Genomic DNA, 57,671 nt, shown 5'->3' on the forward strand with positions numbered 1-57,671 from the left:
GTTTGCGCTGAGGCGGTTAACTCGGTAATTGCAGAGGCGACTATCTGCGTTTCCTCATTTAAGCTGCGAGTAAGTCTATCAAGTTCAATTGAACGTGATTCATTGTCAACACTTTGATTTTGTAAGCTGTCGGTCACGTCTTTAATACCGCCAACAACGCCTCGCAAACCTTGTTGCATATAATGCATAGCGGCAATAATGCTTTCACTAGGAGCATCTTGGCGAATAGGCGAATGCAAATTACCACGCGATACGTTTTTAACAATGCCAATTACTTCATCAATTTCACCGCCTAAAGCATTGGTGAGTGATGAGCCAAACCGAGCGATAGCAAACGTGAGAGCTATCGCAATGAGCATTGATAAAGCGAGCAACCATTTTGCGGTGCTCCAGTAGCGCTCATCAACTTCTTTTGCGCTGATACCAGTACCAACATACCAACCGAACAGAGGTGTTTTTTGCACGACAGAGGTTAAGTCGACGGTTTCACCGTCACGGACAGAGTCCCAATGATAAGTAATAATTTTATTGGTAGTATTACCCACCAGTTTTTCAACCATGCGACCAATACTGTTACCACTGGCATCTTTAAAGTCATTAAAGCTCGTACCATGCAACTCGGGATCATGCGGTGTGGCAACAAAATCAAGGTTGTTGTCGACCACATACACGTATTCAGAGTCGTGATATTTATTTTCTCTAAGTACTTGGATTGCGAGTTTTTTGGCTTGTGCTTCTTCAAGTTGACCGTTTTTAACCATCAACTCAAACTGTTCTACAATGTTGGTAGTACTTTTCATTAGTTGGTTTATGCGAGCGATATTGTCGCTTTCACTGGCATGACGTAATGATTGCAAACCTAGTAAAGCTATCGCTGATAACGCGATAAAAATAGCGATAGCAAAAAAGGTGATTTTTGTTTTTAAAGCTAGTCCTGATAACACAGTCAGCCTCCTTTATTATTTCCCCTTTAATCTTCTACCATGTTTATCAGCATTAATTAAGAAAAAATGACAGCGTTATCATGATTTTTACTCAAGTCCCTATTTAGAGTATCAATTCAGCGTCTGTTAGCGGACGATATTCACCACTCTTTAAGTTTTCATCAAGGTGAATGTCGCCTATTTTTTCACGATGCAATTCAACGACTTTATTGCCAACAGCGGCAAGCATTCGCTTAACTTGATGGTACTTACCTTCGCAGATTGATAAACGTAAACTGTAACTCGCAAGTTGCTCAACAATGGCTGGGCGAGTTAACTCTTTTTCGTTATGTAATTGCACACCTTGCTGCAGAGCTAAAATAGCATCTTCATCGATAGGCTCTTGTGTTTCAACTAAGTACGTTTTGAATTTATTGTGTTTAGGAGCCGTAATTTTGTGTGACCAATCGCCATCGTTAGTGATGATAACAAGACCTGTCGTATCGATATCTAAGCGTCCGGCAACATGAAAATCACTCATGTTTGGTTCGTCTAATAAATCAAACACAGTTGGGTGTAAGTCATCTTTATTTGCGCATACATAGCCTGAGGGCTTATTGAGCATAAAGTAGCGTTTACCTAAAAATACTAACGGTTCGCCTTGCCAACGTACATCGTCTTCTTGAGTTATTGAATAATCAAACGAGGTGATCACCTCACCATTAACGCTAGCGTACTTACGCTTTATACCCGCTCTGGTTTTACTGCGAGGTAACTCTGCAATATGGCTGATAAATTTATCTAAACGGCATGGAAATTTCATTGGGATCACATTTTTAGTCGGCTACAATGGCGGCGAGTATAGCGGATACTAGTGACCTATGACAGTACAGCAAGGACAAATTTTACAGTACTACAATGCGCAAATAGAGCAGGGAGTCTTAAGTGATGATGTTGCTCAGCGTAATGCCATTACTGCGCTTGATAGTTTAGCCTTTGAGCTAACAGCGCCAACACCTTTCTGGAAAAGACGAAAGCCAATTAAAGGCCTTTATCTGCACGGCCCAGTTGGACGCGGTAAGTCGATGCTGATGGATGTGTTTTTTCATCATGTCGATATCAAAGAAAAAGTGCGGTTGCACTTTCACCATTTTATGAAGCAAGTGCATGCACGTTTGGGAGAATTACAAGGACAAAAAAATCCGCTGTCTGTTATAGCCAAAGAGTGGGCCGCGCGAATTAAACTACTTTGTTTTGATGAATTTTTTGTCTCTGATATTGGCGATGCAATGATTTTAGCAGGGCTTTTTGAAGCGCTATTCGAGCATCAAGTTGTACTGGTTGCCACCTCAAATTGTCAGCCTGAGAGGCTATATTGGAATGGCCTACAACGTGCACGTTTTTTACCGACTATTGATTTATTACAACAACATTGCTGTGTGATGAGTGTTGCGGGCGAGACTGATCATCGGCTTCGCTTTGGAAAACAAAATAAACACTTTGTTATCAATAATGATGAAGCAATAAAAGAGCGCTTTTATGCGCAAGAGCAAGCAATTACTGAGAATCAGGCTATAACGGTTCACAATCGAAGTATTTGCTTCGTGCTAAAGGCAAAAGAAGCCATTATGTTTGATTTTATGGCGCTGTGCTCAGGAGCACGCAGTACGGCTGATTATATCTATTTAGCTGAGCAGTTTAAACGAGTGTATTTGCTTAACGTCCCCGTTATGGGACGAGGTGCGACAGGTAAGCAGATAGTACACGGTATTGAAGATAGTTATCAGCGTGAGAAACAAGATTTGCAAGAACATTTTTTAGATGATGAAGCGCGGCGTTTTATTGCTTTAGTGGATGAATTTTATGATAGAAATAGGCTGTTGATTATATCAGCCGAGGGGAGCATAAGTGAGTTGTATCAAGGGCACAAGTTAGCATTTGAATACGCCCGAGCAGAATCACGCCTTATTGAGGTACAAACATGGTGAAAAAAGACGAAGCCATCACGCTTCGCCTTTACCAGGGATTGCTTGGGAGCATTAAAATATTTTTTTAGAAGCTATATTGCGCTCCAATAAACATATAGCGGCCTTTACCACCACCCCAATCAGAGTTGAAGTTACCTGTTCCATGTGGGAAAAACGCCCCATTGTTATCAAAGATGTTGTTAATACCACCTGATAAACGTAATTCGCTGTTATTATCTAGTTCCATAGTGTATGAAGCTGCTAAGTTGTGTTTTATAAATGAGCCAAACTTTTGAAATGCAAGTGGCTCAGGGTTACTAATACAATCAGCTGATTCATTTGCACACTTTTCAGTATTTTTAGCAATCGCTTTTTCGTAATCTCGATCTAGCTGTTCATCTTCTCGGAAGCTTCCTTGGAACTGAGAGCTCCAACGAATACGTAAGTTTTCATTGCTCCACGAAAGCGAGAATGCAGCTTTATCTTTACCTCGTCCATAGCCAACATAGTTGGTTGTTACGAAATCACCATCTTCACCTAAAAATGTTTGAGAGTGTTCAATGATATGGTTGTAATCAAGTTTGACTGCGATATTACCCATGTCATCTAGGTCAAAGTTATAGGTAGCTACAACGTCATAACCGCGAGTTCTAATTTCATCAAGGTTATATTCACGCTGCTGTATCTTATTGATTTGTCCATCACTACCGCGGGTAATATCATTACAAAATGGGTTAGTCGTACCATAGCCAGTATTTGATGCGTAACATTGATATAGAATATTCTCATTACTTATTTCATCAATTGCATCCTCAATTGCGATATCGTAATAATCAACCGCTAAATTGAAGTCTTTTAGACTCTCTGGTGAATAAGTGAAGCCAGCAGTATAAGTATCTGCGGTTTCTTCTTTTATATTACTGTTACCAGATGATGGAGAATAACCACTGTTGTCATCATCAAGTTCAAAACTAGCATCCTCTGTAATTAGAGCTGCGATAGCTGGATCTAGACGACAGTTATTGTGACCTATATCGTCAGAAGTTGCTGTCACCCCATCACAGATGTCTTTGTATGAATCGTAATCACCACGTTCAGGTGACATGAATTCGGTAATTGTAGGAGCGCGTTGAGCTCGTGCATAATTTGCACGTAAAGCGAGTGTATCAACAGGTTTCCAAAATAACCCTAACTTATAACTAGCAACAGTGCCTACTTCGTCAATGTCGTAGTTAGAGATACGTATTGATGTTTCAGCGTCTAAACTTTTTGCTAAAGGAGCATCACGTAAAAGGGGAATACCAAACTCTGCGAAGGCCTCAACTACATCAATTTCACCGTAAAATTCTGGCATGTAGTTATAAGTAATACCGCCCGTTTGCATGTCTGTAGATGTTTTAATGTCTTGCGAATCTCTACGGTATTCACCACCAAAAACAGACGACACATAACCCGCTGGTAATTCGAATAAATCACCACTAATGTAACCCATTAAGGTAAGTTGTTCATTGGTTGTTTCAAGTACTGGTGTCGAGCGGATCCAGTCAGCCATTTCAGGTGTGATAGAGCCTTCACCAAATAAATTAACAGCCACACAACCTTCATCACGTGCATCACTGTCAGCACATTGAATAGTGCCATCATTTAGCTTTTCAGCATCAAGGGCTTGTGCTAAACGTACTAAGCTAAGTTCATTGGCGCGTACTTGTTTTTGCTTGTATCGACCATAACCTACAGAAACATCCCAATCCCACATTTCATCAAACATAGTGCCTTGTAAGCCCGCCCATGTTCGAATTGTCTCGCGGTTATTGTCAGTGCTAATATTGCCCACTTCATTGAATCTTCGGTCCCAATATATACGGTCTTTATACGGGTCGCTATCGATAATTCTTTGCGGTACGTAAGGGTTATCAATAGGAATATAACCAGCTGAGAATGGTTCTGCTTCACCAGTCGTTGGGTTAATATAAACGACCTCACTGCCTTCTGATGTGTCTTCTGGTGATTTGTTATTAAATGAACCACTTTTACTAAATTGCACTTGCGCATATGCAGTAGTGCTATCATTGATATCAAAATCAGCTTTTAGAGCAAGTGATAAGTTATCACTCGGTACGTTTAACATTACATACTGAGCTGAGTTGATGCCGTATAATTCTTCGTTTCCAGCCCAATCATCACGTAAATTTGTACCGTCATACCAAAACTGCGTATCATTCTTTGAGCTTTCTAAGAAAACACCGCCAGGAAGACCGTCACTTCTATCTCGCCAGTCAGCACGTGTGGTATCGCGCATACATTGGTCGCCCGTAGTTGTGCCAACACCATTACATAGTTCATCTTCGTTATAGAATACGTCGGCTTCCATCTGGGCACGCTTTCTATCGTAGTAACTAATACCAAAATCGCGGTCCCAGTTTGCACTGACATACATATAACCACGATCTTCTGCAAATGAACTGCCGTAGTTTGCATCTATGGTAAAGGTTTTACCTCCACCTTCATCAGTGCGGCCAGTTTTAGCCGAAAAATCAAAGCCTTCTTTTTTCGACTGGGTAATAATATTAACTACACCGGCTACGGCATCAGCGCCATAAGTAGCAGAGGCACCACCACTAATGATTTCAACACGTTCAACCATACCACTCGGGATAGTGTTAAGGCTTACATAGTTACCACTGTAACTATTTGCTACAACACGACGACCATCTATTAGGGTAAGAGTTCTATTAGCACCTAGATTACGAAGTTCAACAGTTGATAAACCTGTATTAGAGTTATTTGATTGGCTAGTTGTGTTACCAATATCTATACCTAAACCGGGCATATTATCCACAAGTATATCTGATAAATTAGATAAACCAGTGTCTTCAATCGCCGCTTTGTCCATCGTTACTAAGGGGGTTGTTACAGAAAAACTATCACGCTTTAAGCGCGAACCAGTAACAATGATTTGCTCAACGTCTTCTTTGGCTTCGGGTTTAACATTAACAGAGTTCGTTGTTTGTTGACGGTCAATTTTAACTTCTTCAGCTTCATTTGCATAAGCTTGCTGGCATAAAGCGCTCGTTACAGCAAGCGCGATAGCACACGGTTTGATTAGTTGATTTCTCACGGGTGTTCCTACTTATGTTGTGTTTATTTTTAGTTCTAAAAAACCAGAGTGAAGCTCAATTAAGGGCAGTTAAGTATAAATGTACAGCGAGCAACACTCTGGTTGTCAGGTATTGACGTTAAAACTTTTATATAAATGTGAATGCAACTACAACTAACCATGACTCGTTTATGTCTCTATTTAACATCTATTGAATGTCTATTTATTTAAAATCAGTAGGTTAACTGTGAAGATGCTATTAACTAGTTCTTAACTTTAAAGCTGGTTAAAAGGGAGGATTTAAGATAACTTGAATAAGCTATATACTGCTACATACCAACAATGAGGGTTATTTTGAGTTAATGGAAACAACTAATCGTGCTTATCAATTGGGTCGTTGTGTTATTAACCCGCTAGAAAACAAACTGATCCATGATAATAGCGAGCAAATCTTACAACCAAAGTTTATTGAATTACTCGCTTGTCTTGTTGCGCGTTATCCTGAAGCTATTACCCGAGAAGAGTTAATCAATATTGTATGGGAGGGGAATTTTTATGTTGGTGAAAAAGCATTAACCAATGCAATATGGCATTTACGTAAAGCATTTAAAGAGCTTGACCCTGAACAGACTTATATAGAAACGTTGCGTAAAACAGGGTATCGACTGGTTCAACCTCCCTCTGAATGTGCGTTAAGTGGAAACGAAAAAAACAAAAGTAGGCGCTTATCATTGATTAGGCCGATTCTTGCGGGTGCTTTTGTAGCCGTTTTTGTTATTAGTGTTGTTGCTTTGTATTGGCAGTTTTCTACCCAACCCGATAATCAAGATAATACTGCATTTTCACTCCCCCTTAACAGTATCGAAAGCGTAACGGCAAGTCCCGGGCGAGAAATATACCCTGCGATATCAAACGACCAGCATTATTTAGTGTATTTATGGCGACAGTTAGGCAAACCGACCAACTTATACTTACGTGATTTGCACTTTCCTGAGCACCCAGCAAAACAACTCACTGACTCACCTTACACTAAAGGCCACTCTGTATTCAGTCCTGATGCAAAGACTCTCTATTATTATCGGTATCAAACAAATAAGTTTTGTGAGATTGTTAAACTCTCTTTAGTGAACGCAACCAGTGTGGTACTGACTGAGTGTAGTCGTCAGTTTCGAACTGATTTAGACATTAGTGCTGATGGTCGTACATTAGTTTATATTGATGAACAAATTTCTGAATCTGGTAAGTCTGTTAGTCGCTTAAAACTACTTGATTTACATGCTAATCAATTAAGTGAAACATTTATACCCTGTACAGATCACTGTGACGTAATCGATGAATCAGTGTCATTTTCTCCGGATGCTCAGCAAGTAGTGGTGACTCGAAATGTTGAAAATGATCAAAAAGCATTGTTTTTAATCGATGTGTCTTCTGGGGAAAGCCGCCGCATTACCGATAATTTTGTTGATATTCATGGTGTTGATTGGCATCCACATAAAGATAAACTGGCTTTTACAGCTGTGGAAGCAGGAAAGCGTTATGGGTACTTTTACGACATAAGTGACAACTCTTTAATAAATACACAAATTGCAGGTATGAGTTCACCTAACTTTAGTAGTGATGGCAGTGTGTATTATCATCAGTGGGATCTCGATAGAGTGATCACGCGCTTGAAAATAGACGAGCAAGTTGCAAGTTCACCTTTTTCAATGCTTTCAACTAATTTTAGCTCTCGTTTTCCTGAATATAACGAGCAACAGAATAAACTTTTATATGTATCTGATGAATCTGGTAGTTCACAATTATGGATTGTGAACCCTGATAGTAGTTCTCGCAAACAGCTTACTGATTTTAGTCATGTTACAGGGCAAATACTCGATCCCACGTGGTCACCTGATGGCCGCTATATTTTGTTCTTTTTGGAAAACAAAGGACGCACGTCTTTATATTTTTATGATTTCAAAGTCGAGCAAAGCCAAGCGCTAACGCTGCCATTTAAGCCTGATATTAAGCCGAGATTTTCAGCAGACAGTCAATCGTTTTTGGTGTCGGATGGTGATTATTTATACCGTTATGATTTAAATGGGCAAATTAAAGGCAAGGCTGTAAATACTAAAGCTCGTTATGGTATTGAGACATCGCAAGGCGATATATTATTTAGTAACTCAAATGATGCTATTTGGGTTAAGCATCACGACACAGGTGCAGAAGAATTACTGGTACAGGATATTAATTTAGCGCATCACTATACATGGTTATATGTTGCTGAAAATGCTTTTCATGAAGGGCGTATTTATTACTATAAAGTGCGCTTAGGCGACTACCGTATTAGCTATTATGATTTAGAAACACAACGTCATTTTGATTTAATTGCGTTACCTGAACGAGCATACAGCCGCTCATCAGGTTTAACCTACATACCTAATGAGCGTTGGTTAGTCTATACCGCTTATTTATTGCCTGAGATAGAGATCAAGCGTTTACCTGCCGAGTTTATACCCTAGTTTCTTTAACTCTAGTTTTGCTGCCTCTGTTTTACAGCTTTGCCGGTAAGTATTAAAAGAAAAGGCATGTATATGTAATTACGGTGCCTTTATCTGATAGCCAAGGCAGCGAAATAGGGGACAAATTCTGTGTAAAACAAGAGGGCTTAAGGCTAAGCGCGTACAAGACTAAGTGGGTTTTAACACTGTGGGTTTAAAACTAAATGCCTTAAGTGCAAGTACGTCTTAATCTGTTCAGTTACCTGTTATTCATTACCCATTCTCATTAACGGTGTAGTTAACTGCAACATTAAGCACTCCTTTAAGCATTGGGTGGTTAATGTTGCAGCTTTAAATTGCATTTATTACAGTGGCTTTTTTTCACCGGTAAGCGTTGCTCTAAAAAACTGGTTGTTTTCCCATAGCAGCAATTCACCTTCTTTTCCTCGTTTGATTGAGCTGTCGATCGCGATAACCTTACCATCGAAACGCATTTCGATTGATGGCATTGAAGTATGGCCTACGATTACTTTACTCGCTTGTAACTTTCTTAGCACGCCAGCAACCGCTTCATCTTTAAGTTGCTCATCTCTAAAGTAGCCTCGATACCAGATAGGGCCTGTTTTTCCATGTAAAGTAGCCCATAAAGGATTGGCTTTTAATTCCTTCTTACTTTTAGATATGCTGTCTCTAAACGCTTGGTTTGCACTTTCAAGTGTCATGTTTAGATTCAGAAAGTCCTCATGAATGCCCCCATGTAAAAAAATAAAGTCATTTAATTTTATAATGGTTGATTTACTTCTTAACCAGCGGCCTAACACACTTTGCACGCTGTATTGCTCTGTTAGATTATCGTTAAAAAACGAGACGGTATGTTTATATTTGGGGTGCAGGTAGCGTTGGTCATTTCGCAAAACTAGATATTCATGATTACCGAGAAGGTAATGAACGTGACCTCCGGCAATTGCTGCTTGTTGCTCAAGCTTGAATACTAGCCAAAGTGCTTCTGTAACAGTGTCGCCACGGTCAAAAATATCGCCAGTTATGATTAGGTGCCCAGTACCATACTGCCAATTTAATGCGTCGTTTATTACACCATTGTTGATGAGCAATTTTTTAAATATTGCAAATTGCCCATGGATATCACTGATTGCAGCAAACTTTTTTACATCACTATATTGATCCTTGTCTGTCGCTTTAAACTCCTCAGGAATAGCAAGTGGGCCAGCATAGTTTGTAATTTCTAGCTTGCTGTTAATCACATCAAATTGTTGGATGTGATTGTTATTATAAAATAAATAAGGGCCATCATCATACTTGGTGCTTTTTTCATCGTTATTGTGTGCCAATGCTGTGGTGATAAACAATGAGTTTGTAAGAAGTAATGTGTAAATTAAAAACTTAGAAAAGAGCATGTTAATACCTCGGGTTCTCTTTAATTGCGTATTACAAAGCTTTAAGAGATATAAAGCAAAGTGAGTAAATATATAAAGAGCAGATTAATGTAACGAAAATAATAAACGTAAAATCAAGCATTAAAGCCAGTACACCTTTTTGCTCTTCACGATACTTATGCTTTCGCTTTGCTATGGAGTGATTATTCATTTTTACCTCCTAATTTTCTATGTGCGTTACGTTATTTGTCTCTATCATCAGGTGCTAGGGATGTACTCGAAGGTGTTAATTCATTGCAACATCCATCACTAAGGTAAGGCGAAAAGAGCACCTGTAATGAGTTATCGCAATTACAGAATGAGGTAACAAATCATTTAAACTCTATTTTTGATGGCTTATATGTCTTTTTTACATCTATTTTTAAATATTGTTTAATAAAAACAATTTGTTATGTTTTTGATGATTTTAAAGAGAAGCGAATAAGATTGTAGCTATGTAACTCATTAGTCTAAAGTGAGTACGTTAAAGCCAGTACCTAAAAGCCAGTAACTATGTAATATTCGCTCTCTTTTGATGGTTTATTAGCTTGTTTTATTACTGGGTAACACTTTGAAAAAGCGACTACTAACAGCATTCGGCGCTGAAATAGTGTTAGAGGGAGAGTAAAGCATTGAGTGAAAACCACGGCACTAATCTAAGTGTACTGAGGATGTTCGCTTAATGACTAAGCAAGCAAGTTATTATCATTTTTAAACAGCACATTCTTTTGATTTAAAGGGAGAGCTGAATATGCACAGAGTTGCTCATTGGGTTTTGCATTGTTGCCCAATAAGCGTGGTGAGTGCTTACTACTTATTTGTTGCCTTAAATAGAAATGAAATGCTTATGAGCAGAGTTTCTAACTCAGCAAATTGTTTAACACTTGCAGTAAATGTCTGGGTTCATGTCGGAAATGTTGACACTTAAGCTGTACGAACGACGACAGTATGTTCTTAAACAATTCAGCAATTGCTCACTCAAGAGTTGCTTTTGTTCAACAGTACGACCTTGCATTATCGATGCGCTAATGTGAATAAAACCGTCTTTTCCTTCACCTAGCTGGTAGTGTTGATAAGCGATGGCACGCGTTTTTATGGTTGATAATTCGAATAAACCAGAATCAAAGACTGCCAAGTGTACTTTTTCAACCAGCACTTGCGGAAGAATTGGTAAGTCTTCAGAGTGTTCAATAACAATATGCGGCATGGGGTGTTCCTTAAAAGCGGTAGCTAAAACCGATGTTTGTCTGAAATTGGTTCAACACATCACCGTCGAAATGCCAAAGGCATTGTTCGTTTTCTGATGTGGGCAAGGTACATGACACATTACTTGCATTATTTACAATAGTCGCCAACCAGCGACTTTCAACATAAACACGTACATTGTCGGTAAATAAGTACTCAGCACCGGCATATAAGCCTGTGGTAAAAAAGGTATCAGACTCTGTAAAGTTGGTACTAACATGGTTTGCACCAATTTGTGCACCGACAAAGCCACTGATGTTTTTACCTAGAGGCACTTCAACAGCACTTTGAAATAGTAGGTATTGCATCTCGATTTTCTTATCAGTCTGTGCTTCCATATTCAATGTTGTTGCTGAGTAAAATAGCCCATACCGTGCTGATTCAATAGTTCGGTCAATGCTGAATGTAAATTGACTATCATCGTCGAGATCAATTTTTAGGTTTTCTTCGGTTTCTAATGATTGACTGAAATTCTTGCCAAAACCTGCACTGACAGAATACCCAGCAGAGGCGGTGAAACTCGTTAGCATTAAGCACAATACAGTTAGCGACTTTTTCATTGTTTAGGTGCTCGTTGTTGAGGATGTTTTGAGATAGTATTGAAACATAGCAGGCAAATTGTTGTAAATGCATAACGCGCGTTTTTATAAGGATAACTAACATGAAGTTACTGAAATATGTAGCCTGTGCAGCGACTTTGGCGTTGCTCAACGGCTGTTCGGATGAGGCTGCGTCAGTCAGTTTAGGGCTATTTACGACTAAAGATATTAAAGTTGTATCACAACAAGACCCACTTATTAGCGGTGTAACCTGTCATATTAGTCATATTGAGGCGAACCTCGATTTTGCCGATCCATCGGATATGTCGATATCGTGTCGTCAAACGGGACCAATTACGGCTCAGCAGTTACAAAGTATCGATCGTAGTAAATCTGGTGAAGTGGTGTTTAAGTCATCGAAAAGTATTTTATTTAAATCGTTAAAAGTCCGTCGCATTTATGATGCGCCAACGCGTACTTTATTATATCTATCTTATTCAACCAAAGAGTCAACAGGCAGCCATCATCACGCCTTATCTACGGTGCCTTTGTATAATACCGAAGCATGGCAGTGGGCACTTTCACAAGAGTAAATTATGTTAGCACTATTTAAATCAGCCCCATTAGTTGATGAACAAGAACAACAATGGTTAATAGACACGTTTATGTGGGCTGTTGAGCACTTTGACAGCGATTACTTTTTAAATCAGACACAAATAATTTTGCCGAATAGTCAGTTCTTTCCTGACAGTGTGTCTAGCATTGAAGACATGGCAAAAAAGGTATTTGCCCGCGTTGTTGATTATGCCGGCATGCAAGCGTGGCCAGTTAATTTGGTCTCGCCCTCGCAATTAACACCACAGGTATTTCCTCATTTTGCGTTTCAAGACTCATTAAGAGGGGAAAGTGCAACGCTTATGGTACCTGCCAATCATTTGATTAATGTGTCGTTTAACCAAAGTCAAATTAACCAACCACAAGATTTAGTGGCGAGCTTTGCTGGTACGTTGGCAACCATATTGATTCATCATGTTGGCGTGTTACCGCCAGGTGGAAAAGAGTTTTTACCACAGGCCAGTGATGCACTTGCGTGTTATTTAGGGTTTGGGGTTATGATGAGTAACACGGTCTATCAGTTTAAAGGTGGATGTGGGTGTGGTTATAATCCGTATGCAAATCGTCAGGCTGCATTAACAGAGTCTCAAACGTTATTTATGCATGCACTGGTCACGCACTTTAAAACAGACAATCAAACTAAAAAATATTTGAAACCACATTTACGTAGCCAATATAAAAAAGCACAAAAGCAGATAAAAGCCTTTATTAATGATAGCGCTAATCCTTTGCTACTTGCTTTAGATGAACAAAAAGTAGGTTAGTTAGCACGTGCAATATGTTGATGAATTTTTATTAATTGCTGTGGCGCATTTTTTTGCTGTGGCAAGCCCCGGCCCTGATTTTGCTGTTGTGCTTAAACAAAGTATTCAACAAGGGCGTAAAAATGCGCTTTGGACTAGTGCGGGAGTGGGCGCGGCAATACTGCTGCATATTGGCTATTGTGTTTTAGGCGTGGCGCTTATTTTGTCACAATCACCCAGCTTATTTATGGTGCTTAAATACGTGGCAGGTGCATATTTAGCTTATTTAGGCGTACACGCAATTCGCAGTGCTAAGCCCGCTCACACTGATGAACAAACACTCACGGAAACTGCACCTGAATCCTACTTCAAAGCGTTTCGACGTGGCTTTTTTACTAATGCGCTTAATCCTAAAGCGACATTATTTTTTATGTCGTTATTCACACTTGTAATTAGCCCAGATACGCCAGTTGGAGTGCAAGCTAGCTATGGGGTGTATATGGCTGTGGCTACTTGGCTGTGGTTTTCATTTTTATCACTGGTGCTTTCCAAGGCATCGGTTCGCGCATTTTTTTTAAAGCGTGGTTATTGGTTTGATAGAGGCATTGGTGTGGTGCTAATTGCCTTAGCCATTCGTGTAGTCTTGTGAGGTGATTATGACAGTATATAACTTTTCATTTGGGTCAAACATGTCGTCAAGTCGTCTATTAGCTAGGCTGCCTGAAGCAAAGCGTGTCGGGACAGCGGTATTGAAAGGCTACGAACTGACGTTTGATATGGTGAGCACAGATGGCTCAGCTAAATGCAGTATTCGTCAAACCCACGAGCCTGAAGCGTTAGTTTATGGTGTGGTGTATCAGTTAAGTTTAGCTGAAAAAGCGATATTAGATGAAATTGAAGGTCCACGATACGATTGTGTTGATGTGTGTGTAGAATTAGTTGAAGGTGAGCAATTGACAGCGCATTGCTACATTGCCAATACATTAGACAGCGCGTTACTGCCATTCGACTGGTATCTTCAGCATGTTCATCGCGGCGCACTTGAAGCTGGCGTGCCAAATCATTACAGTGAAGCTATCCTATCGCGAGACAGTCGCGATGATCCAGATAAAACCCGAGCAGCGAAAGAGTTCGCTATTCATAACAATAAAAATCACCAAGGTACATTATGACATTCCGTAAATTAGCCGTAGCAGCTGCGCTGTTAACTAGCTGTGCATTTAACAGCTATGCCGATATCGACACGAAAAAAATAGAAAAAGTTATTGAAACCTCAATGGCACGTTTTGATGTACCGGGGATGGCTGTTGCGATTGTTGAAAATGACAAGGTAGTGCTAGCTAAAGGTTTTGGTATTGCGAACCTTGATACCGGTAAAAAAGTGAACAAAGACACGTTATTTGGTATCGCCTCTAATACAAAAGCGTTCACGGCAGCCGCGTTAGCAAAATTGATTGATGAAGGTAAGTTAAATTGGGATGACAAGGTGATTGATCACCTACCTGAGTTTCGTTTATACGATTCGTACGTGACCCGAGAAATGACCATACGCGATTTATTAAGCCATCGCAGTGGCCTTGGTTTAGGCCAGGGCGATTTGATGATTTGGCCTGACACGGATAAATCGATTGATGAGATTATCGCAGGTCTAAAATATTTAAAACCGGCAAGTAGTTTTCGCAGTAAGTATGCGTATAACAATTTAATGTTTGTTACGGCAGGCGAAGTCGTTGCACGCGTATCAGGCATGAGCTGGAATGATTATATCGAAAAAAACATACTACAACCCCTTGCGATGGAAAATTCACGAGCAGGTTTTTCACGCATTCCTAAAAGCAATAAAAACTGGGCAATAGGTCACATTCCGATGGATGGTCAGTTACACCCATTTTTCGTTAATTACTTAGAAGATTTTCGTGGTGCAGGTGCAATAGCATCCAGTGTAAACGATATGAGCCAGTGGCTACGTACACAACTTGCTCACGGAAAAATGCCTAACGGTGAGCAACTATTCACAGAAAAACAACAGCAGCAAATGTGGCATCCACACATTACTTCACTGGCATCAAAAAGTGCCTATGACATGTATCATCAGCAATTTAGAGGTTATGGCTTAGGGTGGAGTATTGAAGACTTTCATGGAATTAAAAAGCTAGGCCATGGTGGTGGGATTCTTGGCATGGTTTCGCAAGTAACGTTACTCCCAGAGAAAAACCTTGGGATTGTCATTTTAAGTAACCAGCAAGCATTCAGTGCATTATCAGCTGTGACTTACGAAGTATTGGAAGATGCCCTTGAACTTGACGATAAAGATTGGGTGGAAGAGTTAGCGAAAAAGCATTTTGAGAACAAAGAAAAGGCCTACGCGAACGCTACGCCAGAAACCCCCGCTGATTATCAACCTAAACTGCCTAATATTAATTACACAGGCACATTGCATGATAACTGGTATGGCGATGTAATAATTGAAGAATTAAATGGTCAACTACGTATTGATTTCACTCATACCAAACGTTTAAAAGGTCAGCTTGAGCATTACACCGGTAATACGTTTATTGTTAAATGGGATGAGAAGCTGCTTGAAGCAGATGCGTATATCGAGTTCCAAATGAACCCTGATAACCGTGTCAGTAGCGCGACAATGCGTGCCGTTTCGACCGAGGTCACTGACTTTAGCTTTGACTTTAGAAACCTCGATTTACAGGCTAAAAAGTAAACCAAAGTCGCAAAGCCGCCACATGGCGGCTTTGTTATAATCGGAGAAAATTGTTCAAGGAGCATGTTATGAGAACGGCTGTTATCTCACACCCAATGTGCCGTAAACACAAAATGATAGAAGATCATCCAGAGTGTCCAGCACGATTAGATATGATCACTGATCGCTTACTGGCAAGCGGTGTTGATATTGCGGTAACTCATTTACAAGCGCCCAAAGCCACCCGGAATGACTTCTTACGCGCTCACGATGAATCCCTTGTTCGGCATGTTGAGCAAACGATTCCAAGCTCAGGCCTTGCTGAACTAGATGGTGATACATGGTTATGTCCCGACTCGATGAAAGCCATTGAGCGAGCTGTAGGGGCGGGCATACTTGCGGTTGATGAAATTCTTGCTGATAACATTGATGCGGCATTTTGTTCTATAAGACCCCCTGGCCATCATGCTAACCGCACCACTTCTGCAGGGTTTTGTGTCTTTAATAATTTAGCAATTGCGGTTAAGTATGCCCAAAGTAAAGGGGTTCAACGCATTGCAATTGTTGATTTTGATGTCCACCATGGTAATGGTACGCAAGACATCTTTTTAGACGATGAAAATGTATTATTTTGCTCTTTGTTCCAACATCCTTTTTATCCGAATACGGCTGTTGAAAATAATCAAACTCTGGTTAATTCTCCCTTGCCAATTGCCAGTGATGGAAATGATTTAAAAGCTGTTTATCTTGAGCAATGGCTTCCTAAACTGACTGAATTTCAGCCTGAGTTATTATTCATAAGTGCGGGATTTGATGCTCATTTAGAAGATGATATGGCAAGCTTAAAGTTTGTAGAAGATGACTATGCATGGCTAACATCTCAGCTCGCTGAGCTGTGTGAGCAACAACACTGCCGGGGTATTGTGTCTTTTTTAGAAGGGGGATACGCTCTTTCTGCATTAGGTCGCAGCGCCGTTGCTCATGTAAAAGCGCTGGTGGATGCGCCCTAAGACTCCAGCAGTGAAAATGCTTGTTGCGTGGTCAGTCTCGTTACCTTACTGAGACAACAAATACCTTCTTGAGTTAAATGTTGCGTTACGCGCTTTGCCAGATCTGTATCACTCAATGGGGCGAGTTGGTTATTATTTAAGTCAAAGTGCTGGCCGTTTTTGGCTATTAAAATGACCTGATTTTTTTGATTTTCATCTAAATTAAATAAGAAACTCTCCAGATCACTCTCATCTTTTAAGTAATCCAACTCCTGCTGTGCGCAGATGATCAAGGGAAATGATTGGTGCATTTATTGTCCTGCATCAAAGCTACATAGGTTGAAATGATTATAATTGCTAACTCCTTTCAAAACTAGGTAAGTTTGCTTATGAATCAACCAAGACGCCATCAAAAGGTCGGTGATGTTTTCTCGCAAAAGCTGGTATCGTGCCCTGCGCATACTCCGCTGGTTGATGCTGTGCGGTTGATGCATGTTCATAATGTAACGGCTATTTTTGTTAAACACGAACAATCAATTGTCGGTATTTGGACCGAAGCTGACTGCTTGCAGGTAGACATTACCAGCCCTGTTTTTAAAGATGTGGCGATTCACGAGGTGATGTCGGCGCCAGTTGTTTCTGTGCCAAGTCAGTGCTTGCTGAGTGATGCGACATTACGTTTTCAGCAGCATGGGATTCGTCACTTGTTGGTATTGGATAACGATAAGCAGCCTGCGGGAATGCTCAGCCTTTCTGATATAGTTCATAATCAAGGGCTTGATCATTATTTACAGTTTAGACCCATTCATGAGCAATACCGCACCGATTTAGAAATTGTGGACTCAGCGATGTCTATCGAAGGCGTGGTTGAGATTATGCGCGCGAAGCGCCTTGAAAGCGTTCTTGTTTATAATCAAGCGTTAGATATTCATGGCATTATTACGCAGCGTGATATTGTTGGGTTGATCATTCAAACAGAATGGCTCAATCCTTGTTGGCAGTATGCAAGTTATCCATTGATTGAAATTGATAGTGAAAGCAGCCTATTTGATGCGTACCGATTGATGTCTGATCGAAATGTACGTCATCTTGTTGTGAGAGATACCGATATTTGTGGCGTTATTTCATTTGCCGATTTGATTACTGAAATTGAATCGGCTTATTGCTGTGAATTAGAGCGTGCAATTGAACAACGCGACATTGCACTACAAAAGTCTCAGCGTAACTTATTCCTTGCTAATAAGATTATTGATGCTTCACTCGATGGCATTATGCTGACTCAAAGAGACGGCACGATTATTCAAGTAAACCCCGCGTTCACAAAGCTAACAGGTTTTGCTGAGCATGAAGTCATCGGCAAACGGCCGAGTATTTTAAGTTCTACAAAACACAGTCGTTCTTTTTATCAGAAAATGTGGCATGCCATTGAGTACGACGGAGTTTGGCAGGGAGAAATTTGTAACTGCAAAAAAGGGGGGGAAGAGTTTGTTGAGTGGTTGACCATCATTAAAATTAAAGACCCTAATGTTGATGAAATTCTTTACGCTGCTATTTTCAGTGATATCACGGAGCGTAAGCGCGCAGAAGAAAAGATTTCACAGCTTGCCTATTACGATGAATTGACCGGTCTGCCTAATCGACGCTTATTTAATGACCGGCTTTCAATCGCATTAAGTGCGGCTAAGCGAAACGATGATCTACTCGCTGTGATGTTTATTGATTTAGACCGCTTTAAAGAAGTCAATGACAGCTTAGGGCATGATGCTGGCGATAACTTATTAGCGCAAGTTGCAGATCGTATTTTATCTATTCTCCCCCAAGGAGACACTCTGGCGCGTTTAGGTGGCGATGAGTTTGTATTGCTGTGCGAAGTGAGCCGTGTTGAAACTTTATTGGGCTTCGCAGAGCAAGTATTACAACAAGTCAGTATGCCACTATTAATTAATGAACATGAGGTTGCGATTACTGCTTCAATCGGCGCGGCTGTTTACCCCGATGATGGCATTGATAGTGCAACGTTGCTTAAACATGCCGACATAGCGATGTACCGTGCTAAAGAAGTCGGACGAAACTCATTTCAGCTCTTTAAGCCCGCGATGAATGCACGTTCTTTAGAGCGTTTAGCGATGATGAGTCGTTTACAAAATGCTATCGAAAGCGATGAATTCGAATTGTACTTTCAGCCTAAGCAGCATTTAAATAGCGGTAAAATATTAGGCGTTGAGGCATTATTACGCTGGCAAGAGCCGAGTTTAGGTGTGATATCGCCTGCCAAATTTATCCCCCTTGCAGAAGAGCTTGGTTTAATTGTTAAGCTTGATTTATGGGTGATCGAGCAAGCCTGTAAGGAATTAACCAAATGGCGGCAATATGATATTGAGGCAGGCCGTTTAGCGATTAATATTTCGGCCAATCATTTACGTCAGGGGTTGCTGGCATCTAATGTTGCGCGTTTACTTGAACAATATGATGTAGACCCCCGCAAGTTAGAAATTGAGCTAACAGAAAGCTGCTTTATTAGTCATTTTAGTGAAGCGAAGCAAGAGTTACTTGCACTAAAAAAACTCGGTGTGCATATTACGCTTGATGATTTTGGCACGGGGTATTCTGCGCTAAGTTATTTAACCAAGTTACCCATTGATACATTGAAAATTGATGCCAGTTTTATCGCCAAAGTGCCGGATGAATATGGCAATAGTGAGATTGTAACTGCAATAATTACGCTTGCAAAAAGTCTAAGTATTCATGTGGTTGCTGAAGGCGTGGAGAAAATAGAGCAGCTAAACTATTTGCAAATGCTTAACTGCGATACCATCCAAGGGTATTACTTTTGCCGCCCCATAGCGAAGCAGCAATGGTATGACTTTTATCTTGCTAAAGCCCAGAGTGCTTAACCCAGAGTGACTTCATAAGACGTAAATTTACGAATATTAATGACGCCAGTATCAAAAATGAGGTACTGACCTTTAATACCTTGAAGTACGCCAGATACCTCAGGGTTTTTATCAAAGTTAAAAGAGCTAACCTTTGTCGGATACTCGCTAACAGGGTAGTCTAGTTCAACAACGTCTTCGTTAAGTTTTTCAATGGCTGTTGCACCAAAAAGCGCTGCAAGTTCAGAGAGCTTAGGCTCTATTTGCGGAATAAGTTCTGCAGCAGCAGCTTTTAAATCGATGACTTCTGATTGGCCTTTTAACATGTTCCGCCAGTTCGTTTTATCGGCGATAAACTGTGCTAAAGCAACTTCAACAAGACCCGATTGAAGTCGAGTTTGCACTTTAAAGATAGGAAGTGCTTGGGTCGCGCCTTGGTCAATCCAACGAGTGGGGATTTGCGTGTGACGGGTAATACCGACTTTTAACCCGGAAGTGTTTGCTAAATAGACATAATGAGGGATCATGCAGTTTTCTTCCCCCCATTGTGGCTCGCGGCAAGTCCCTTTATCAAAGTGGCATGTTTCTGGTTTCATAATACACATATCACAGCTAGCGAGCTTACGCATGCATACAAAGCAGTGACCTTGCGAGTAACTTTTTTTGGTTTTCTTGCCGCAGTTGCTACAAAAAATATTGCCTGTAAAAGTCAGTGTCAGTGTTTTGCCAATGTAATCATTTAAAGAAACGAGTTCATCACCAATTGGCAGGTGGTATTGAACGGGTGCAGCGTGCGACGATTTTAATTTGCGAAGTGTGCCTTGCATCTTTACATAGCCCCTAAAGATGTAAAAAAGGCTAGTGTAACATGCTCTATTTAGAATGTGTGGCAATTAACGACAGGTACTCATCGAATGGAATCGCTTTGCTGTAATAAAAACCTTGTCCTTGGTCGGCGCCCATTTTAATTAATAACTGTTCTGTTGTTTGATCCTCAATGCCTTCAACGGTGATATTCATATCCAGGTTATGAGCCATATCAATGGCTGTTTTAACGATAACTTGGTGTGTCTCGTTGTTGGTAAGGTCGAGAATAAATGACTTATCAACTTTAATGGTACTAAATGAATAATTAACTAAATAATTCAATGAAGAGTAGCCTGTGCCAAAGTCATCAAGAATCACTTGGCTTCCTAATTTATTTAATTCATTTACGAAACGCACCATATCAGTGTGATTTTTTATAAGTGCAAATTCAGTTAACTCAAATTTTAACTGCGCAGCAGAAACCCCGTGCTTTAAGATACTGTTTTCGATTTTTTCGATTAATCTAGGAATGGCTAAATTTTTAGCACTTAAATTCACACTAATCGTGTGATCGTAATAGCCTTGTTGATTCAGTTTTGCCACTGTCTGACATGCTTTTTCGATAACCCATAAGCTTAGCTCGTTGATAAGGCCTGTGCGTTCAGCAAGTAAAATTAGTTGCTCAATATCAAGGTGCTTATCGGCTGATGGCCAGCGCAATAGCGCCTCAGCACCCACGATAGTTCCGGTGCGTAAATTGACAATGGGTTGCAAGTAAATGGCGAGAGAATTGCTGCGAATCGCGTGCTGTAATGACACCGCTAAACTTAAATCCATATCGATATGTGGGGCGGTTGTATCTGTATTTTGGTGCTTTTGTGACAGCCCTAAATAGCCGCGTTGTAACCAAGAGTCAAAACCATCATTTTCCACAGGTTCTGTAATACTGAAGCGGTAGTAAAGCTGTAAATCTAGCCCTGATATTTGATACTGCTTTGGCAGTTGTTTGCAAAGCGTATTGAGTTCTTCGTTGAGCTCGTCTTGCGGTTGAATTTTGGTTGAAACAAAAGCCAGTATGCCGTTACCTAAATCGGCTACCTTTGGGGCGGTATCCAGTGAGGATTCTAAGCTTATAAACTGTCTTTGTTTGCTAAGTTGGTGCTCTAAAGATTTAGCAACCGTGGTAATGATATGACTGCTTTGGGTCGGATTTAAAATGCTCATTAAGGCATTAAACTGCTCGATTTTTAACAAGCATAAGTTGGCGTTTCTATGCTCATTTATCATTCTCATGTAGGCTTGCTTTAACATGGCCTGATTAAGTAATTTTGTTTGCTGCGAATGAGTCGCATGATACAGCGCTTTCTCTCGTTGGTACCTTACACGGTCGGCCAAAGCCATTGCCATTAATACGATCTCGCATAAAATCGCAATTAAAAATAGGTGGCGAGTTGCAAAACTGTAGGGGATAAAACCCGTTAATTCGAGTGGTTGTACTGCAGCACCTATTATTAACGGGACCCATGACATCACATAAAACTTTGCCCAACGAAAGCCACTCACAAGCTTTTTGTAAATCATGCAAATACATAAAATATACAGCGGCACCATTAAGGCAAAGAAAATCTTTGACGAATGGTACTCCAACATAAAGAAGCTAATTAAGCTAAAACTGAACAGTAAGGCTAAAAAGCTAATGCTGAGTTTGTAGAGCCGACAGTTGTCTTTGTGGTAACGCAAAAACATGGTGCAAAATGCGACCGTGAAAAAGGCAATGGCATAGTTACTAAAAACGACGTGTTCGTTAAAAAATAGTTGCCATGAAAGAGGCCATAAATAAAAACCAAAACCCAGTACTGAGCCCATAAGTAATAAGGCTGAAATGATATAACCAATGTAAATTAGGTAAACACGGTCACGAATACCAAAAAATAACACTAAGTTATAAAGGGCCGCCATGATAAGCACGCCAATAAATATCCCCCAAATCCCCACTTGTGAGCGAATGAGGTGTTGAAATTCGTTTTTACCATAAATTTTGATGGGTGTTTTGCTGATACCAACCGTATCAATTTTTACAACCAGAGTTGTTTGTTCGTTAGCCTGTAATGTGAGTAACGCATGAGGCGTACTGTACTGAAATAAGTTAAGCCCCGTAACTTTATCGCCTAATCTCGTTTTTTTGATCAGCTTTTGATCAGCATCCAATTCAAACAGGGTTAAATAGTCAACCATGGGATTGTCGAAGTGGATAAATAAATCAATTGCTTTCGATTGTCTATTTTCCAGGTCTAGCTTGAGCCAGTAATCTTTTGCCGCTAAATCCCATTCTATGTACTCAAAGGGTTGCTCAATTAATTTCTTTGGCTCAGAAAGGAACTCTTTAAGGGTTAATGATTCAGTGTCGTCAATACGGTAAGCTGTGTGGGTGTATACAGGCGCTGTTTTATCAATAGTATAACGAGTAGGGCTTGCAAGGTGAGTCGACAAAGTCGTGATGATAAAAAACAAAGTTGCAAGAATAAAAAATGAAACAAAATGATATTTCAGCGCTTTATTATTCAAAATGGGTTCTTTAACAAATTAATACTTTACTACAGTGTAGCATTAAAAAAGCGCAGTTAAACTGCGCTTTTTTCACAAGGGTACAGGTTCGACCTTAATGCTGTTCACGTGCAATAGCACGGTAAGCGATGTCGGTGCGATACTCCATACCGTCCCAGCTGATTTGCTCAACTAGTTTATACGCGCGTTGCTGTGCTTCGGTTACCGTATTACCTAGTGCGGTTGCACATAATACGCGACCACCCGCGGTTACAACCGCATCACCATCTTGCTTAGTGCCAGCATGGAATACCTTTTCGCCTTCAGGGTAATTAACAAGTAAACCGTTAATTGCATCACCTTTCGGGTAATCACCAGGATAACCTTTCGCTGCAAGAACAACACCCACTGCTGCACGCGGATCAAATTCAATGCTTGTTTTATCTAATTCTTCACGGTTAGCCGCTTCAATTAATTCAACAAGATCTGATTTCAAACGCAGCATCATTGGTTGTGTTTCAGGATCACCAAAACGACAGTTATACTCGATCACTTTTGGTGAACCGTCTGTAGTGATCATTAAACCTGCGTACAAGAAACCAGTGTAAGGGTGGCCTTCTTGCGCCATACCTTCAACCGTAGGGTTGATCACTTCATTCATAACACGTTGGTGAATTTCATCTGTAACAACGGGGGCAGGTGAGTATGCACCCATACCGCCAGTGTTTGGACCTTTATCGCCATTGTAAGCACGTTTGTGGTCTTGGCTTGTGGCGAATGGCAATACGTTTTTACCATCAACCATGACGATGAAAGACGCTTCTTCACCTTCTAAGAACTCTTCGATAACCACACGGCTACCCGCTTCACCAAAGCTATTACCTGCAAGCATGTCGCGGATAGCTTCTTCAGCTTCGCTCTCAGTCATTGCAACAATAACACCTTTACCTGCCGCTAAGCCGTCTGCTTTAACAACAATTGGAGCGCCTTTTTCTTTTAAATAAGCAAGAGCAGGGTCGATTTGTTCAAATGTTTGATAATCAGCTGTTGGAATATTGTGTCGTGCTAAAAAGTCTTTCGTGAATGACTTTGAGCCTTCCAGTTGTGCCGCACCAGCTGTAGGGCCGAAGATAGCAAGACCGTGTTCACGGAATGTATCAACAACACCCAGTACCAATGGCACTTCAGGACCTACAATGGTGAGCTCTACAGCGTTTTCTTTTGCAAACGTAACAAGACCTTCAAGGTCTTCAACATTGATTGCAACGTTTTCAAGTTTTGGCTCTAGTGCCGTACCAGCATTACCTGGCGCAACGAATACCGTGTTTACTTTACTATTTTGGGCAGCCTTAAACGCAAGTGCGTGTTCGCGGCCGCCACTGCCGATGACAAGTACATTCATGGCGAAATAATCCTATTTAAAGCGGTTTTTTAAACTTCAGCGTCATGCGGTCACTTTCACCAATCGCTTTATATTTTGCAGCGTCTTGTTCGTCAAGCGCTAAGCGTGGTGGCAATGTCCATACCCCTTTAGGGTGATCTGCTGTGTCGAGTGGGTTTGCATTAATGTCACTAGTTGCTACCAGTTCAAAGCCTGCTTGTTTTGCAATATCAATCACATAGCTTTGTTTCATATAACCTGAAGATTTCTGATCGTCATCACTACGAGATTCAGGAAGGCGATGTTCAACAACGCCTAGTGTGCCACCTGGTTTAAGTGCTTTATAAAATGCTTTAAATGCACTTAAGGTGCCTTCTTTCTCTTTACCCATGTACCAGTTGTGTACATTTCTAAATGTGAGTACTAAGTCAGCACTGCCGGCTGGGGCAATATCAAGGTGAGTAATGGGAGCAAATTCAGTGAGTTTCACTTCACTAAAACGTGCATCATCGCTCATCTTTTTCTTAAAACCCGCTAATGAACGTTGATAATAACCGACTTCTGAATCAGCTGGGAAATGTGCCGCGTAATAGACGCCATGACCTTTTACAGCCGGCGCTAAGATTTCGCTGTACCAACCACCACCAGGGGCAATTTCTACCACTGTCATTGTCGGTTTGAAACCAAAGAATTCAAGGGTTTCAATAGGGTGGCGATATGTATCGCGCGCGCTGTTTTTAGCGTCACGTTCACTTGATTGTACAGCACTTGTAAGCGCTGATTCATGGTTGTGACTGAGTGCGTGTGCAGATGCAAGTGCTAGGCTTGCAACAAGTAGCGATTTTACGGCAAATTTCATCATCTATTCCTTCATTTTTAGGGTTATTAATAATCAGAATACGTGAATTAGTAGCAAACAAAAAGGGTTAAACAATTTGCTTAACCCTTTATGTAATTAGTGGCGGAAATGGCGCATACCAGTAAATACCATTGCCATACCTGCTTCATCAGCTGCCGCGATAACTTCTTCATCGCGCATTGAACCACCAGGTTGAATAACCGCTGTGATACCAGCGTCGCGAGCTGCATCAATACCGTCACGGAACGGGAAGAATGCATCAGATGCCATTACAGAGCCTTTTACTTCAAGGTTTTCATCAGCTGCTTTAATTCCTGCAATTTTCGCTGAGTAAACACGGCTCATTTGGCCGGCGCCTACACCAATAGTCATACCGTCACGAGCGTAAACAATTGCGTTTGACTTAACGAATTTTGCAACCTTCCAGCAGAATAATAAGTCTTTTAATTCTTGCTCAGTAGGCTGACGCTTAGTAACAACTTTAAGGTCACCTTGGGTTACCATACCTAAATCACGGTCTTGAACTAAGATACCACCATTAACACGTTTGATATCGTGACCAGTTGTCTTGGCAGACCATTCACCGCATTCTAATAAACGTACGTTTTGTTTAGCTGAAACGATCTGTGCTGCAGCTTCTGATACTTTAGGAGCAATGATAACTTCTACGAACTGACGAGAAACAATCGCTTCGGCTGTGTCTGCATCTAGCTCTTTATTAAAAGCAATGATGCCACCAAATGCTGATGTAGGGTCAGTTTTGAATGCACGGTCGTACGCTTCAAGAATATTTTCACCGATAGACACACCACATGGGTTCGCATGTTTTACGATAACACAGGCGGGTACGTCGAATTCTTTAACACACTCTAATGCAGCATCCGTATCTGCGATGTTATTGAATGATAATGCTTTGCCTTGAAGTTGTACTGCGGTTGCAACAGATGCCTCTGCAACGTCATTTTCAACATAGAAAGCAGCATCTTGGTGTGAATTTTCACCGTAGCGCATGTCTTGCTTTTTAGTGAATTGCATGTTGATTGTACGAGGGAATTTAGTCTCTTCAGCAGCTTCCTCTGTATAATCAGGAACCATTTTGCCGAAGTAGTTTGCAATCATACCATCGTATTGTGCTGTGTGCTCATACGCAGCAATCGCTAGGTCAAAACGTGTTTTATACGTTGTTGAGCCATTGTTGCTTTGCATTTCGCTGATTACACGGTCATAGTCTTTCGCATTAACAACGATAGTCACGTCTTTGTGGTTTTTCGCTGCAGCACGCACCATTGTTGGACCGCCGATATCAATGTTTTCAATTGCATCTTCAAGGCTGCAGTCTTCTTTCGCAACTGTATTTGCGAAGGGGTATAAGTTAACTACAACGATATCGATAGCAGAGATATTGTTCTCGCTCATTACATCTTCATCTTGGCCGCGACGCGCAAGAATGCCGCCATGAATTTTTGGATGAAGTGTTTTTACGCGACCATCCATGATCTCAGGGTGACCAGTATGGTCAGATACTTCAGTGACTTTAATGCCATTATCAGCAAGTAATTTGCAAGTACCGCCTGTTGATAAAATATCTACGCCTTGAGCTTCAAGAGCGCGAGCAAATTCAACGATACCGGTTTTATCTGACACACTTAATAGTGCGCGACGAATTGGACGATGTGTATCCATTGTAGTTTTGATTACCTCAATGTTTGAGCTAGCTTAGAAAGGCGGTATTTTAACTGAATATTGCTGAGAAAACGATGTTTTAAGCGTGAGGAATTTGCATAGTTTTTAACGGTTATAAAAAAAGCACCCTAAGGTGCTTTTTTGTCGAGTATGCAGTGACCCACATACTCGCGTTGTATTGGATTGGTAACCTATTAAAACGACAGCGCGTTAGAATGATTACGATTTCAATACAACTGGTATCAGTTCATGCCATATTTTTTAAGCTTCTTACGTAAAGTACCACGGTTGATACCTAGTAAGATTGCTGCACGAGTTTGGTTACCACGCGTGTACGTCATTACTTCTTCAAGTAATGGTGCTTCTAGCTCAGAAAGAACAAGGTCGTATACGTCTTGTACGTCTTGACCATTAAGTTGCTTCAAGTAGTGATGAACCGCTTTTTTCACTGCATCACGCAACGGCTGTGGTTTCTCGTGTGACTGTACATGAGGGTTTGTGATAAATGGAGAAGTCACGTTTTGTTCGAACATCGTTATATGTCTCTTTCTTTCTTAGTTAGCTGCTAGTGTTTTAAAGTATTGCTCTAATGCGTCGACTTGTGCCTGTGGGTTATCTAACGCATTAAATACTCGCCTAAACTGACCGTCACTGTCATGGGTTTGCAAATACCAAGATACATGCTTACGAGCGATACGCGCTCCCATTGGCTCACCGTAAAACTGATGAAGGTTTGCTAAGTGCTCCATCAAAATGCTACGCACCTCTGCAATTTCAGGTGCTGGCAAATGTTCTCCAGTTCGCAAATAGTGGTCTATCTCCCTAAATATCCAAGGGCGACCTTGGGCGGCTCGACCAATCATAATGGCATCTGCACCCGTATAATCCAAAACCTGTTTTGCTTTTTCTGGTGATGTAATATCACCATTGGCAACGACAGGGATCGACACTGAACGTTTAATATCCCTAATCGTGGCGTACTCTGCTTCACCTTTGTACATACATGCGCGCGTACGCCCATGAACAGCCAAAGAAGCAATGCCATAACGTTCAGCTATTTTCGCAATCTCGACACCATTACGGTTATCCTGATCCCATCCAGTACGGATTTTTAAGGTGACAGGGACATCGACAGCATTAACAACTGCATCGAGTATCTCTTCCACTAATTCAGGAAACTGTAATAAGGCTGAGCCTGCGAGTTTCTTATTCACTTTTTTAGCTGGGCACCCCATATTAATATCTATGATCTGTGCACCGTTGCTAACATTGAATTGTGCTGCCTGTGCCATAAGCTCAGGATCGGCTCCGGCAATCTGCACCGAGCGAATACCCGATTCACCGCTGTGATCCATACGGTTCATCGACTTTTCGGTTTTCCACACTTTTGGGTTTGACGAGAGCATTTCAGATACCGCAAGCCCCGCACCTAAGCGACGGCAAAGTTGTCTAAATGGTCTGTCTGTAATGCCTGCCATTGGCGCGACAATTACGTTGTTCTCAAGTTGGTATGAACCGATACGCACTGTTATTCAATAGGCCTCTTTTCAAGGGGCGCTAAGTTTACGGCTTTTTTTGCAAAAATCAAAGGCTATAAATTGAACAAAAGTGACTTTTTTTTGCCTATTTTGTATTGACTTTTGATAACAGTTTGACGGGCGGGTTGATTTGTTTGTTATTTAACCAGAAAAAAATTCACGTGAAAATAGATAACAAATTGAAGAGTGTAAAAATAAGGTAAAGCCTGTTAAATACTGGCTTTACCTATTAAATGTTCAGATGTGTATTATGACTTTTTGGTACCACTAACACGTGTCCATTCACCTTCAACAGCAATCTCGTCAAGTGCTAAAAACGGTGCGTAAACATCGGCAACAGATTGTGCTTGTTCCTCTAAAATACCCGACATAGCAATTTTACCGTTGGGCTTTAATAGTCCCAAAATGACTTCATGAAGCTCTTTAAGAGGTTGTGCTAAGATATTCGCAACAACCACATCAGCACTAAAATCAGGTTGATCTTCAGGTAAATACACTTCGAGCTTGTCTGCAACACCATTGCGCTCAGCATTATCGCGACTGGCCTCAATTGCTTGAGGATCAATATCGATGCCGATCATACGTTCAGCACCTAATTTGATCGCTGCAATTCCTAAAATACCTGAGCCACACCCGAAGTCGACGACCGTTTTTCCGGTTAAATCTTGGCTTTCTAGCCACTTTAAGCATAGCGCTGTCGTTGCATGTGTGCCCGTGCCAAAAGCAAGACCAGGATCAAGCAATACATTGACTGCATCCGGTTCTGGAATATCACGCCAGCTTGGACAAATCCATAAGCGCTCACCGAACTTAATCGGGTGGAAGTTATCCATCCACTCACGTTCCCAGTCTTTGTCTTCAAGTTGCTCAATTTTGTATACGAGTTTGTCAGCGAGCGTCGGTTCAGCCTTAAGTACGGCTACGACGCTGTCCATATCATGATTAGCATCGTATAAACCAATCACCGTGGTATCAGCCCACAGTTGTACTGTACCAAGTTTTGGTTCATAAATAGGGGTGTCTTTCGCATCAACATAAGTAACCGATGCGCTGCCAGTGTCCATAAGTAAGTCGCTGATCATCTCGGCATTATCAGCGTTTGCATTTATGCGAATTTGGATCCAAGCCATGGTCGTCTCTCAAATAGAAAAAAGGCCGCAACAGCGGCCTTTTAGTTAATATATTAATAATGCTATTTATTTAGCATCTAAGAAGCTTTTTAGTAAGTCTGAGCGAGAAGGGTGACGTAATTTACGTAACGCTTTCGCTTCAATTTGACGAATACGTTCACGTGTTACGTCAAATTGTTTACCTACTTCTTCTAAAGTATGGTCGGTGTTCATGTCGATACCGAAACGCATACGCAGTACTTTAGCTTCACGTGCTGTTAGACCTGCTAATACGTCATTGGTTGCGCCTCGAAGAGATTCCATTGTTGCAGAATCAATTGGCGAATCAATGGTTGTATCTTCAATGAAGTCACCTAAGTGCGAATCTTCATCATCACCGATAGGAGTTTCCATCGAAATTGGCTCTTTAGCGATTTTAAGTACCTTACGAATTTTATCTTCAGGCATTAACATACGCTCAGCTAACTCTTCTGGGCTCGGCTCACGGCCCATCTCTTGTAACATTTGACGAGAGATACGATTTAACTTGTTGATCGTCTCAATCATGTGCACAGGAATACGGATGGTACGCGCTTGGTCAGCAATTGAACGCGTAATTGCTTGACGGATCCACCATGTTGCATAAGTAGAGAACTTATAACCACGGCGATATTCGAACTTATCAACCGCTTTCATTAGACCAATGTTACCCTCTTGGATAAGGTCTAAGAATTGTAAACCACGGTTGGTGTATTTTTTAGCAATTGAAATTACAAGACGTAAGTTGGCTTCAACCATTTCTTTCTTTGCACGGCGCGCTTTAGCTTCACCAATGCTCATACGACGGTTGATATCTTTAATACGCTCAATGCTTAAGCCTGTGCTTTCTTCAATTGCAGATAACTTGCTAATACAACGAATTATTTCTGGTTTTACTTCTTCAAGTGCTACTGAGTACTTCTCGTTTGCAGCAATTTCAAGATCAATCCAAGCAGTGTCTGTTTCGTTGTTAGCGAAGTGCTTCACAAAGTTTTTCTTTGGTAGCTTCGCAATTTGTACAGCTTGCTTCATGATAAGACGTTCTTGTACACGAACGCGATCCATCATTTCACGCATGTTGTTTACCATGCGATCAAACTGTTTAGGAACTAGTTTAAATGTTTTAAACAGTTCACCGATTTCAAAAATAGCAGCTTGTGAATCAGGGTGTGAGCGGCCTTTTGCTTCGAATGTATCGCGTGCTTTATTGTAAAGCTCACGCAAATGTTCGAAGTGGACACGTGCTTCTTCAGGATCTGGACCTGTGTCACCATCTGCATCATCATCGCTGTCATCATCGTCGTCGTCGTCGTCATCGTCGTCTTCGTCGTCGAGCTGTTCTTCATTTAGATCTGAACCGATGTGAGTCGCAGAAATTTGTGATTCGTCTTCATTATTAGGATCAAAGAAACCAGAAATAATGTCGCTTAAGCGCATTTCTTCTGCTTCAAACTTGTCCCATTGCTCGAGTAGATATGTAATTGCTTCAGGGTATTCAGCAACAGAAATCTGAACTTGGTTGATACCTTCTTCAATACGCTTGGCGATAACAATTTCGCCTTCACGTGTAAGTAGCTCAACAGTACCCATTTCGCGCATGTACATACGCACAGGGTCAGTCGTTCGACCGATCTCTTTTTCTACAGTCGCAAGTGCAGCGGCCGCGGCTTCTGCTGCGTCTTCGTCTGTCGTTGTTTCTTGCATCATTAATTCATCGGCATCAGGCGCGTTTTCACTTACCTTGATACCCATATCATTAATCATGCTAATGATATCTTCTACCTGATCTGAGTCGATAATGTCTTGTGGAAGGTGATCATTAACTTCTGCAAAAGTTAAATAACCTTGCTCTTTACCTTTTTGAATCAGAAGCTTTAATTGTGACTGAGGAGTTGGATCCATAGAGATTTTTTCTTCCACTCTGAAAGTTGATACAACAGGCGCCAGCTCGCTTAAAAAATAAGCGACACGAAAACTAACTAGACGCAGTGAATAGCACAGTATAACAGCTTTATTCAATTCTGACTAGCTGTTGCTGCCTTTTAACGCTTGCGTCAGTAAGTGGCATTCTAGCCGTTCTTCGCTGCTTAAGCCTTGGGTCTTGTCTTTTATTAATAGGGTCTCTAGTCGATAATTTAAACACTGGTCTTCAATAAATTTAAAAGTATTTTTGAAAACTGTCTCTAAACGATCGTCATTTATTTGATGCTGCCAAGTTGCTAATTTCACTAATGCATCATATTCAGCGCTATCTCGAAACGATTCTAAGATTTGCGCGGTTGTAATACCATGTCGTTCAAGTGCTAAATGCTGTATCCGTAAAAATAGCTCAATGCCGGCAATTTTCATTTCAGCAAGTTCAGGCATGTAAGCGATGCTCGTTGCTAGATTCGGATGCTGCAATAAAATACCTATAGCTTGACGCATCGGCGTTATTTTAAATTTACGCTCAATTGCATGTTGCTGCTTCGGGGTTTTAACCCGATTACTCAATTGCTCTCGTGTACGACCAATTAATCGGCCCAAATGTTCCAGTATATTTTCTTGGTAAAATTCACTCGGTATTTTTTCGATTAAAGGTAAGGCATCACTGAGTAACTTTGCTTTGCCAGCGTCTTTCGTTAGGTCAATCTCTTGGCTTAGCTTGCTGAACAACACTTTGCTGAAATCATCGGCCTCTGCTAGGCGTGCTTCGAATGCCTCTTTTCCTTCTTTTTGTACCAATGAGTCGGGGTCTTCACCGTCAGGTAAAAAGACAAATTGAAGTGATTTGCCATCAGCTAGATAAGGTAGGGCATTTTCGAGTGCGCGCCATGCTGCATCACGACCCGCTCTATCACCATCATAGCAGCATATCACTTTATCAGTGGTTCTAAACAAGGTGTGCATGTGCTCAGCTGTGGTTGCTGTGCCAAGTGCTGCTACAGCGTATTCAATGCCTTGCTCTGCTAAGGCAACCACATCCATATACCCTTCAACAATTAAAATATGTTCAAGTTTCTTATGTGCTTGTTTCGCTTCGTATAGACCATAAAGCTCAAATCCTTTGTGGAAAATACGTGTCTCAGGAGAGTTAAGGTATTTTGGGCCTTGATCGGCTTGCATCACGCGACCACCAAAGGCAATAACCCGGCCTCGCTTATCACGAATAGGAAACATGAGCCGATCACGAAAAAAGTCAAATTGGCGACCCGGCGACTTTTCAGACGCGAGTTTTAGCTCAATTAATTGCTCTTTTTGCTCTTTATTCCGGCCTAATTGCTGGCACAGTGCTTCCCATTCACTTGGCGCATAACCAATCATGAACTTTTTAGCGGTTTCACCGCTTAGGCCACGGCCTTTTATGTAATCAATTACCGCTTTTGAGTTGCTATGGTGTTTTAATTGGTGCTGATAAAAACGGGCGGCATGAAGCATTAAATCGTAATCGGAACGTTTTTGCTCAGCGGTACGCTGTGGCCCTGAACTAGTGCCTTGCTCACGTGGTACGTCTAAATTTAGAATACTAGCCAGCTCTTCAATAGCATCAACAAACTCTAATTTGTCGTATTCCATGACAAACGAAATGGCATTACCATTCGCTCCGCAACCAAAGCAGTGGTAAAACTGTTTATCTTGAGAAACAGTAAATGACGGGGTTTTTTCGTTGTGAAAAGGGCAACATGCTTGGTAGTCTTTCCCGGCTTTTTTTAGGCCAACTTTTGAATCAATTAGCTCAACAATATCTGTTCGTGCGAGCAAATCATCAATAAATTGTCGAGGGATTTTTCCGGCCATAGCTGTTGTTTTTCCTGCGCTATTTTTGCGTTCTAAAGTGAGATTTGAACACAATTACTCTCTTTATGAAAGACTAAAAACAAGAAACCGAGCACTAGGCTCGGTTTGCTTGAATCATACGTCTGTATGTGGGGGTTAGGCAGTTAATCGTTGCTTGATTAAGCCAGAAATCTTACCTAAATCGGCACGACCTTCGGCTTTGCTTTTGATTACTCCCATTACCTTACCCATGTCTTGCATACCTGCTGCGTTTGTATCAGCAATAGCCGAGTCAATAAGAGCAATGATTTCTTCTTCACTCAATTGTTGAGGTAAGAATTCTTCAAGAGCTTTAATCTCATTGGCTTCAATTTCTGCTAAATCTTCACGACCCGCATCAATATACTGGGTGTAAGAGTCGCGACGTTGTTTTACAAGCTTCACTAAAACAGCGGTAATTCCGTCGTCGTCTAGCGTGATTTGCTCGTCAATTTCACGTTGCTTGATTGCAGCAAGTACCATGCGGATTGGCTTAAGACGGTCTTTGTCTTTTGCTCTCATCGCATCTTTTTGCGCATCTTTTAGCGTTAATAAAAGGCTCATTTATACAAGACCAAATACTGATTAGTATAATTTAACGCGACGTGCGTTATCGCGAGAAAGCTTCTTCATGTGACGCTTTACTGCAGCAGCTTTTTTACGCTTACGCTCAGCTGTTGGCTTTTCATAGTGCTCGCGACGACGAACTTCTGAAAGGATACCTGCTTTTTCACATGAACGCTTGAAGCGACGAAGTGCTACGTCAAACGGTTCGTTCTCTCTTACTTTAATTACTGGCATTAAAAATTCACCTACCTAAATAATGAGCGTTGCTCAAGTTGATCGAATAACGATCAAGTGGTTCAAAAATGGTGCGGTATTGTAATCCGAAGCAACACCACATGTAAAGAATAATATTAACAGAAACTGAGGCGGCTAAACAGTATTAATTTGGCTCTCGTTGATACAAACGACAAATTACCTGCCCTGCAGATTTCTCCTTTAAAAGCAGCCAGTTATCTGGGGGAGTGAAGCTGGTTAGCTCACTTTCAAGTTCCACATAAATCAACGCTTGCTCAGTTAACCATTGATTTGATTCGAGTAATAAACAACTTTTTTCAGCTAAATTTTGTCGGAATGGCGGATCAACAAAAACAAGATCAAACTGCTCATCTAGCGAATTATTTGCCAATAATGCGAGGCTATCGCCCTGTTTAATTGTGGCATTTTCAAGTTTGAGGGTGCTTATATTTTGTATAAGTTGAGATGCAGCACTTTTATCAAGCTCAAAAAATACAGCATGTTTAGCAAAGCGTGACAACGCTTCGAATCCTAACCCGCCAGAACCTGCGAAGCAGTCAAGGACCGCTGCATCACGCGTATCTTGCATTAACCAGTTAAACACGGTTTCCTTAATGCGATCAGTCGTTGGACGTAAACCTTGTACATCTTTAACAGGAAGTTTTCTGCCACGAAATTGTCCGCTAATAATACGGATAAAGCCATTTGCTGATTTATTATTGCTAGCGTTTACTTGGCGGTTAGCTGTTGATTTTTTTCTCATTTAACTCACTAATTATTGGTAACTGACCCCCAGCTCAGATAATATTGCAAGCAATAGCTGGTGTGTCATTTTTCTACTGCGCTAAAAATGGTAGTATTGCGACCTTAGCGATAGATGGTACCCGTTTCGGTTTGGCTGAGCATAGCTGAACTATCACCAAACTATTATTCATGTAAGTTTATCAGATTTTTATAAGTGGTTATTAGCAAGTATGGCAAAAAAAAGTAAATTCTTGTCTTGGTTTGGTTTTGGCAAATCAGAAAAACAACAAGCAGAGCAAACAGCAAATGAGGCTGATAACCAAAAGCAATTAGAAGAACAACAGCGTATTGAAGCTGAAAAAGCGCAAGCGGCGAGCTTAGAGCAGGAACGTATTGCAGCAGAAAAAGCTGAAGCCGAGCGTGTAGAACAAGAACGCATTGCAGCAGAAAAGGCTGAAGCAGAACGTATCGCAGCAGAACAGCAAGCAGCAGAGCAACGTCGTCAAGAGCAACAAGCGCGTCTTGCAGAGCAAGAAGCGGCCATGAAGTTAGAGCAAGAACGTATTGCAGCGGAACAGGCGCAGCGTGAAGCAGATCAAATTGCAGCAGAGAAGGCACAAGCTGAGCGCATAGAGCAGGAACGCGCTGCGGCAGAAAAAGCTGAAGCTGAACGTATCGCAGCAGAACAGCAAGCAGCAGAGCAACGTCGTCAAGAACAACAAGCGCGTCTTGCAGAGCAAGAAGCGGCCATGAAGTTAGAGCAAGAGCGTATTGCAGCGGAACAGGCGCAGCGTGAAGCAGATCAAATTGCAGCACAAAAAGCTGAAGCCGAACGTGTAGAACAAGCACGCGTTGCAGCAGAAAAAGCTGAAGCCGAACGTGTAGAACAAGAACGCATTGCAGCACAAAAAGCTGAAGCCGAACGTGTAGAACAAGCACGCGTTGCAGCAGAAAAAGCTGAAGCCGAACGTGTAGAACAAGAACGCATTGCAGCAGAAAAGGCTGAAGCTGAACGTTTAGAACAAGCACGTATTGCAGCAGAAAAAGCTGAAGCTGAACGTTTAGAACAAGAACGTATTGCAGCCGAAAAAGCTGAAGCTGAACGTGTAGAACAAGCACGTATTGCAGCAGAAAAAGCTGAAGCTGAACGTGTAGAACAAGCACGCATTGCAGCCGAAAAAGCTGAAGCTGAACGTGTAGAACAAGCACGCGTTGCAGCAGAAAAAGCTGAAGCTGAACGTGTAGAACAAGCACGCATTGCAGCAGAAAAAGCTGAAGCTGAACGTTTAGAGCAAGAGCGTATTGCAGCCGAAAAAGCTGAAGCTGAACGTGTAGAACAGGAACGTATTGCAGCAGAAAAAGCAGAAGCTGAACGTATAGAACAAGCTCGTATTGAAAAAGAAAAAACAGAGCAAGTAACCGATAAACCCAAAAAAGAAGGCTTTTTTGCCCGCCTTAAAAAAGGTTTATTAAAAACTCGCGTTAATATTGGCTCGGGCTTTGCCTCTATTTTTAGTGGTAAAAAAATTGATGATGAGCTATTCGAAGAGTTAGAAACACAGCTATTAACGGCTGATTTAGGTGTCGATACAACCATGAAGTTGATTGATAACCTAACAGATGCAGCCGATCGAAAACAACTTAAAGATGGCGATGCACTTTACGAGCTAATGAAGCAGGAAATGGCCGCAATGTTAAAGACAGCTGAGCAGCCATTAACTGTGCCAGAAAATAAAAAACCATTTGTTATTTTAATGGTGGGTGTAAATGGGGTGGGTAAAACCACGACCATTGGTAAGCTTGCTAAGCAATTCCAAAATGAAGGTAAATCAGTCATGCTGGCTGCGGGGGATACTTTCCGTGCCGCCGCGGTTGAGCAATTACAAGTGTGGGGCGAGCGTAACAGTATACCTGTTATTGCACAGCATACTGGTGCAGACAGTGCATCGGTTGTTTTTGATGCCTTTCAAGCGGCGAAAGCACGTAATGTAGACGTATTAATCGCGGATACAGCAGGGCGCTTGCAAAATAAAGATAACCTCATGCAAGAGCTTGAAAAAATAGCGCGTGTAATGAAGAAAATAGACCCAGATGCGCCGCATGAAGTCATGCTAACAATTGATGCGGGCACGGGGCAGAATGCCATTAGCCAAGTAAAACTATTTAATGAATGTGTTGGCTTAACGGGTATTACCTTGTCTAAACTGGATGGGACAGCAAAAGGGGGTGTTATCTTTGCTGTGGCAGATAAGTTTAATATTCCAATTCGCTACATAGGCGTTGGCGAGGGAATCGACGACCTGCGTACTTTTAATAGTAATGACTTCATTGATGCGTTGTTTAGCCAAGATGAGGACGACGTATAATTCATAAAAAAGGGAGCATGCTCCCTTTTCAGCTGCAAGATGATTGATAACTAAAATGATAAATTTTCAGCAAGTCAGTAAAACATACCCCGGCGGTCACCGTGCGCTGGAAAAAGTCAGTTTTCATATTAAGTCAGGCGAGTTGGCTTTTTTAACTGGGCATAGTGGCGCAGGTAAAAGTACATTATTAAAGCTGATTAGTTTGATGGAACGTCCATCGGCTGGCAAAGTACTAATTAATGATATTGATTTAAATGCTGTTAAGTCTCGTCAAATTCCTTATGTACGCCGTGATATAGGGATTATTTTTCAAAACCATCGTTTGTTAGAACGCTATTCGGTATTTGATAATGTCGCTTTGCCGTTGATTATTGAAGGCACACACCATAAACAAATTGCAAAGCGTGTGCATGGTGCGCTTGATAAAGTGGGCTTACTTGATAAAGCCAAATGTAACCCTGCGACTTTATCTGGAGGCGAGCAACAACGTGTGGGAATTGCGAGGGCTATCGTAAATTCACCGCCTATTTTGTTAGCTGATGAACCGACCGGTAATTTAGACCCCGAACTTTCAATGGATATTTTACGCTTATTCGAAGACTTTAATAATCATGGTACGACGGTGTTAATTGCCACCCATGATATTGGTTTAATTGCACGGATGCGCTATCGCAGCCTAACCCTTAAAGATGGACGTATGATCCAGGATCCATTAGCTGAGGGAGCGCTATGAGCCTATTATTTAAAAGTAGAGCCAGTCACAATGATCGTCAGCAGAAATCAATTCTAGCGGCGCCGTATTTCTTTTTTATTAACTTAATCCGTCAAGGTGTGCATAGCTTAGGTGAAATGTGGCGCACGCCACTTGCCTCCTTGATGACTATTGCGGTATTAGGGCTAAGCTTAACGTTACCAGCGACCTTGTATTTAGTCGTGAAAAATGTGTCTCAGGTAAGCAGTGGGTTTGAAGATGCCGCTGAAATTTCGTTGTTTGTTAAAGAGTCTATGACAGAGCAACAAACACAAACATTAGTCAAACGTTTAGCGCTTTACCCTGAAATCGATAAAGTTGAGTTTATTTCTAAAGCGGATGCGCTTGTTGAATTTAAGCAGGTGTCAGGATTTGGACAAGCATTAGAATACTTAGATGCGAATCCACTGCCCGATGTTGTTATTGTGACACCGACGGCACGGTATCGTCAGCCAAATGCTGCTGAACAGTTACTAAAAAAACTTGAAGATGAGCGTGAAGTTGATTTTGGTAAACTGGATATTGCATGGCTTGAGCGCTTAAACGCACTGTTAAGCTTATTAAAAGAGAGCGTCATTACCATTGCTTTACTATTATTAACCTCGGTGACTTTGATCATTGGAAACACGATTCGTTTATCTATCATGGATAAAAAGGAAGAGATCCAAGTTATGAAATTAGTTGGGGCAACAAATGCATTTATACATGCGCCATTTTTATGGACGGGTATTTGGTATGGCATTATCGGTGGACTATTTTCATTTATTTGTGTTGCTTTGATGATGTGGTGGCTAGGTGCAGCGGTGAGCGAAGTCGCGGGAGTTTATGGCAGCCGTTTTAATTTAATCGGTTTGACGTTATCTGAATTTGCCATTTTAGTTGCACTTGCAACGGGGCTTGGTTTTGTCGGCTCGTATTTGTCTGTAAATAGATATATAAAAGAAATAGAACCCGATAAAGTATAACAATAAAGTGTAACAATTCGTTGTTACACTGCTTTATTAGCACTAAATAAAAGCAGTAATAAATTTATCGCTCTTTCAATTAAAGCTAGAATTCACCGCATATTCAGCGTGTTAGCGTAGACTAAAAATAGATACAAAAACCACTTGATTTGAACGTTAAAAAAGTTTTTAATTGAAGTTAGCACTCTCGCTTAAAGAGTGCTAAGATGGTTTCAAATGTTTATCACTGAGGTGAAAAATGAGTAAAGATTTATACGCAATGGCACTTACTGCAGGTCAACAAAGCGCGAGTATGGACGGCTATCTTCAAGCTGTCAGTACGATTCCAATGCTTGATGCCGAGCATGAAAAGCAGTTAGCGACACGTCTTCAGGAAGAAGGTGATCTTGATGCTGCGAAGCAACTCATTATGTCGCACCTTCGTTTTGTAGCTCACATTGCAAAAAGCTATTCAGGGTATGGTTTACCGCAAGCTGATTTAATTCAGGAAGGTAACATCGGTCTAATGAAGGCTGTAAAACGCTTTGACCCGAGCGTCGGCGTACGCTTAGTTTCATTCGCTGTACATTGGATTAAAGCGGAGATTCATGAATACGTACTAAAAAACTGGCGTATCGTGAAAGTTGCAACGACAAAAGCGCAACGTAAACTATTCTTCAATCTACGTAAAAACAAAAAACGTTTAGGTTGGTTTAACCAAGCCGAGGTTAGCACTGTTGCTAACGAGCTAGGGGTTAGTGAAAAAGAAGTACGTGAGATGGAATCGCGTATGAGTGGCCAAGATATGGGCTTTGATTTAACGGGTGACGACAATGACGATGCACCTACAAGCACCTACTCGCCAGTACAATATTTAACTGATGGCAGTGCTGACCTTGCTGACGATATTGAAGAGCAGCAATGGCAAGAACAGTCGCATGCACGTTTATTTAGTGCATTAAAAACGCTTGATGAACGCTCGCAAGATATCGTAAGTGCTCGTTGGTTAGCTGATGATAAAGCAACCCTGCAAGAGCTTGCTGAAAAGTATAACGTGTCAGCAGAGCGTGTTCGCCAGCTAGAAAAAACAGCGATGAAAAAACTGCAAACAGCCATGAGCTAATGGAGTCACGAGCTAATTAAGAGCTCGGACTTCAGAGTTATCTCTACTATAAAGCCTCGCAAATGCGGGGTTTTCTGTTTTAAGGATGCAGTATGCCAGATACTGATTACCAACACGTACTTAATGAAATTACCAAAGAAGTTCAGCCATTATTGAGTCAAGGCAAAGTGGCAGACTACATTCCTGCACTTGCGGATGTTGAACCAAACCAATTTGCAATTGCTATTCATACTGTCGATGGTCACACTTTTTGCGCTGGTGATTGCCGTGCTCGCTTTACCATTCAGTCTGTGTCTAAAGTGATGACATTAACGCTTGCACTGCAGCGTTATGGTGATGAACTTTGGCAACGCGTGGGCAAAGAGCCTTCTGGTACTGCATTTAACTCGCTCACTCAGCTAGAGTTTGAGCAGGGTATTCCCCGAAACCCGTTTATTAATGCTGGAGCCATCGTGACTTGCGATGCCTTATACAGCCGACTTTCAGCGCCAATGCACTCGATGCTTGAATCTTTTCGTCAACTGTCAGGCAATCCATCGGTTGTGATAGATAAAAAAGTTGCTAATTCAGAGTATGAGTTTCGTCATCGCAATGCCGCTATGGCACACTTAATGAAATCATTTGGTAATTTTAATAATGAAGTCGATGATGTTTTGTGGGCTTATTTTAATTTTTGTGCCATTGAGCTTAACTGTGTGGAGCTCGCTAAAGCGTATAATTATCTTGCAAACCAAGGCAAAGACACTCGGGGTAATAAAGTACTGAGTACAAGACAAAATAAGCAGCTTAATTCGTTGCTGTTTACCAGTGGTTTATATGATGCGGCGGGAGATTTTGGTTACCGTGTTGGGATGCCCGGAAAATCAGGGGTATCGGGCACAATATTAGCCGTTTTACCTAATCAGTTTACAGTTGCTGTGTGGGCACCACGTTTAAACTCATACGGTAACTCAGTGGCTGGGATAGCCGCCCTTGAGCGTTTATCCCAGAAACTGGATATTTCGATTTTTTAATGAGTATTACTGATCCCAGTATACTTGTTCTAAACAATCTTCACGTTCAGGTAAACCACGCGATAGACGCGGAGAGTGCTGTACGAGAACTTCATAACTCGCACGGTTGGCATACTTGCTAATTTGCGCCAGTGATGAGTAAGTCATCGCTGGTTGCTGGTGTTTCGCCGAATTAGCAACATTAAGCTTGTGATACACATTTGCAGATAAATCATGTAGCACAGCAGCGAGTGCGCAATCACCCGCGCCATTGGTGTTTTTAATGCTATCAGGGCCGCCCATAAATGGGGCTGTGTGGCTGTATGCACGGATTGGGTTTTGACAATCGTCTTTTCTCATTGCACGCGAAAATTCATAGCGATTAAAGTCAGCGATAGCGCCTGGTAGCAGCGGGTACTCTGTTTCGCGTTTAAATTGCTCGTCAACATAACCGGCCATAAACAAGCCTTTTTCACCTGCAGTACAAATCACTAAGTCGGTCCAATCAAGTGCTTTATCTGCCGCAAGAAGTGGGTCTTCGAAGCCTGTAATCGCAAGGCCTTCTTCTTCATTCATTGCTAAGATATCGACATGCTTTTTAACAAAGTCGGCCCACCATGAAGGGTCTTGCTCAATTAAGAATTTAGTGCCTAGAGTCAATACCACTGGCACGTCAGCATCATTGGCATATTTAACTGCCTGCATAGTTGCTTCTGTCATGGTTTCATCACCTTGGGTACGCATTAAATACGCGCTGATCACAAGTGCGGATGAATTTTCAATTAACTCTTTATCAATTGATTCAGGACGTAGATGATTCATTAAACCTGCGCTTATCGCGAAGGTGCGCTCACCAGTTTCATCAATCAGTGTAAAACAGCGACCAATTGGGCCATCAACAGGTTGTAAATAATCTAGATCAACCCGGCTTGATGTATTACATAAAAAACGGTACGCATAGCTGCCAATTTTAATGTTTTCACTCATTACACCTAACAACACAGAGCGATCATCAGCAAGTGTTGAGTAGTTATGCATCGTGTTACCGATGGTGCCACCTGCGAACTCGTAATCGATCATATCGTCAAGCTTTAGACGGTCATATAATGCATTGGTAATGTCGCTATCAATTACCTGTGACATGCCACGGCGCAATTGAAATTCATCGAGGAAAGCTTGATCAACTTTCGCTTCAATATCGACAACTATTTGATCGATACCCGTTATATAACTACGTTGTAGCCGCTCGGTTGAGTTCAGTTGATTTGTTAGTGGATCTTTGGCTTCCACTGGAAAATAATGTTTATGCCTGCGGCGTCCAGGAAATTTCATTTGCTACCCGTGTATTGATATCAATTGCAAAGTGTAAATCAACAAATTTACCTAGTTGAATTGCTATTAGCTAAATAAAAAAAGCGCGAGATTATAGCGCAATATAGGTTCATTGAGCCATGATAAAGCCATTAAAATTTACTTTAATTTTTTAGTGTAGTCTTAATTATCGCCCTTTTTATCGACTAAGTAGGTATAATTACAGGCAGTTTACAAGTTTTGTGTGATTTATGAGCGAACAATATAGCGACGAATACTGGATGAAAAAAGCCCTCGCTTTTGCAAATGAGGCGGGAAACATTAATGAAATTCCTGTGGGGGCGGTATTAGTCAAAGACAATCAATTAATAGCGTATGGGTATAATCGCTCAATTACTGATAACGACCCTTCTGCTCATGCCGAAATGATGGCTATTCGTGAAGCAGGTAAGGCACTTAATAATTATCGGCTTATTGATTGCACTTTATATGTCACTTTAGAGCCTTGCTCTATGTGTGCAGGGCTATTAGTTCATAGCCGAATTAAGCGTCTGGTATTCGGCGCAAAAGACGCTAAAACAGGATCGGCCGGGTCTATTATGAACTTACTGCAAGAACCGCGTCTTAATCATCAGGTTGAAGTAACCGGTGAGATAATGGCTGAGCAATGTGGGGCTGTAATTTCGGCATTTTTTAAACGCCGCAGAGAAGAGAAAAAAGCGGCTAAACTCGCTGCTCGCAACGCCTAGTTAAACAACTGGCGTTGCAGGAGTTTCCTGTGCTTCCATTAATTGCATCGCGAATAAACGACGACGCCAAATAACTTTTTTGTGGGTATTACGTAACATAATACGACGGCGAGTCGCTGTCGAATAGATAACATTCCGTTTGAACTTATGTGTGGTACGTCTTCTTTTTAACATGTGTGCTCCTTAAGTGAGAGTAAAGCATGATATTGTCCATTCCATCAATACTAGAAGATAATGATCATTTGATGACAAGTAAACAGGTTTCTCTGGCTTTAGGCTAGTTGTTATCTGGCTTTTGCTGTTCAGAGCTGGTTTGTTGTTGAGTGTCAGCTGGTTGAGCCGTATTTTCATCTAACTCAGGCGAAATGACGGGTTTTTCTTCGGTGCTTGGATTAGCAATCGCATCATTTTCATCCAACCAAACCAAAGCATCGTAGTAACGGCGAATATTATCAACATACTTCACGGCAACATCGCCACGCGCGTAACCGTATTTAGTTTGACGATAATAACGCTTTTTAATGAGCAGCGGTAAGCGTTTTTTTACATCAGCCCATTTATCAGGGCTCGCGCCTTCTTGTTCTGTGATAATTCTCGCATCATTTACATGCCCCCACCCGACATTGTAAGAGGCTAATGCAAACCAAGTACGATCAGGCTGTGGGATACGTTCTGGGATCCATGAAATGAGTTGAGCTAAATATTCGGCGCCCCCTTTGATGTTTTGCTCTGGGGCCAAGCGATTTGTTACACCCACTTGTTTCGCAGTCGCTTGTGTAAGCATCATGATACCACGCACTCCGGTGGGCGATTTCGCTTTAGGGTTCCACATCGATTCTTGGTAACTGAGGGCTGCTAACAAGCGCCAATCAATATTGCCTGCATACTGCTCAAACCACGGTTGGTATTTGGGTAAGGTTTCTTTTATGGCCTCAATATATGCCAGTGTATTCACATAATTGAACTGCCTTACATGGCCAAAATACTTTTCTTCGAGGACGTATAACTGATTATTTTGTTTTACCTCGCCGAAAAAAGGCACCATCAAAGCGTATAAAGAATCATCACCATCTTTTCTGAGTAGCCAAGCTATTGGGTCATTTCTTGTTACTGAAAAGCCAATACTCAAATTAGGGTGATAGCGTCTAAACAACGATAACGTGTGTGAATCAGCCAGCGTGTAATCTATTTCATTATCAATCACCGCCTGTAGTAGCTCTTCCTCATCCATGTCTTCTGTTTCGTGCCAAGTTAGATTGGGATGAAGTTGCTTTAGCTGTTGCAGCGCTAAGGAATGGCTGCTTTTAGCGAGTACGGTTAGGTTACCTGTTAAATCTGCAAATTCACGAGGACGAACATGCCCTTGTTTATAAACAAGCTTTTGACTAATTGTGCGGTAAGTCGGGCCGAATCGGTAGTGCTGCGCGCGAATTGTATTGTAGGTAAGACCCGATGCAATCACATCTAAATCGCCACTTTCGAGGCGAGCAAACATGTCGGATAAATTAAAAAATGGCACCATTTCAAGCTCAACACCAACGTAGTCAGCAAACTCTTGCGCCAATTCATATTCGAAACCTTGTACGCCTTGAGGGGCTTGGTAATAATTACTCGCACCCGCTAATGTGCCAATTCTAATTTTATTTTGTGCTTTGATTTGCGCTAATTGCGATGGTTGCTGTTGCATATCACACGCGCACAACATGAGCACTAGGCTAAAAATAGCGAGTAACTTTTGCATAAAAAATAAATGCCCCTTAATACATTACTTTACCGTTATAGCAAAACTTCGTTGCTGCGTCACTTGGCGAATAGTACTAACAAAAATTATGAGCGACCTTATCGTTATTTTATCAACTATAACAAGGGTCTGTATTATGACGACTGGTGAGCCTATCAACGTGAAGATTTATAACAGCTTTCATTGTGTGTAATTCCAACTGAAACTCGCATTTATACGGTGTAATTGATTTTAATAAGGGGGTGACTATTCTTTGCAATCAATACCTTGCCTAAATCGCGTTTAATTCCAACTGAAACTCGCATTTTGAGGTGGCTGGGATGTATACCCAAACCACCTCAAAATACAGAATTCAGCGTTTCACAGGTGCTGAATATCAAGGCGTTGCTTTGCAACAAGGGTACTCCCTTGTAAAAAGCAACAACGCCGAGAGTCAGTTTTTGTGGAACGCCCTGCGGGTTGGTTTAAACGCGATTTATACGGCGTAATTGATTTTAATAAGGGGGTGACCATTCTTTGCAATCAATACCTTGCCTAAATCGCGTTTAATTCCAACTGAAACTCGCATTTTGAGGTGGTTTGGGTATATAATACGCGCCTAAAATATCGTTCAATCCCTAACCCCGGATGAAAATACCTATGTTGATCCTTCGTGGTGCACCAGCACTTTCCGATTTTAGAGTTCAGAAAATTTTAGCGCGTTGCCAACAGGCGCAACTTCCAGTCACCAATGTTTATGCAGAATTCATGCATTTTGCTGATCTTACTGCTGAGCTTTCAGCTGATGAGCACACTAAACTGGAGAAGCTTCTTACTTATGGTCCAACTATTGCCGAGCATACACCAGCAGGGTCGTTAATTCTTGTAACGCCGCGTCCTGGTACTATTTCGCCTTGGGCATCTAAAGCAACTGACATTGCACACAACTGTGGTTTGAGCCAAGTTCACCGTGTAGAGCGTGGTATTGCATATTATGTTGAAGGTCAGTTAAGTGCTGAGCAGCTTGCAGACGTTGCTGCGTTATTGCATGACCGTATGACCGAAGCAACACACGCTGAGATGGCTGATGCTGCTAAGCTGTTCCGTCATGATGAACCACGTCCTATGTCATCAGTTGACATTTTAGGTGGTGGCCGTGAAGCGCTTGCGACAGCTAATGTTGAGCAAGGTTTTGCACTTGCTGATGACGAAATTGATTACCTGGTAGAAAACTTCCAAAAGTTAGGGCGTAATCCGAACGACATCGAATTATTCATGTTTGCACAAGCAAACTCTGAGCACTGTCGTCATAAAATCTTTAATGCTGATTGGACAATTGATGGCATCGAACAGCCAAAATCATTGTTCAAAATGATCAAAAACACCTACGAGCAAAATCCTGAAAACGTACTATCAGCTTATAAAGATAACGCTGCGGTAATGAAAGGCTCGGTAGCGGGTCGCTTCTTCCCGAATAACGAAGGTGAGTACGCGTATCATCAAGAAAACATCGAAATTTTGATGAAAGTTGAAACTCACAACCACCCAACAGCTATTGCGCCATTCTCAGGTGCATCAACAGGCTCTGGTGGTGAAATTCGTGATGAGGGTGCAACAGGTCGTGGTTCTAAACCTAAAGCGGGTTTAGTTGGCTTTACGGTATCTAACTTACGCATTCCTGGTTATGAGCAACCGTGGGAAACTGATTTCGGCAAACCTGGCCGTATCGTTACTGCACTTGATATCATGACAGAAGGTCCATTAGGTGGCGCGGCATTTAACAACGAATTTGGTCGTCCTAATCTACTTGGTTATTTCCGTACATACGAAGAAAAAGTATCAAGCCATAACGGCGAAGAAGTACGTGGTTACCACAAACCTATTATGCTTGCAGGTGGTTTAGGTAATATCCGTTCTGAGCATGTTCAAAAAGGTGAAATCCCAGTTGGTGCAAAACTTATTGCACTAGGTGGTCCTGCAATGAACATCGGTCTAGGTGGTGGTGCTGCGTCAAGTATGACATCTGGCCAATCAAATGAAGATCTTGATTTTGCCTCTGTTCAACGTGAAAACCCTGAAATGGAGCGCCGTTGTCAGGAAGTTATCGACAAATGTTGGCAGTTAGGTGATGCAAACCCAATCGCTTTCATTCACGATGTAGGTGCGGGTGGTTTATCAAACGCATTCCCTGAGCTAGTAGACGACGGTGGCCGTGGTGGTAAATTCCAACTACGTGATATCCCGAACGATGAGCCGGGTATGGCACCACACGAAATTTGGTGTAACGAATCACAAGAACGCTATGTACTTGCTGTTGCGCCAGAAGATTTCCCACGTTTCGAGGCAATCTGTAAACGTGAACGTGCAGAATTCGCAGTGATTGGTGAAGCCACTGAAGAGCGTCACTTAACTGTTGAAGACAGTCACTTTGGTAATAATCCTGTAGACCTTCCTCTTGATGTATTACTTGGTAAAGCACCAAAAATGCACCGCGAAGTTGAGTCTAAAAAAGCACAGTCGCAGCCATTAGATGTCACGGCAATTGATGCAGCTGATGCAGCACAGCGCTTATTACGCTTACCAACGATTGCAGAAAAAACTTTCTTAATCACCATTGGTGACCGTACGGTAACGGGCTTAGTTGCACGTGACCAAATGGTCGGTCCTTGGCAGGTGCCAGTTGCAAACTGTGCGGTAACAGCTGCGACGTATGATACTTATCACGGTGAAGCAATGTCATTGGGTGAGCGCACGCCAGCTGCACTTCTAAACTATGGTGCGTCTGCACGTTTAGCGGTGGCTGAGTCATTAACGAACATTGCATGTGCTAACATCGGTGGCCTTGAAAATATCAAGCTATCTGCAAACTGGATGGCCGCAGCGGGTCACCCAGGTGAAGATGCGGGTCTTTACGAAGCGGTTAAAGCGGTTGGTGAAGAGTTGTGTCCGGCACTTGGTTTAACGATTCCTGTGGGTAAAGACTCAATGTCGATGAAGACACAGTGGGATGAAAACGGTGAACAAAAATCAGTAACAGCTCCATTATCACTGATCATCACTGCATTCGGTCGCGTTGAAGACGTACGTAAAACAGTAACGCCACAGCTTCGCACTGATAAAGGTGAGTCATCGCTATTATTAGTCGATTTAGGTGCGGGTCAAAACCGACTGGGCGCATCAAGCCTTGCACAGGTTTACAAGCAATTAGGTGATGTAACCCCAGACGTTGATAACCCTGCGTTATTAAAAGGTTTCTATGAAGCGATGCAAGCGCTTGTTGCTGATAACAAGTTACTTGCTTACCACGACCGTTCTGATGGTGGTTTATTTACCACAATCGCTGAAATGGCGTTTGCTGGCCACACAGGCGTAACGGTTGACCTTGCTGGCTTAACGGGGTCAGACATCGAAGCACTTTATAACGAAGAGCTAGGTGCAGTAATTCAAGTTGCTAACGCAGATTTAGACGCAGTTAAAGCGGTACTTGCTGATCACGGCTTAGCGGCTATCAGCCATGAAATTGGTGCATTAAATGCCGATGACCGTGTGGTATTTACTCGCGGTGATGCAGTCGTGCTTAATCACACACGCACAGAGCTTCGTACAATTTGGGCAGAAACAACTTACCAAATGCAAGCACGTCGTGATAACCCTGAGTGTGCTAAGCAAGAGTTTGATGCAAAATTTGATGCCAAAGACCCAGGTCTAAACGTTAAATTAAACTTCGACTTAAACGAAGACGTCGCTGCACCTTACATTGCAACAGGTGCAAAACCGAAAATGGCTATCTTACGTGAGCAAGGTGTTAACTCTCACTTAGAAATGGCTGCGGCATTTAACCGCGCAGGTTTTGCAGCGGTAGACGTACACATGAGCGACATTCTTGAAGGTCGTTTAACACTTGAGCAGTTTAAAGGCTTAGTGGCATGTGGTGGTTTCTCTTACGGTGACGTACTGGGTGCGGGTGAAGGTTGGGCTAAGTCAATCTTATTTAACGAGATGGCTCGCGACCAGTTCCAAAGCTTCTTCCACCGCGAAGATACATTCAGCTTAGGTGTGTGTAATGGCTGTCAAATGCTTTCAACATTGAAAGAGTTGATCCCAGGCACAGAGCACTGGCCACGTTTTGTAACGAATAAGTCAGAGCGTTTTGAAGCACGTTTTAGCCTTGTAGAAGTACAAGAAAACCCATCGGTATTCTTTAATGGTATGGCCGGTTCTCGTATGCCAATCGCTGTTTCTCACGGTGAAGGTCATGCTGAGTTTGCTAACAGCGATGCTGTAAAAGCCGCGCTTGAGTCAGGCACTGTGGCTGTGAAGTTTGTTGATAACTACGGTAACCCAACAACGCAATACCCAGCTAACCCGAACGGCTCGCCAGAAGGTATCACAGGTATTACGTCTACAGATGGCCGTGCAACGGTTATGATGCCTCACCCAGAGCGTGTATTCCGTACGGTAGCGAACTCATGGCACCCTGATGAGTGGACAGAGGACAGCCCGTGGATGCGTATGTTCCGCAACGCACGTAAAAATGTGGGTTAGAGTTTAAGTAACCTACTTAGGTTCATATAAACCGATTAAACTAAAAAGGCTGCACTATTAAGTGCGGCCTTTTTGTTTATAATGGTTTGAGAAGCAAAGGCAAGGAGAGTTTTTTGAAGTTTAAACGTGCGATTACAGGCTTGTTAGGTTTAGTGCTCGGGGTTTTTCTGCTTGCCTATATTTTTAGATTACCACTGACCTCATGGTACGTAACGCCTGTGCTGAGTGCTAATGGCATTGAGCTGCATTGTATTGATTGGTCACTAACAAGAAAGCTTGATTTAAAGGTCGAAAAGCTGTGTTTGACTTATCAAGGTCAGCAATTAGAAGTTGCGGGTATACGTGCTAATAAGCAGCATATTATAATTTCTCGTGCCAACCTTACGATCAATAGCCCCTTATCAAAAAGCGACAATCAGCGCACAGAATTAAAAAAACTTGCTTTAGACCTTCCAAAGCAAAGACCGCTTATAAATATTGAGCAGCTTGATATTTCGTCGGGTTTTAGCGCCGAGCCGGTTAGAGTCACCGTGCAAGAAAATCGCTTAAATCACTTTACAGTCAGCCGTGATATTAATGCGGATGTCACGGTTACTGGTGGTGAGATAGTCACCAATATAATGCTTAATGATGAACTTGCCGGAAGGTTTATTGCGCTGCCAAAAAATGCCCATTTTTCGACTGACTTACAGATTAAGTTCGATGGCATAACACTCAATGTGGCCAGCTCAGTTACTGCCGGTTATCAACATGAACATCAGTATCAGCAAAATAAGCAAAGCATTGAACACTGTGATTTTAGCGCACAGAGCCGTGGCCAAGTAACGGCTGAATTTCAGCTCAATCAACAACAGCTCACTGCTGATTTGAGTGGTTTAAAGAGTCAAGTCGTTGTTTCACCTATTTGTTTAGATAAAATCGAACAGCAGCAATACCAAGAGTTTGCACGAGCACACACCCCCCTTACTTGGCATGTGCAGTTTACACAACCCATTGCGCTGCAACAAAAGCAGCTTTCTTTACCCGAGTTGGAACTGACTTCGAGTAATAAACAAGGCCAATTGGTGTTTAAAAATACCCAATTAGCGCTAGATGCTCCCCTTAAAACGCTTTACTCACACGCTGTAGTAAATTTCACCAGTGACGAGATAGATAAGCTAATGTTGAAGGCTCGTATTGAAGCAGGGCGCGTTAACTCTGAATTTCAACTTTCACTGGCATCACTGCCTGATTTTATTGATGTACTAGCGGATGGCGTGAGTATCAAAGGTGAAGTAGAGCTTGAGAATATACTTACTCGTCCTATAGCGGGTAATCTCAATGCTGATATATCCGTTAAAAGAGCTCAAGTTTTTGATGCGAAAGTGACTGATTTAAAAACTAAAATAAACGTGCATCTCAGTGATTCACAGAACGTAACAGCGAAACTCAATAGTGCAATAAAGTCAGCGACCTATAAAGATATGCAGATGTCGGGACTAACAAATGAGCTCACAGTGAAGAGTGATTTAAGTGTGGGAGAGTTATTTGCTGATATTAGTGCGACCAGTAAATTAGCTAAGCTAGTGACTCCTAAACTGACATTAACGAATTTGTCTGTGGTGTCAAATGCAACTCAAAGTCGCGCATTACAGGCAACGCACCATGTTTTTGTCGACGGTATTGAAGCGCTGATAACACATCATATGTCTAAGGTTGCTCATCCATTTGAGTTGGTGATACCTGAACAAGCTATGTCAAAACTCAACCCTATTTTAAAGCAGTTTGAGCCGCTAGCGACGTTAACCGATGGCGTTATCTCGGGCCTTATAAAAGGTGACGTAAACTTACTGCAGGCAAGCGGGGATATTCGCATTGCTAAGCTCAGTGCGCTTTATAATGATTATCTCGCTAATGATTTTAACGTTGAGGTGAAGGGAGAGTTTAATTCAGGTCAGCTTAATATTGCCCCAACTAAATTTACACTTAATGAACTGCGTGCAGGTGCTGTGGTTACAAAATTACAAGGCCTATTACAGGTTGACGCAAATAAGCCATGTACATCAAATGTCACTGGTCTTGTGATGGGGGGAGCATTTGTTGTGAATGAATTTTGCCCGCTTGCAACAAGCCAAACTGCAATGATTAAGTTCGAAAACATCGACGCCAGCAAGTTGGTAACGCTGGATGCGGAGTCAGGTATTAGTTTATCTGGGCGCTTAGCAGGGACCTTGCCTGTCATTATAAATGAGCAGGGCATTGCCGTTAAGCAAGGGCAACTGGTTAATCAAGGCGATGGTAAATTATTGATTACTAACAATGCAGGTTTTGAAGCGGTAAAAGCACAGCAACAAGAACTAAGTACCACGCTTAGCTTGTTAGAGAATTTAGATATTAAACAATTAAAAAGCAGTGTTGATCTTAAACCGGATGGGTGGCTGCACTTAGGTGTTAACTTACAAGGCTTTAATGAAAAACAGCAGCAAGCCGTTAATTTTAACTATAATCACGAGGAAAATGTGTTTACGTTATTAAGAGCACTGCGTTTAAGTGATGAGATTACTCAAAAGGTTGAGAAAGAGTATGCAAAAAAAGGAAGCAATAATGGCTAAATGGTTAGTAATGCTAACAGCCGTCGGTTTGTTAAGTGCTTGCACACACCGCGTTGAGGTAGCAGCAAAAGAACCTATTACAATCAACTTAAATGTGAAAGTTGATCACGAAATCCGCGTTAAAGTGGATAAAGAACTCGACACGTTATTCAGTGACGACAGCGAATTATTCTAAGGAGCAAACATGCGTAAATTCCAACTTAAAAAATTGAATGTGATCACTTTAATCAGTGCTGTTTGTTTATCATTTTCTGCTTGGGCTATTAGCCTAGATGAGGCTAAAAACCAAGGATTAGTGGGTGAAGATAGCTCTGGTTATCTCGGATTAGTCGTCAATAACAGTGAAGCGAAAGCCGTGGTTGATGAAATCAATGCGAAGCGTAAAGAGCAATACTTGAAACTTGCCAAAAAGAACAATTTATCTTTAGCGCAAGTAGAGGCATTGGCGGCCGCGAAAACTATCGAAAAAACAAAACCTGGTCACTATATTGAAGTGAATGGTCAATGGGTAAAAAAATAACCTATTAAAGGTGCTAAAAGCCAGCGAAAGCTGGCTTTAGCCTTTATCAATACAGCTTTTTAACAGCTGCTGCCAAAAGTCGATACCCTTGCGTCTTGCAAGTTTAATATTATGCTCAGGAATAGATTCAGGCTCATCGTAGTTGGCGAGCGCTTCGCTCATACTCGCTTCACGAATTAAATGAAGTGTCGGGTACGGAGCACGGTTTGTATAATTTGCAGCATCTGTCTCATCACTATCTGCAAACACATAATCGGGATGAAAATTAGCGATTTGATATTTCCCTTCAAAGCCTTGTGCAACCAGTAGTGCGTTGGCTAGGTCAACCAAATCTAAAAACTCGTCAAAATCACTAAAGCCTTGCTCAAACATTAGTAAAGTTGTTTCGCGCTGCTCATTGTGGTCAAGTTCCGTGCATTGCTCAAGCATATCCATGACAGCATCATCTAGTGTTACTGACGGACTGACTTGATAGTGAATACAGTTGTTTTCTACTTCTTTACGGGCAAATGGGCAAAAGTTGTATTTCACAATGACACTTGATACCCATTCGCGCATTTGTAGTTCGGGACGGCTTTTTGGCAGGTTATGATTCACGTTGTTTCTCTAAAAATTGCTCAATTAATTGCACTGTTTTACGAATAGCACCTTGATTATTAACAACACATTTTGCGGCTTGTTGACCTAACTTAACGAGGGCCTCGTTATCGGCACTTAAAGCGATAAGTGTTTCGGCAAGGTTCTGTTCATTGTTAACTGTTTTAGCACCTTCAGCGTTTATAAGCTCAGGGTAAATATGGTCAAAATTATACGTGTGAGGACCTGCTAGTACGCCAACTGAAAATGCCGCAGACTCGAGTGGGTTATGGCCACCTCGTTCAATTAAACTGCCGCCAATGTAGCTTATGCGAGCAACGCCATACAGGCATTGTAGTTCACCTAAGGTATCGGCAAGAACGACTTGTTGGCTCGTATAATTATTCTCGCTGCGACGACTAAAAGTCATGTCTGAATGTTTAAGGAGTGATGCTACTTTATCAAATTGTTCAGGATGACGCGGAGCTATAATTAACAGGGCATCGGGTACTACACTGAGCAACTGCTGATGTGCACTTAGAACACGCTCATGTTCAATTGGGTGGGTTGAACCTGCAACCCAAATAAAGCGCGCGTTGTTATATTCGCTTTTAAGAGCGGCGACTTTATCTAATTGCGCGCGCGTGGGGGTTATATCAAACTTAATTGAGCCAAAGACACGCACCTTCTGCGGCGCTAAACCTAACTCAATAAAACGGTTAGCATCATCTTGGTTATGACTGGCAAGGGCGCTAATTGAGTTCATAATCACGTTTGTTAAAGGCATCACTTTTTGATACCCCTGCTGCGACTTAGCTGAAAGCCGCGCATTTAAAACAAGTACTTCAATATTGCGTTTTTTACATTGCGCCATTAAATTGGGCCACAACTCTGTTTCCAGAATGCACAGGACGCGAGGCTTAATTCGCTTTAAAAACCGGCTGGTGGCACACGGGAAATCAATCGGTAAATAACAGCAACTGAGCGTATTTTTAAAGTTGTTCTTTATTTGCTCACGACCAGTGGGTGTATTACAGGTTACTAAAATACTTAGCTGCGAATTTTGCTGTTGCAGCGCCTTGATAAGTGGCGTTGCTGCTAAAACCTCACCAACAGACGCGCAATGTATAACCACGTCATGCTGTTGTAATGATGAAACACCAAAACGCTGTGTAAAATGCGCACGGTAGCCTTTATTTTTTTTTCCACGCAAAGCGTAAAGGTAGAAAATAATAAGCGGGCTAAGAATGTATAAAATGAGAGAATATAAAATACGTGCCATTGGTTAGCCTATCAGTGTAAAACATTATGATAGCGTGTTAGCCAATCGAGCTAAATATAAAATGTTAAAAAGGGTTATCTTGCAGAGTTTTAAGTGTTTCGTCGCCGCTAATTTGGTAGTATTTCAGTTACTTTATATTTAGTCTTTATAGTTATGAAATTTAAAATGATAAAAGCCACGGCTATAAGCGTGTTACTCAGTTGCTCTTCTCCTTTATTGGCAACACCCACCGCTTACATACCGATTGGCATGGATGCACAGCTTGATCATCAATTAGATACTTTATTTGCATTAACCTCAGGCACACCTATGACGAAGCCATATCGTTTGGCTGAGGTAGAATACGCACTTAATGAACTTGAAAATAAAGAGCCAAGTTTGGCTGCAGCGATCCGCACTAAGATTAAACCCTATCAGCGTGAAGATGCTATTACGCGTGTGGGTCTAAAATTTCAGGTCGATGGTGATACTACGAAGAAAATTGCTAATCAACGTGGTTTAAGCTCAGATGAGTGGGGCCAAGGCTTTTTTGAAGGTATTTGGCGTGCAAACGATTATACCTTAGTACAAGTTGGTGTTGATTACAGAGCCAAGCAAAATAAATTTGTGAATTACAATACTTTTGTAAGTTTTGCTGGAGATGATTTACAACTGAATGTTGGTTATAAAGAACATTGGTTTTCACCGTTTAAACATTCAGCTCAAATTATTTCTACTAATGCAAAAACAGCCCCTTCTATTTCATTAGGTATGGTGCAACCTGCGCATAATTGGTGGAATTTTGACTTTGAGCTGTATTATTCTGAATTAGAGCATGTGGAAAACGGTATTTTATATCAAGGGGAGCTGCATAGCGGCACGCCAAAGCTGGCTGGTACGCATTTCAGTATAGAACCCCTAAGTGGTTGGAAAATTGGCATCAACCGTATGATGCAATTTGGTGGTGGTCCTCGAGAGGTTGATGCAGGTGATGTGTTTGATGCATTTTTTGACCCAGCGGGAAATGATAATAGCGAGCTTGCAGGTGGGCCAGATAATGAGCTAGGGGATCAGTTTGCATCTATCACTAGCACTATCAATTTTGATTTTGGCTTTCCAACCGAGTTGTATTTTGAGTACGGTGGCGAAGACACAAAAGAGCACCAAAATTACCAATTCGGCAATATTGCTTATAGTATCGGTGCTTTCTTCCCACAAATAACGGATACCGTTGCGCTACGCTATGAGCATACAAATATGCACAGTTTGTGGTATGAAAATTATATATATCCAACTTTTGGGAACACCGTTGATGGTTTTGTCGTAGGACATTTTGCAGCGGATCAACGCTATTTCGGAGATGGTGTTCCATCTCAAACTCATGTATTAGAGCTGAGCTACTTAGAGTCTCTGAGCTCTTTATGGGTAGCGAAATTAACAAGCATTAAAAATGAGAGTAACTACCATTATGATATTGGCGGTTATAGTAAAGAATACGAAAGTGCCATTGAACTTCAACTGAGCAATACGCGTCAATTGAATGAACATACACTCGAAACCACCCTGACTTATGGCGAAGATGTGTTTGGTGAAAATTATACTTGGCTATCTGTTGCATTATACTGGTAGGTCTAGCCGTTTTTTTTAAGGAATTTATATGTCTAATCTTGATTCTGTAGCGGCAAGCTACCTAGAAAGTTTAAATCGTCATCAAATGCTGTTTGAGACCATGGAAACTTATCATCCTGAGGTGATGCAATTACTTGAAGCATGCCACAGCGCTTTGCAGGCAGGTGGTAAAGTAATTTGGTTTGGTAATGGTGGCAGTGCCGCCGATGCGCAGCATTTAGCGGCAGAGTTTGTTGTACGTTATAAGTTAGAGCGTGGGCCGCTTGCTTCAATCGCATTGACAACTGACACGTCAATTTTAACGGCGCACAGTAATGACTATCATTTTGATACTGTGTTTGAACGCCAAGTTCAGGCGTTGTGTAAACCTGAAGATTTAGTGATTGGCTTAACGACTTCAGGCACTAGCCCTAATATTAATCTTGCGCTTGCTGCGGCTAATGAAATAGGCGCTTTCACAGTGGCTTTAACTGGCCGTGACGGCGGTAAAGTGAAAGATATCGCGAAGCTGCCAATTATCATTAAAAACGATGAAACAGCACGCATTCAAGAAGCACATATGTTTATCGGTCACTGGTTATGTGAAGCCATTGATATGGTTGTAGCGGAGCAACAGTAATGGATTTAGCGTTACTTAAAAACTTATCTAAAGCGCGAATTTTAGTTGTTGGTGATGTGATGCTAGACCGTTACTGGCATGGTGACTCGGGTCGTATTTCACCAGAAGCCCCGGTGCCCGTAGTTAAAGTCAGTAAGTTTGAAGACAAAGCGGGTGGCGCTGCAAACGTGGCTAAAAATATTGCCCGTTTAGATGGTAAGGTCGGTTTATTAGGGCTTGTTGGTGAAGATGAGAGCGGGCAAATTCTTGAAACTATTTTGAGTTCTGAGAAAATTGATTCGCAGCTTGTTAGCGTCTGTGATTTACCCACCATATCTAAAATGCGCGTGATAAGTCGTCATCAGCAAGTGGTGCGCCTAGATTTAGAAGAAACCTTTACTGAACAACACAGCCAGTTGCTTTTGAATCGTTTAGAGTTAGTGTTAGATGATTATGACTTTGTACTATTTTCTGATTACAACAAAGGCTCACTAAGCTTAATTCAAGCCATGATCCAAGTGGCTAAAAATGCAGGTAAAACGGTTCTTGTTGATCCTAAATCATCGGATCTAAATTTGTATCGTGGTGCCGACTATATTACGCCAAACTTGAATGAATTTAAGCTGGCTGGTGGTAAAACTGAGTCTGAGCAAAGCTTAACCGAGAGTGCGCGCCAGCTTATTGAGGATGCGGGCGTTGCGGCGATGTTATTGACTCGTTCAGAGCAAGGAATGTCGTTAATCAGTCAAACTGAGAAGCATGACTTTGCGGCGCAGCAATTAGAAGTCAGTGATGTTACTGGTGCCGGAGATACTGTAATTGCTACATTAGCGGTGATGTTAGGCGCTGGCATGCAACCTAAAGATGCCGTTGAAATTGCTAATCTTGCAGCGGGTATTGCCGTAAGTAAACTAGGCGCAGCGACGGTATCTCCTGAAGAATTGAGTCGTAAATTGGGTCAGTACTTACAGCAAACCGGCGAGCATTATCAAACGCCATTTGAAGATGTGTTGCAGCATATCGAGTTTGCAAAACAAAATGGCGAGAAAATTGTCTTTACCAATGGCTGCTTCGATATTCTACACGCAGGTCATGT

At 41.7% G+C, this 57,671-nt stretch carries 48 protein-coding genes (2 of these 48 only partly in view); 23 read left to right on the forward strand and 25 right to left on the reverse strand.

The window, feature by feature from the left end; translation table 11 throughout:
* On the reverse strand, positions 1-944 hold the 5' portion of the coding sequence (locus D0907_RS02935; RefSeq protein WP_036971082.1) for a methyl-accepting chemotaxis protein. The gene continues 682 nt to the left of window position 1, outside the view; the window shows 944 of its 1,626 coding nt (coding positions 1-944); the start codon lies at positions 942-944; its stop codon lies beyond the left edge, outside the window.
* Between the two features lie 103 nt (positions 945-1,047).
* Positions 1,048-1,746, reverse strand: a complete 699-nt coding sequence (rsuA, locus tag D0907_RS02940) for a 16S rRNA pseudouridine(516) synthase RsuA (protein WP_036971079.1) — start codon at positions 1,744-1,746, stop codon at positions 1,048-1,050.
* Positions 1,747-1,804: 58 nt separating this feature from the next.
* Here rsuA and zapE point away from each other — a divergent pair, with 58 nt between their 5' ends.
* On the forward strand, positions 1,805-2,911 hold the full coding sequence (gene zapE, locus D0907_RS02945) for a cell division protein ZapE (RefSeq protein ID WP_036971077.1): 1,107 nt from the start codon (positions 1,805-1,807) through the stop codon (positions 2,909-2,911).
* Between the two features lie 64 nt (positions 2,912-2,975).
* On the opposite strand, the gene D0907_RS02950 is transcribed toward zapE, so the two are convergent.
* Positions 2,976-6,008: a TonB-dependent receptor plug domain-containing protein gene (locus D0907_RS02950; RefSeq protein WP_036971073.1), complete on the reverse strand. Its 3,033-nt coding sequence runs from the start codon at positions 6,006-6,008 to the stop codon at positions 2,976-2,978.
* A 341-nt stretch (positions 6,009-6,349) separates the two neighbouring features.
* Between D0907_RS02950 and D0907_RS02955 the strand changes: the two genes are divergently transcribed.
* Entirely contained in the window at positions 6,350-8,488 is a 2,139-nt protein-coding gene (locus D0907_RS02955; protein ID WP_118843991.1) for a winged helix-turn-helix domain-containing protein, read from the forward strand.
* A 344-nt stretch (positions 8,489-8,832) separates the two neighbouring features.
* On the opposite strand, the gene D0907_RS02960 is transcribed toward D0907_RS02955, so the two are convergent.
* The 3 genes from D0907_RS02960 to D0907_RS02970 all read right to left on the reverse strand — a co-directional run bounded on the left by D0907_RS02960 (position 8,833) and on the right by D0907_RS02970 (position 11,705).
* The gene (locus D0907_RS02960) at positions 8,833-9,882 is read right to left on the reverse strand and encodes a metallophosphoesterase (protein ID WP_118843992.1); all 1,050 of its coding nucleotides are present in this window, start codon (positions 9,880-9,882) and stop codon (positions 8,833-8,835) included.
* Positions 9,883-10,777: 895 nt separating this feature from the next.
* Entirely contained in the window at positions 10,778-11,107 is a 330-nt protein-coding gene (locus tag D0907_RS02965) for a 5-carboxymethyl-2-hydroxymuconate Delta-isomerase (protein WP_065978132.1), read from the reverse strand.
* Between the two features lie 10 nt (positions 11,108-11,117).
* On the reverse strand, positions 11,118-11,705 hold the full coding sequence (locus D0907_RS02970; protein WP_065978131.1) for an outer membrane beta-barrel protein: 588 nt from the start codon (positions 11,703-11,705) through the stop codon (positions 11,118-11,120).
* Positions 11,706-11,806: 101 nt separating this feature from the next.
* Between D0907_RS02970 and D0907_RS02975 the strand changes: the two genes are divergently transcribed.
* The 6 genes from D0907_RS02975 to D0907_RS03000 all read left to right on the forward strand — a co-directional run bounded on the left by D0907_RS02975 (position 11,807) and on the right by D0907_RS03000 (position 16,747).
* On the forward strand, positions 11,807-12,277 hold the full coding sequence (locus tag D0907_RS02975) for a CreA family protein (RefSeq protein ID WP_065978130.1): 471 nt from the start codon (positions 11,807-11,809) through the stop codon (positions 12,275-12,277).
* Positions 12,278-12,280: 3 nt separating this feature from the next.
* The gene (locus D0907_RS02980) at positions 12,281-13,063 is read left to right on the forward strand and encodes a hypothetical protein (RefSeq protein ID WP_118843993.1); all 783 of its coding nucleotides are present in this window, start codon (positions 12,281-12,283) and stop codon (positions 13,061-13,063) included.
* Between the two features lie 7 nt (positions 13,064-13,070).
* Complete coding sequence (locus D0907_RS02985; protein WP_118843994.1) at positions 13,071-13,691, forward strand: LysE family translocator; 621 nt, start codon at positions 13,071-13,073, stop codon at positions 13,689-13,691.
* A 7-nt stretch (positions 13,692-13,698) separates the two neighbouring features.
* A complete protein-coding gene (locus tag D0907_RS02990) occupies positions 13,699-14,214 on the forward strand; it encodes a gamma-glutamylcyclotransferase family protein (RefSeq protein ID WP_036971050.1) in 516 nt (171 codons plus the stop codon).
* The gene (locus D0907_RS02995) at positions 14,211-15,758 is read left to right on the forward strand and encodes a serine hydrolase (RefSeq protein ID WP_065978128.1); all 1,548 of its coding nucleotides are present in this window, start codon (positions 14,211-14,213) and stop codon (positions 15,756-15,758) included. The genes D0907_RS02990 and D0907_RS02995 overlap by 4 nt, the downstream gene beginning before the upstream one ends.
* Before the next feature lie 68 nt (positions 15,759-15,826).
* Complete coding sequence (locus D0907_RS03000) at positions 15,827-16,747, forward strand: histone deacetylase family protein (RefSeq protein WP_036971046.1); 921 nt, start codon at positions 15,827-15,829, stop codon at positions 16,745-16,747.
* On the opposite strand, the gene D0907_RS03005 is transcribed toward D0907_RS03000, so the two are convergent.
* Entirely contained in the window at positions 16,744-17,037 is a 294-nt protein-coding gene (locus D0907_RS03005; RefSeq protein ID WP_036971045.1) for a DUF4144 family protein, read from the reverse strand. The two genes, D0907_RS03000 and D0907_RS03005, sit on opposite strands and share 4 nt — an antisense overlap.
* Positions 17,038-17,115: 78 nt before the next feature.
* Here D0907_RS03005 and D0907_RS03010 point away from each other — a divergent pair, with 78 nt between their 5' ends.
* On the forward strand, positions 17,116-19,620 hold the full coding sequence (locus tag D0907_RS03010; protein ID WP_118843995.1) for an EAL domain-containing protein: 2,505 nt from the start codon (positions 17,116-17,118) through the stop codon (positions 19,618-19,620).
* On the opposite strand, the gene D0907_RS03015 is transcribed toward D0907_RS03010, so the two are convergent.
* The 13 genes from D0907_RS03015 to rsmD form a co-directional block, all read right to left on the reverse strand.
* Positions 19,617-20,426, reverse strand: a complete 810-nt coding sequence (locus tag D0907_RS03015; protein ID WP_036971040.1) for a DUF2797 domain-containing protein — start codon at positions 20,424-20,426, stop codon at positions 19,617-19,619. The two genes, D0907_RS03010 and D0907_RS03015, sit on opposite strands and share 4 nt — an antisense overlap.
* Positions 20,427-20,472: 46 nt before the next feature.
* Positions 20,473-22,971 (reverse strand): EAL domain-containing protein, encoded by a 2,499-nt coding sequence (locus D0907_RS03020; RefSeq protein WP_118843996.1) that lies wholly within the window; start codon positions 22,969-22,971, stop codon positions 20,473-20,475.
* Between the two features lie 94 nt (positions 22,972-23,065).
* A complete protein-coding gene (gene purD, locus D0907_RS03025; RefSeq protein ID WP_118843997.1) occupies positions 23,066-24,352 on the reverse strand; it encodes a phosphoribosylamine--glycine ligase in 1,287 nt (428 codons plus the stop codon).
* A 16-nt stretch (positions 24,353-24,368) separates the two neighbouring features.
* Complete coding sequence (locus D0907_RS03030) at positions 24,369-25,190, reverse strand: class I SAM-dependent methyltransferase (RefSeq protein ID WP_065978125.1); 822 nt, start codon at positions 25,188-25,190, stop codon at positions 24,369-24,371.
* A gap of 96 nt (positions 25,191-25,286) precedes the next feature.
* The gene (gene purH / locus D0907_RS03035) at positions 25,287-26,873 is read right to left on the reverse strand and encodes a bifunctional phosphoribosylaminoimidazolecarboxamide formyltransferase/IMP cyclohydrolase (RefSeq protein ID WP_065978124.1); all 1,587 of its coding nucleotides are present in this window, start codon (positions 26,871-26,873) and stop codon (positions 25,287-25,289) included.
* 242 nt (positions 26,874-27,115) lie between these two features.
* A complete protein-coding gene (gene fis / locus D0907_RS03040) occupies positions 27,116-27,406 on the reverse strand; it encodes a DNA-binding transcriptional regulator Fis (protein WP_002957804.1) in 291 nt (96 codons plus the stop codon).
* A gap of 21 nt (positions 27,407-27,427) precedes the next feature.
* On the reverse strand, positions 27,428-28,399 hold the full coding sequence (dusB, locus tag D0907_RS03045; RefSeq protein WP_036971025.1) for a tRNA dihydrouridine synthase DusB: 972 nt from the start codon (positions 28,397-28,399) through the stop codon (positions 27,428-27,430).
* Between the two features lie 260 nt (positions 28,400-28,659).
* Complete coding sequence (prmA, locus tag D0907_RS03050) at positions 28,660-29,541, reverse strand: 50S ribosomal protein L11 methyltransferase (protein ID WP_036971022.1); 882 nt, start codon at positions 29,539-29,541, stop codon at positions 28,660-28,662.
* Positions 29,542-29,607: 66 nt separating this feature from the next.
* Complete coding sequence (rpoD, locus tag D0907_RS03055; RefSeq protein ID WP_036971019.1) at positions 29,608-31,461, reverse strand: RNA polymerase sigma factor RpoD; 1,854 nt, start codon at positions 31,459-31,461, stop codon at positions 29,608-29,610.
* A 123-nt stretch (positions 31,462-31,584) separates the two neighbouring features.
* On the reverse strand, positions 31,585-33,336 hold the full coding sequence (gene dnaG, locus D0907_RS03060; protein ID WP_075594077.1) for a DNA primase: 1,752 nt from the start codon (positions 33,334-33,336) through the stop codon (positions 31,585-31,587).
* A gap of 135 nt (positions 33,337-33,471) precedes the next feature.
* Positions 33,472-33,918, reverse strand: coding sequence for a GatB/YqeY domain-containing protein (locus D0907_RS03065; protein ID WP_036971016.1), 447 nt, complete (start codon positions 33,916-33,918; stop codon positions 33,472-33,474).
* A 21-nt stretch (positions 33,919-33,939) separates the two neighbouring features.
* On the reverse strand, positions 33,940-34,155 hold the full coding sequence (rpsU, locus tag D0907_RS03070; RefSeq protein ID WP_002957797.1) for a 30S ribosomal protein S21: 216 nt from the start codon (positions 34,153-34,155) through the stop codon (positions 33,940-33,942).
* A gap of 145 nt (positions 34,156-34,300) precedes the next feature.
* Positions 34,301-34,918 carry a 16S rRNA (guanine(966)-N(2))-methyltransferase RsmD gene (gene rsmD / locus D0907_RS03075; RefSeq protein ID WP_118843998.1) on the reverse strand — a complete coding sequence of 206 codons (618 nt, stop codon included), beginning with the start codon at positions 34,916-34,918 and terminating at the stop codon, positions 34,301-34,303.
* 211 nt (positions 34,919-35,129) lie between these two features.
* On the opposite strand from rsmD, the gene ftsY reads away from it, so the two are divergent.
* The 5 genes from ftsY to glsB all read left to right on the forward strand — a co-directional run bounded on the left by ftsY (position 35,130) and on the right by glsB (position 41,096).
* Positions 35,130-37,265 (forward strand): signal recognition particle-docking protein FtsY, encoded by a 2,136-nt coding sequence (gene ftsY, locus D0907_RS03080; protein WP_118843999.1) that lies wholly within the window; start codon positions 35,130-35,132, stop codon positions 37,263-37,265.
* 55 nt (positions 37,266-37,320) lie between these two features.
* Positions 37,321-37,998: a cell division ATP-binding protein FtsE gene (ftsE, locus tag D0907_RS03085; protein WP_075594080.1), complete on the forward strand. Its 678-nt coding sequence runs from the start codon at positions 37,321-37,323 to the stop codon at positions 37,996-37,998.
* A complete protein-coding gene (gene ftsX, locus D0907_RS03090) occupies positions 37,995-38,981 on the forward strand; it encodes a permease-like cell division protein FtsX (protein ID WP_065978123.1) in 987 nt (328 codons plus the stop codon). The genes ftsE and ftsX overlap by 4 nt, the downstream gene beginning before the upstream one ends.
* Before the next feature lie 238 nt (positions 38,982-39,219).
* A complete protein-coding gene (rpoH, locus tag D0907_RS03095; protein WP_036970997.1) occupies positions 39,220-40,083 on the forward strand; it encodes an RNA polymerase sigma factor RpoH in 864 nt (287 codons plus the stop codon).
* A gap of 92 nt (positions 40,084-40,175) precedes the next feature.
* On the forward strand, positions 40,176-41,096 hold the full coding sequence (glsB, locus tag D0907_RS03100; RefSeq protein ID WP_036970994.1) for a glutaminase B: 921 nt from the start codon (positions 40,176-40,178) through the stop codon (positions 41,094-41,096).
* Between the two features lie 6 nt (positions 41,097-41,102).
* On the opposite strand, the gene D0907_RS03105 is transcribed toward glsB, so the two are convergent.
* On the reverse strand, positions 41,103-42,407 hold the full coding sequence (locus tag D0907_RS03105; protein WP_036970992.1) for an inosine/guanosine kinase: 1,305 nt from the start codon (positions 42,405-42,407) through the stop codon (positions 41,103-41,105).
* Between the two features lie 230 nt (positions 42,408-42,637).
* On the opposite strand from D0907_RS03105, the gene tadA reads away from it, so the two are divergent.
* Positions 42,638-43,135, forward strand: a complete 498-nt coding sequence (gene tadA / locus D0907_RS03110) for a tRNA adenosine(34) deaminase TadA (RefSeq protein WP_118844000.1) — start codon at positions 42,638-42,640, stop codon at positions 43,133-43,135.
* Here the strand turns inward: tadA and D0907_RS20995 are convergent, their stop codons facing one another.
* Both D0907_RS20995 and mltF read right to left on the reverse strand, forming a co-directional pair.
* Entirely contained in the window at positions 43,136-43,309 is a 174-nt protein-coding gene (locus D0907_RS20995) for a hypothetical protein (RefSeq protein WP_162898022.1), read from the reverse strand.
* 103 nt (positions 43,310-43,412) lie between these two features.
* Entirely contained in the window at positions 43,413-44,876 is a 1,464-nt protein-coding gene (gene mltF, locus D0907_RS03115) for a membrane-bound lytic murein transglycosylase MltF (RefSeq protein ID WP_074988842.1), read from the reverse strand.
* A gap of 320 nt (positions 44,877-45,196) precedes the next feature.
* Between mltF and D0907_RS21000 the strand changes: the two genes are divergently transcribed.
* The 5 genes from D0907_RS21000 to D0907_RS03135 all read left to right on the forward strand — a co-directional run bounded on the left by D0907_RS21000 (position 45,197) and on the right by D0907_RS03135 (position 52,511).
* Complete coding sequence (locus D0907_RS21000; RefSeq protein ID WP_162898011.1) at positions 45,197-45,364, forward strand: hypothetical protein; 168 nt, start codon at positions 45,197-45,199, stop codon at positions 45,362-45,364.
* A 151-nt stretch (positions 45,365-45,515) separates the two neighbouring features.
* Positions 45,516-49,400: a phosphoribosylformylglycinamidine synthase gene (purL, locus tag D0907_RS03120; protein ID WP_118844001.1), complete on the forward strand. Its 3,885-nt coding sequence runs from the start codon at positions 45,516-45,518 to the stop codon at positions 49,398-49,400.
* Between the two features lie 113 nt (positions 49,401-49,513).
* Positions 49,514-51,991 (forward strand): intermembrane phospholipid transport YdbH family protein, encoded by a 2,478-nt coding sequence (locus D0907_RS03125; RefSeq protein ID WP_118844002.1) that lies wholly within the window; start codon positions 49,514-49,516, stop codon positions 51,989-51,991.
* Complete coding sequence (locus tag D0907_RS03130) at positions 51,984-52,166, forward strand: YnbE family lipoprotein (RefSeq protein ID WP_036970983.1); 183 nt, start codon at positions 51,984-51,986, stop codon at positions 52,164-52,166. The genes D0907_RS03125 and D0907_RS03130 overlap by 8 nt, the downstream gene beginning before the upstream one ends.
* 9 nt (positions 52,167-52,175) lie before the next feature.
* Positions 52,176-52,511, forward strand: coding sequence for a YdbL family probable chaperone protein (locus D0907_RS03135; protein WP_074988845.1), 336 nt, complete (start codon positions 52,176-52,178; stop codon positions 52,509-52,511).
* Between the two features lie 36 nt (positions 52,512-52,547).
* Here D0907_RS03135 and D0907_RS03140 read toward each other — a convergent pair whose 3' ends face one another.
* A complete protein-coding gene (locus D0907_RS03140) occupies positions 52,548-53,069 on the reverse strand; it encodes a DUF1415 domain-containing protein (protein ID WP_036971769.1) in 522 nt (173 codons plus the stop codon).
* A 28-nt stretch (positions 53,070-53,097) separates the two neighbouring features.
* Positions 53,098-54,369 (reverse strand): lipid IV(A) 3-deoxy-D-manno-octulosonic acid transferase, encoded by a 1,272-nt coding sequence (waaA, locus tag D0907_RS03145; RefSeq protein WP_118844003.1) that lies wholly within the window; start codon positions 54,367-54,369, stop codon positions 53,098-53,100.
* Between the two features lie 165 nt (positions 54,370-54,534).
* Here waaA and D0907_RS03150 point away from each other — a divergent pair, with 165 nt between their 5' ends.
* The 3 genes in view from D0907_RS03150 to hldE are tightly spaced (at most 28 nt apart) and all read left to right on the forward strand, a layout consistent with a single transcriptional unit that may run on beyond the window.
* Positions 54,535-55,977, forward strand: coding sequence for a capsule assembly Wzi family protein (locus D0907_RS03150; RefSeq protein WP_244223139.1), 1,443 nt, complete (start codon positions 54,535-54,537; stop codon positions 55,975-55,977).
* A gap of 28 nt (positions 55,978-56,005) precedes the next feature.
* Positions 56,006-56,596, forward strand: a complete 591-nt coding sequence (locus D0907_RS03155) for a D-sedoheptulose-7-phosphate isomerase (RefSeq protein ID WP_036970972.1) — start codon at positions 56,006-56,008, stop codon at positions 56,594-56,596.
* A protein-coding gene (hldE, locus tag D0907_RS03160) for a bifunctional D-glycero-beta-D-manno-heptose-7-phosphate kinase/D-glycero-beta-D-manno-heptose 1-phosphate adenylyltransferase HldE (RefSeq protein ID WP_036970970.1) crosses the window boundary here: on the forward strand, positions 56,596-57,671 show its 5' portion. 364 nt of this gene lie beyond the right edge of the window; only the first 1,076 of its 1,440 coding nucleotides appear in the window; it begins with the start codon at positions 56,596-56,598; its stop codon lies beyond the right edge, outside the window. The genes D0907_RS03155 and hldE overlap by 1 nt, the downstream gene beginning before the upstream one ends.

It is taken from the genome of Pseudoalteromonas lipolytica (assembly GCF_003515105.1).
In the GTDB taxonomy this organism is placed as follows: Bacteria; Pseudomonadota; Gammaproteobacteria; order Enterobacterales; family Alteromonadaceae; genus Pseudoalteromonas; species Pseudoalteromonas lipolytica.

What these genes read in the sequence shown, in the direction of transcription:
- zapE (WP_036971077.1), top strand. Translation starts at nt 1,805, where the DNA reads ATGACAGTACAGCAAGGACAAATTTTACAGTACTACAATGCGCAAATA.
- D0907_RS02955 (WP_118843991.1), top strand. Translation starts at nt 6,350, where the DNA reads ATGGAAACAACTAATCGTGCTTATCAATTGGGTCGTTGTGTTATTAAC.
- D0907_RS02960 (WP_118843992.1), bottom strand. Translation starts at nt 9,882, where the DNA reads ATGCTCTTTTCTAAGTTTTTAATTTACACATTACTTCTTACAAACTCA.
- D0907_RS02975 (WP_065978130.1), top strand. Translation starts at nt 11,807, where the DNA reads ATGAAGTTACTGAAATATGTAGCCTGTGCAGCGACTTTGGCGTTGCTC.
- rsuA (WP_036971079.1), bottom strand. Translation starts at nt 1,746, where the DNA reads ATGAAATTTCCATGCCGTTTAGATAAATTTATCAGCCATATTGCAGAG.
- rpoD (WP_036971019.1), bottom strand. Translation starts at nt 31,461, where the DNA reads ATGGATCCAACTCCTCAGTCACAATTAAAGCTTCTGATTCAAAAAGGT.
- purD (WP_118843997.1), bottom strand. Translation starts at nt 24,352, where the DNA reads ATGAATGTACTTGTCATCGGCAGTGGCGGCCGCGAACACGCACTTGCG.
- purH (WP_065978124.1), bottom strand. Translation starts at nt 26,873, where the DNA reads ATGGATACACATCGTCCAATTCGTCGCGCACTATTAAGTGTGTCAGAT.
- purL (WP_118844001.1), top strand. Translation starts at nt 45,516, where the DNA reads ATGTTGATCCTTCGTGGTGCACCAGCACTTTCCGATTTTAGAGTTCAG.
- D0907_RS02965 (WP_065978132.1), bottom strand. Translation starts at nt 11,107, where the DNA reads ATGCCGCATATTGTTATTGAACACTCTGAAGACTTACCAATTCTTCCG.
- tadA (WP_118844000.1), top strand. Translation starts at nt 42,638, where the DNA reads ATGAGCGAACAATATAGCGACGAATACTGGATGAAAAAAGCCCTCGCT.
- D0907_RS21000 (WP_162898011.1), top strand. Translation starts at nt 45,197, where the DNA reads ATGTATACCCAAACCACCTCAAAATACAGAATTCAGCGTTTCACAGGT.
- rpsU (WP_002957797.1), bottom strand. Translation starts at nt 34,155, where the DNA reads ATGCCAGTAATTAAAGTAAGAGAGAACGAACCGTTTGACGTAGCACTT.
- rpoH (WP_036970997.1), top strand. Translation starts at nt 39,220, where the DNA reads ATGAGTAAAGATTTATACGCAATGGCACTTACTGCAGGTCAACAAAGC.
- D0907_RS03010 (WP_118843995.1), top strand. Translation starts at nt 17,116, where the DNA reads ATGAATCAACCAAGACGCCATCAAAAGGTCGGTGATGTTTTCTCGCAA.
- D0907_RS03000 (WP_036971046.1), top strand. Translation starts at nt 15,827, where the DNA reads ATGAGAACGGCTGTTATCTCACACCCAATGTGCCGTAAACACAAAATG.
- D0907_RS03130 (WP_036970983.1), top strand. Translation starts at nt 51,984, where the DNA reads ATGGCTAAATGGTTAGTAATGCTAACAGCCGTCGGTTTGTTAAGTGCT.
- glsB (WP_036970994.1), top strand. Translation starts at nt 40,176, where the DNA reads ATGCCAGATACTGATTACCAACACGTACTTAATGAAATTACCAAAGAA.
- mltF (WP_074988842.1), bottom strand. Translation starts at nt 44,876, where the DNA reads ATGCAAAAGTTACTCGCTATTTTTAGCCTAGTGCTCATGTTGTGCGCG.
- D0907_RS02970 (WP_065978131.1), bottom strand. Translation starts at nt 11,705, where the DNA reads ATGAAAAAGTCGCTAACTGTATTGTGCTTAATGCTAACGAGTTTCACC.
- fis (WP_002957804.1), bottom strand. Translation starts at nt 27,406, where the DNA reads ATGTTCGAACAAAACGTGACTTCTCCATTTATCACAAACCCTCATGTA.
- D0907_RS03135 (WP_074988845.1), top strand. Translation starts at nt 52,176, where the DNA reads ATGCGTAAATTCCAACTTAAAAAATTGAATGTGATCACTTTAATCAGT.
- prmA (WP_036971022.1), bottom strand. Translation starts at nt 29,541, where the DNA reads ATGGCTTGGATCCAAATTCGCATAAATGCAAACGCTGATAATGCCGAG.
- D0907_RS03155 (WP_036970972.1), top strand. Translation starts at nt 56,006, where the DNA reads ATGTCTAATCTTGATTCTGTAGCGGCAAGCTACCTAGAAAGTTTAAAT.
- D0907_RS02995 (WP_065978128.1), top strand. Translation starts at nt 14,211, where the DNA reads ATGACATTCCGTAAATTAGCCGTAGCAGCTGCGCTGTTAACTAGCTGT.
- waaA (WP_118844003.1), bottom strand. Translation starts at nt 54,369, where the DNA reads ATGGCACGTATTTTATATTCTCTCATTTTATACATTCTTAGCCCGCTT.
- ftsY (WP_118843999.1), top strand. Translation starts at nt 35,130, where the DNA reads ATGGCAAAAAAAAGTAAATTCTTGTCTTGGTTTGGTTTTGGCAAATCA.
- rsmD (WP_118843998.1), bottom strand. Translation starts at nt 34,918, where the DNA reads ATGAGAAAAAAATCAACAGCTAACCGCCAAGTAAACGCTAGCAATAAT.
- dnaG (WP_075594077.1), bottom strand. Translation starts at nt 33,336, where the DNA reads ATGGCCGGAAAAATCCCTCGACAATTTATTGATGATTTGCTCGCACGA.
- D0907_RS03030 (WP_065978125.1), bottom strand. Translation starts at nt 25,190, where the DNA reads ATGAAATTTGCCGTAAAATCGCTACTTGTTGCAAGCCTAGCACTTGCA.
- D0907_RS03015 (WP_036971040.1), bottom strand. Translation starts at nt 20,426, where the DNA reads ATGCAAGGCACACTTCGCAAATTAAAATCGTCGCACGCTGCACCCGTT.
- D0907_RS03105 (WP_036970992.1), bottom strand. Translation starts at nt 42,407, where the DNA reads ATGAAATTTCCTGGACGCCGCAGGCATAAACATTATTTTCCAGTGGAA.
- D0907_RS03140 (WP_036971769.1), bottom strand. Translation starts at nt 53,069, where the DNA reads ATGCGCGAATGGGTATCAAGTGTCATTGTGAAATACAACTTTTGCCCA.
- D0907_RS02990 (WP_036971050.1), top strand. Translation starts at nt 13,699, where the DNA reads ATGACAGTATATAACTTTTCATTTGGGTCAAACATGTCGTCAAGTCGT.
- D0907_RS20995 (WP_162898022.1), bottom strand. Translation starts at nt 43,309, where the DNA reads ATGTTAAAAAGAAGACGTACCACACATAAGTTCAAACGGAATGTTATC.
- ftsX (WP_065978123.1), top strand. Translation starts at nt 37,995, where the DNA reads ATGAGCCTATTATTTAAAAGTAGAGCCAGTCACAATGATCGTCAGCAG.
- D0907_RS03150 (WP_244223139.1), top strand. Translation starts at nt 54,535, where the DNA reads ATGATAAAAGCCACGGCTATAAGCGTGTTACTCAGTTGCTCTTCTCCT.
- D0907_RS02980 (WP_118843993.1), top strand. Translation starts at nt 12,281, where the DNA reads ATGTTAGCACTATTTAAATCAGCCCCATTAGTTGATGAACAAGAACAA.
- D0907_RS03005 (WP_036971045.1), bottom strand. Translation starts at nt 17,037, where the DNA reads ATGCACCAATCATTTCCCTTGATCATCTGCGCACAGCAGGAGTTGGAT.
- D0907_RS03065 (WP_036971016.1), bottom strand. Translation starts at nt 33,918, where the DNA reads ATGAGCCTTTTATTAACGCTAAAAGATGCGCAAAAAGATGCGATGAGA.
- ftsE (WP_075594080.1), top strand. Translation starts at nt 37,321, where the DNA reads ATGATAAATTTTCAGCAAGTCAGTAAAACATACCCCGGCGGTCACCGT.